54 protein-coding genes and 13 pseudogenes are annotated in these 54724 nt (G+C 68.4%); 34 read left to right on the forward strand and 33 right to left on the reverse strand.

Annotation, left to right across the window (positions count from 1 at the left end; all coding sequences use genetic code 11):
• Window positions 1–99 precede the first annotated feature (99 nt).
• Window positions 100–726, reverse strand: a complete 627-nt coding sequence (locus tag AC07EJ_RS43620) for a TetR/AcrR family transcriptional regulator (protein ID WP_478886320.1) — start codon at window positions 724–726, stop codon at window positions 100–102.
• A 138-nt stretch (window positions 727–864) separates the two neighbouring features.
• Here AC07EJ_RS43620 and AC07EJ_RS43625 point away from each other — a divergent pair, with 138 nt between their 5' ends.
• The 4 genes and pseudogenes from AC07EJ_RS43625 (at window position 865) to AC07EJ_RS43640 (ending at window position 5525) form a co-directional block, all read left to right on the forward strand.
• Window positions 865–1911, forward strand: a complete 1047-nt coding sequence (locus AC07EJ_RS43625) for an aldo/keto reductase (RefSeq protein WP_478886321.1) — start codon at window positions 865–867, stop codon at window positions 1909–1911.
• 88 nt (window positions 1912–1999) lie between these two features.
• Window positions 2000–2832: pseudogene (locus AC07EJ_RS43630) on the forward strand (IS5 family transposase).
• A 371-nt stretch (window positions 2833–3203) separates the two neighbouring features.
• Window positions 3204–4262, forward strand: a complete 1059-nt coding sequence (locus AC07EJ_RS43635) for a YihY/virulence factor BrkB family protein (RefSeq protein WP_478886322.1) — start codon at window positions 3204–3206, stop codon at window positions 4260–4262.
• Between the two features lie 201 nt (window positions 4263–4463).
• Window positions 4464–5525: an IS630 family transposase gene (locus AC07EJ_RS43640; protein ID WP_478886342.1), complete on the forward strand. Its 1062-nt coding sequence runs from the start codon at window positions 4464–4466 to the stop codon at window positions 5523–5525.
• A gap of 58 nt (window positions 5526–5583) precedes the next feature.
• On the opposite strand, the gene AC07EJ_RS43645 is transcribed toward AC07EJ_RS43640, so the two are convergent.
• The 3 genes from AC07EJ_RS43645 to AC07EJ_RS43655 all read right to left on the reverse strand — a co-directional run bounded on the left by AC07EJ_RS43645 (window position 5584) and on the right by AC07EJ_RS43655 (window position 7019).
• Complete coding sequence (locus AC07EJ_RS43645) at window positions 5584–5961, reverse strand: nuclear transport factor 2 family protein (protein ID WP_389489304.1); 378 nt, start codon at window positions 5959–5961, stop codon at window positions 5584–5586.
• A 402-nt stretch (window positions 5962–6363) separates the two neighbouring features.
• Entirely contained in the window at window positions 6364–6750 is a 387-nt protein-coding gene (locus AC07EJ_RS43650) for a PIN domain-containing protein (RefSeq protein WP_478886323.1), read from the reverse strand.
• Window positions 6747–7019, reverse strand: coding sequence for a hypothetical protein (locus AC07EJ_RS43655; RefSeq protein ID WP_389489306.1), 273 nt, complete (start codon window positions 7017–7019; stop codon window positions 6747–6749). The genes AC07EJ_RS43650 and AC07EJ_RS43655 overlap by 4 nt, the downstream gene beginning before the upstream one ends.
• 235 nt (window positions 7020–7254) lie before the next feature.
• Between AC07EJ_RS43655 and AC07EJ_RS43660 the strand changes: the two genes are divergently transcribed.
• Window positions 7255–7605, forward strand: a complete 351-nt coding sequence (locus AC07EJ_RS43660; protein WP_389489308.1) for a zinc ribbon domain-containing protein — start codon at window positions 7255–7257, stop codon at window positions 7603–7605.
• 68 nt (window positions 7606–7673) lie between these two features.
• On the opposite strand, the gene AC07EJ_RS43665 is transcribed toward AC07EJ_RS43660, so the two are convergent.
• A complete protein-coding gene (locus AC07EJ_RS43665; protein ID WP_478886324.1) occupies window positions 7674–8468 on the reverse strand; it encodes a hypothetical protein in 795 nt (264 codons plus the stop codon).
• A gap of 164 nt (window positions 8469–8632) precedes the next feature.
• A pseudogene (locus AC07EJ_RS43670) lies at window positions 8633–8985 on the reverse strand (DUF2637 domain-containing protein); the annotation flags it as partial.
• A gap of 1055 nt (window positions 8986–10040) precedes the next feature.
• On the opposite strand from AC07EJ_RS43670, the pseudogene AC07EJ_RS43675 reads away from it, so the two are divergent.
• A pseudogene (locus AC07EJ_RS43675) lies at window positions 10041–10733 on the forward strand (restriction endonuclease).
• A gap of 79 nt (window positions 10734–10812) precedes the next feature.
• Here AC07EJ_RS43675 and AC07EJ_RS43680 read toward each other — a convergent pair.
• Complete coding sequence (locus AC07EJ_RS43680; RefSeq protein WP_389489315.1) at window positions 10813–11157, reverse strand: hypothetical protein; 345 nt, start codon at window positions 11155–11157, stop codon at window positions 10813–10815.
• A gap of 134 nt (window positions 11158–11291) precedes the next feature.
• On the opposite strand from AC07EJ_RS43680, the gene AC07EJ_RS43685 reads away from it, so the two are divergent.
• A complete protein-coding gene (locus AC07EJ_RS43685) occupies window positions 11292–11744 on the forward strand; it encodes a hypothetical protein (RefSeq protein WP_389489317.1) in 453 nt (150 codons plus the stop codon).
• On the opposite strand, the gene AC07EJ_RS43690 is transcribed toward AC07EJ_RS43685, so the two are convergent.
• Window positions 11691–12125, reverse strand: coding sequence for a hypothetical protein (locus tag AC07EJ_RS43690; RefSeq protein WP_389489319.1), 435 nt, complete (start codon window positions 12123–12125; stop codon window positions 11691–11693). The two genes, AC07EJ_RS43685 and AC07EJ_RS43690, sit on opposite strands and share 54 nt — an antisense overlap.
• Window positions 12122–12833 (reverse strand): annotated as a pseudogene (locus tag AC07EJ_RS43695) (transposase). Before AC07EJ_RS43695 ends, AC07EJ_RS43690 begins: the two are co-directional and overlap by 4 nt.
• Window positions 12834–12979: 146 nt before the next feature.
• On the opposite strand from AC07EJ_RS43695, the gene AC07EJ_RS43700 reads away from it, so the two are divergent.
• Window positions 12980–13495, forward strand: a complete 516-nt coding sequence (locus tag AC07EJ_RS43700; RefSeq protein WP_478886325.1) for an RICIN domain-containing protein — start codon at window positions 12980–12982, stop codon at window positions 13493–13495.
• On the opposite strand, the gene AC07EJ_RS43705 is transcribed toward AC07EJ_RS43700, so the two are convergent.
• Entirely contained in the window at window positions 13440–13634 is a 195-nt protein-coding gene (locus AC07EJ_RS43705) for a hypothetical protein (protein ID WP_389489410.1), read from the reverse strand. The genes AC07EJ_RS43700 and AC07EJ_RS43705 overlap by 56 nt on opposite strands.
• A 111-nt stretch (window positions 13635–13745) precedes the next feature.
• On the opposite strand from AC07EJ_RS43705, the gene AC07EJ_RS43710 reads away from it, so the two are divergent.
• A complete protein-coding gene (locus AC07EJ_RS43710; protein ID WP_478886326.1) occupies window positions 13746–14015 on the forward strand; it encodes a hypothetical protein in 270 nt (89 codons plus the stop codon).
• A gap of 76 nt (window positions 14016–14091) precedes the next feature.
• Window positions 14092–14923 (forward strand): annotated as a pseudogene (locus AC07EJ_RS43715) (transposase); the annotation flags it as partial.
• 398 nt (window positions 14924–15321) lie between these two features.
• Here the strand turns inward: AC07EJ_RS43715 and AC07EJ_RS43720 are convergent.
• Window positions 15322–15507 (reverse strand): hypothetical protein, encoded by a 186-nt coding sequence (locus tag AC07EJ_RS43720; RefSeq protein ID WP_389489326.1) that lies wholly within the window; start codon window positions 15505–15507, stop codon window positions 15322–15324.
• Between the two features lie 591 nt (window positions 15508–16098).
• Window positions 16099–16509 (reverse strand): hypothetical protein, encoded by a 411-nt coding sequence (locus AC07EJ_RS43725; protein ID WP_478886327.1) that lies wholly within the window; start codon window positions 16507–16509, stop codon window positions 16099–16101.
• A 25-nt stretch (window positions 16510–16534) separates the two neighbouring features.
• Between AC07EJ_RS43725 and AC07EJ_RS43730 the strand changes: the two genes are divergently transcribed.
• Entirely contained in the window at window positions 16535–16732 is a 198-nt protein-coding gene (locus tag AC07EJ_RS43730; RefSeq protein ID WP_478886328.1) for a hypothetical protein, read from the forward strand.
• A gap of 93 nt (window positions 16733–16825) precedes the next feature.
• Here AC07EJ_RS43730 and AC07EJ_RS43735 read toward each other — a convergent pair whose 3' ends face one another.
• Window positions 16826–17056 carry a hypothetical protein gene (locus AC07EJ_RS43735; protein WP_389489331.1) on the reverse strand — a complete coding sequence of 77 codons (231 nt, stop codon included), beginning with the start codon at window positions 17054–17056 and terminating at the stop codon, window positions 16826–16828.
• A 404-nt stretch (window positions 17057–17460) separates the two neighbouring features.
• On the opposite strand from AC07EJ_RS43735, the pseudogene AC07EJ_RS43740 reads away from it, so the two are divergent.
• The 4 genes and pseudogenes from AC07EJ_RS43740 to AC07EJ_RS43755 form a co-directional block, all read left to right on the forward strand.
• Window positions 17461–18319: pseudogene (locus AC07EJ_RS43740) on the forward strand (alpha-amylase family glycosyl hydrolase); the annotation flags it as partial.
• A 2-nt stretch (window positions 18320–18321) separates the two neighbouring features.
• Window positions 18322–18601 (forward strand): annotated as a pseudogene (locus AC07EJ_RS43745) (MFS transporter); the annotation flags it as partial.
• Window positions 18602–18973: 372 nt separating this feature from the next.
• A complete protein-coding gene (locus AC07EJ_RS43750) occupies window positions 18974–19237 on the forward strand; it encodes a transposase (RefSeq protein ID WP_478886343.1) in 264 nt (87 codons plus the stop codon).
• Window positions 19177–19590, forward strand: a pseudogene (locus tag AC07EJ_RS43755) (transposase); the annotation flags it as partial. The gene AC07EJ_RS43750 and the pseudogene AC07EJ_RS43755, both read left to right, overlap by 61 nt.
• Before the next feature lie 7 nt (window positions 19591–19597).
• Here AC07EJ_RS43755 and AC07EJ_RS43760 read toward each other — a convergent pair.
• On the reverse strand, window positions 19598–20347 hold the full coding sequence (locus AC07EJ_RS43760; protein ID WP_478886329.1) for an SDR family NAD(P)-dependent oxidoreductase: 750 nt from the start codon (window positions 20345–20347) through the stop codon (window positions 19598–19600).
• A 445-nt stretch (window positions 20348–20792) separates the two neighbouring features.
• On the opposite strand from AC07EJ_RS43760, the gene AC07EJ_RS43765 reads away from it, so the two are divergent.
• Window positions 20793–21191, forward strand: a complete 399-nt coding sequence (locus AC07EJ_RS43765; RefSeq protein WP_389489397.1) for a DUF6228 family protein — start codon at window positions 20793–20795, stop codon at window positions 21189–21191.
• 175 nt (window positions 21192–21366) lie between these two features.
• Here the strand turns inward: AC07EJ_RS43765 and AC07EJ_RS43770 are convergent, their stop codons facing one another.
• The 3 genes from AC07EJ_RS43770 to AC07EJ_RS43780 all read right to left on the reverse strand — a co-directional run bounded on the left by AC07EJ_RS43770 (window position 21367) and on the right by AC07EJ_RS43780 (window position 22994).
• The gene (locus tag AC07EJ_RS43770) at window positions 21367–22173 is read right to left on the reverse strand and encodes a hypothetical protein (RefSeq protein WP_389489336.1); all 807 of its coding nucleotides are present in this window, start codon (window positions 22171–22173) and stop codon (window positions 21367–21369) included.
• The gene (locus tag AC07EJ_RS43775; RefSeq protein ID WP_478886330.1) at window positions 22170–22541 is read right to left on the reverse strand and encodes a hypothetical protein; all 372 of its coding nucleotides are present in this window, start codon (window positions 22539–22541) and stop codon (window positions 22170–22172) included. Before AC07EJ_RS43775 ends, AC07EJ_RS43770 begins: the two co-directional genes overlap by 4 nt.
• Window positions 22542–22610: 69 nt before the next feature.
• Window positions 22611–22994, reverse strand: coding sequence for a transposase domain-containing protein (locus tag AC07EJ_RS43780; protein WP_478886331.1), 384 nt, complete (start codon window positions 22992–22994; stop codon window positions 22611–22613).
• A 91-nt stretch (window positions 22995–23085) separates the two neighbouring features.
• On the opposite strand from AC07EJ_RS43780, the gene AC07EJ_RS43785 reads away from it, so the two are divergent.
• The 4 genes and pseudogenes from AC07EJ_RS43785 to AC07EJ_RS43800 all read left to right on the forward strand — a co-directional run.
• Window positions 23086–23256: a hypothetical protein gene (locus AC07EJ_RS43785; RefSeq protein WP_389489340.1), complete on the forward strand. Its 171-nt coding sequence runs from the start codon at window positions 23086–23088 to the stop codon at window positions 23254–23256.
• Window positions 23257–23728: 472 nt separating this feature from the next.
• Window positions 23729–25412: pseudogene (locus AC07EJ_RS43790) on the forward strand (ribonuclease J).
• 595 nt (window positions 25413–26007) lie between these two features.
• Window positions 26008–26858, forward strand: a pseudogene (locus AC07EJ_RS43795) (PP2C family protein-serine/threonine phosphatase); the annotation flags it as partial.
• A 119-nt stretch (window positions 26859–26977) separates the two neighbouring features.
• Window positions 26978–27646: pseudogene (locus AC07EJ_RS43800) on the forward strand (RNA-guided endonuclease InsQ/TnpB family protein); the annotation flags it as partial.
• Between the two features lie 199 nt (window positions 27647–27845).
• On the opposite strand, the pseudogene AC07EJ_RS43805 reads toward AC07EJ_RS43800, so the two are convergent.
• Window positions 27846–28747 (reverse strand): annotated as a pseudogene (locus tag AC07EJ_RS43805) (nuclease/transposase family protein); the annotation flags it as partial.
• Between the two features lie 26 nt (window positions 28748–28773).
• Here AC07EJ_RS43805 and tnpA point away from each other — a divergent pair.
• Window positions 28774–29205: an IS200/IS605 family transposase gene (tnpA, locus tag AC07EJ_RS43810; protein ID WP_478886332.1), complete on the forward strand. Its 432-nt coding sequence runs from the start codon at window positions 28774–28776 to the stop codon at window positions 29203–29205.
• Window positions 29206–29831: 626 nt separating this feature from the next.
• Here tnpA and trhA read toward each other — a convergent pair.
• Window positions 29832–30488, reverse strand: a complete 657-nt coding sequence (trhA, locus tag AC07EJ_RS43815; RefSeq protein ID WP_478886344.1) for a PAQR family membrane homeostasis protein TrhA — start codon at window positions 30486–30488, stop codon at window positions 29832–29834.
• A gap of 395 nt (window positions 30489–30883) precedes the next feature.
• Between trhA and AC07EJ_RS43820 the strand changes: the two genes are divergently transcribed.
• Window positions 30884–31444: a hypothetical protein gene (locus tag AC07EJ_RS43820; protein ID WP_389489345.1), complete on the forward strand. Its 561-nt coding sequence runs from the start codon at window positions 30884–30886 to the stop codon at window positions 31442–31444.
• A gap of 273 nt (window positions 31445–31717) precedes the next feature.
• On the opposite strand, the gene AC07EJ_RS43825 is transcribed toward AC07EJ_RS43820, so the two are convergent.
• Both AC07EJ_RS43825 and AC07EJ_RS43830 read right to left on the reverse strand, forming a co-directional pair.
• Window positions 31718–31921 carry a cold-shock protein gene (locus AC07EJ_RS43825; RefSeq protein WP_389489347.1) on the reverse strand — a complete coding sequence of 68 codons (204 nt, stop codon included), beginning with the start codon at window positions 31919–31921 and terminating at the stop codon, window positions 31718–31720.
• Between the two features lie 244 nt (window positions 31922–32165).
• Window positions 32166–32504: a MerR family transcriptional regulator gene (locus tag AC07EJ_RS43830; protein ID WP_478886333.1), complete on the reverse strand. Its 339-nt coding sequence runs from the start codon at window positions 32502–32504 to the stop codon at window positions 32166–32168.
• 899 nt (window positions 32505–33403) lie between these two features.
• Between AC07EJ_RS43830 and AC07EJ_RS43835 the strand changes: the two genes are divergently transcribed.
• From AC07EJ_RS43835 to AC07EJ_RS43845, 3 genes and pseudogenes are all read left to right on the forward strand, one after another.
• A complete protein-coding gene (locus tag AC07EJ_RS43835; protein ID WP_389489399.1) occupies window positions 33404–33691 on the forward strand; it encodes an ATP-binding protein in 288 nt (95 codons plus the stop codon).
• A gap of 149 nt (window positions 33692–33840) precedes the next feature.
• A complete protein-coding gene (locus AC07EJ_RS43840) occupies window positions 33841–34416 on the forward strand; it encodes a hypothetical protein (RefSeq protein WP_389489351.1) in 576 nt (191 codons plus the stop codon).
• A gap of 104 nt (window positions 34417–34520) precedes the next feature.
• Window positions 34521–34652, forward strand: a pseudogene (locus AC07EJ_RS43845) (Tn3 family transposase); the annotation flags it as partial.
• Between the two features lie 45 nt (window positions 34653–34697).
• Here the strand turns inward: AC07EJ_RS43845 and AC07EJ_RS43850 are convergent.
• Both AC07EJ_RS43850 and AC07EJ_RS43855 read right to left on the reverse strand, forming a co-directional pair.
• Window positions 34698–35609, reverse strand: coding sequence for a carbohydrate kinase family protein (locus AC07EJ_RS43850; protein WP_389489353.1), 912 nt, complete (start codon window positions 35607–35609; stop codon window positions 34698–34700).
• Entirely contained in the window at window positions 35606–36970 is a 1365-nt protein-coding gene (locus AC07EJ_RS43855; RefSeq protein ID WP_389489356.1) for an oligosaccharide MFS transporter, read from the reverse strand. The genes AC07EJ_RS43850 and AC07EJ_RS43855 overlap by 4 nt, the downstream gene beginning before the upstream one ends.
• Before the next feature lie 322 nt (window positions 36971–37292).
• Between AC07EJ_RS43855 and AC07EJ_RS43860 the strand changes: the two genes are divergently transcribed.
• Entirely contained in the window at window positions 37293–38678 is a 1386-nt protein-coding gene (locus AC07EJ_RS43860; RefSeq protein ID WP_478886334.1) for a glycoside hydrolase family 32 protein, read from the forward strand.
• A gap of 232 nt (window positions 38679–38910) precedes the next feature.
• On the opposite strand, the gene AC07EJ_RS43865 is transcribed toward AC07EJ_RS43860, so the two are convergent.
• Window positions 38911–39945 carry a LacI family DNA-binding transcriptional regulator gene (locus AC07EJ_RS43865; protein WP_389489362.1) on the reverse strand — a complete coding sequence of 345 codons (1035 nt, stop codon included), beginning with the start codon at window positions 39943–39945 and terminating at the stop codon, window positions 38911–38913.
• Between the two features lie 112 nt (window positions 39946–40057).
• Between AC07EJ_RS43865 and AC07EJ_RS43870 the strand changes: the two genes are divergently transcribed.
• Together AC07EJ_RS43870 and AC07EJ_RS43875 are read left to right on the forward strand one after the other, a co-directional pair.
• Complete coding sequence (locus AC07EJ_RS43870; protein WP_478886335.1) at window positions 40058–41221, forward strand: LacI family DNA-binding transcriptional regulator; 1164 nt, start codon at window positions 40058–40060, stop codon at window positions 41219–41221.
• A gap of 157 nt (window positions 41222–41378) precedes the next feature.
• Window positions 41379–42974: a glycoside hydrolase family 32 protein gene (locus tag AC07EJ_RS43875; protein WP_478886336.1), complete on the forward strand. Its 1596-nt coding sequence runs from the start codon at window positions 41379–41381 to the stop codon at window positions 42972–42974.
• Window positions 42975–43101: 127 nt separating this feature from the next.
• Here the strand turns inward: AC07EJ_RS43875 and AC07EJ_RS43880 are convergent, their stop codons facing one another.
• From AC07EJ_RS43880 to AC07EJ_RS43895, 4 genes are all read right to left on the reverse strand, one after another.
• Complete coding sequence (locus tag AC07EJ_RS43880; RefSeq protein WP_389489369.1) at window positions 43102–43353, reverse strand: hypothetical protein; 252 nt, start codon at window positions 43351–43353, stop codon at window positions 43102–43104.
• Window positions 43354–43360: 7 nt separating this feature from the next.
• Complete coding sequence (locus AC07EJ_RS43885) at window positions 43361–43561, reverse strand: hypothetical protein (RefSeq protein WP_389489371.1); 201 nt, start codon at window positions 43559–43561, stop codon at window positions 43361–43363.
• An 83-nt stretch (window positions 43562–43644) separates the two neighbouring features.
• A complete protein-coding gene (locus tag AC07EJ_RS43890) occupies window positions 43645–43971 on the reverse strand; it encodes a hypothetical protein (protein ID WP_389489373.1) in 327 nt (108 codons plus the stop codon).
• Between the two features lie 190 nt (window positions 43972–44161).
• A complete protein-coding gene (locus tag AC07EJ_RS43895) occupies window positions 44162–44575 on the reverse strand; it encodes a hypothetical protein (protein ID WP_389489375.1) in 414 nt (137 codons plus the stop codon).
• Between the two features lie 330 nt (window positions 44576–44905).
• On the opposite strand from AC07EJ_RS43895, the gene AC07EJ_RS43900 reads away from it, so the two are divergent.
• The 6 genes from AC07EJ_RS43900 to AC07EJ_RS43925 all read left to right on the forward strand — a co-directional run bounded on the left by AC07EJ_RS43900 (window position 44906) and on the right by AC07EJ_RS43925 (window position 50971).
• Window positions 44906–45583 carry a FadR/GntR family transcriptional regulator gene (locus tag AC07EJ_RS43900; RefSeq protein WP_389489401.1) on the forward strand — a complete coding sequence of 226 codons (678 nt, stop codon included), beginning with the start codon at window positions 44906–44908 and terminating at the stop codon, window positions 45581–45583.
• Window positions 45580–47031, forward strand: a complete 1452-nt coding sequence (locus tag AC07EJ_RS43905; protein ID WP_389489377.1) for an amino acid permease — start codon at window positions 45580–45582, stop codon at window positions 47029–47031. Before AC07EJ_RS43900 ends, AC07EJ_RS43905 begins: the two co-directional genes overlap by 4 nt.
• A gap of 11 nt (window positions 47032–47042) precedes the next feature.
• Window positions 47043–48059: an asparaginase gene (locus tag AC07EJ_RS43910; RefSeq protein WP_478886345.1), complete on the forward strand. Its 1017-nt coding sequence runs from the start codon at window positions 47043–47045 to the stop codon at window positions 48057–48059.
• Window positions 48060–48091: 32 nt separating this feature from the next.
• A complete protein-coding gene (gene aspA / locus AC07EJ_RS43915; protein ID WP_389489379.1) occupies window positions 48092–49504 on the forward strand; it encodes an aspartate ammonia-lyase in 1413 nt (470 codons plus the stop codon).
• Window positions 49505–49540: 36 nt separating this feature from the next.
• On the forward strand, window positions 49541–50473 hold the full coding sequence (locus tag AC07EJ_RS43920) for a glutaminase (RefSeq protein ID WP_389489406.1): 933 nt from the start codon (window positions 49541–49543) through the stop codon (window positions 50471–50473).
• A 207-nt stretch (window positions 50474–50680) separates the two neighbouring features.
• On the forward strand, window positions 50681–50971 hold the full coding sequence (locus AC07EJ_RS43925) for a S41 family peptidase (RefSeq protein ID WP_478886337.1): 291 nt from the start codon (window positions 50681–50683) through the stop codon (window positions 50969–50971).
• A 113-nt stretch (window positions 50972–51084) separates the two neighbouring features.
• On the opposite strand, the gene AC07EJ_RS43930 is transcribed toward AC07EJ_RS43925, so the two are convergent.
• From AC07EJ_RS43930 to AC07EJ_RS43950, 5 genes are all read right to left on the reverse strand, one after another.
• Window positions 51085–51564, reverse strand: coding sequence for a hypothetical protein (locus tag AC07EJ_RS43930; protein WP_389489384.1), 480 nt, complete (start codon window positions 51562–51564; stop codon window positions 51085–51087).
• A 262-nt stretch (window positions 51565–51826) separates the two neighbouring features.
• Complete coding sequence (locus tag AC07EJ_RS43935) at window positions 51827–52189, reverse strand: hypothetical protein (RefSeq protein ID WP_478886338.1); 363 nt, start codon at window positions 52187–52189, stop codon at window positions 51827–51829.
• Window positions 52190–52554: 365 nt separating this feature from the next.
• Window positions 52555–53109 (reverse strand): SMI1/KNR4 family protein, encoded by a 555-nt coding sequence (locus AC07EJ_RS43940; RefSeq protein WP_478886339.1) that lies wholly within the window; start codon window positions 53107–53109, stop codon window positions 52555–52557.
• A gap of 479 nt (window positions 53110–53588) precedes the next feature.
• A complete protein-coding gene (locus AC07EJ_RS43945; RefSeq protein ID WP_478886340.1) occupies window positions 53589–54071 on the reverse strand; it encodes a hypothetical protein in 483 nt (160 codons plus the stop codon).
• Window positions 54072–54081: 10 nt separating this feature from the next.
• Window positions 54082–54724: PP2C family protein-serine/threonine phosphatase (locus AC07EJ_RS43950; protein WP_478886341.1), on the reverse strand; the 643-nt coding region annotated here is incomplete at its 5' end.

A 54724-nucleotide genomic window follows, 5' to 3' on the forward strand; every position in this document is an offset into this window, starting at 1 on the left:
GTGAAGATTCGACACCTCCACCACACACGGAGGCCTTCGCCCTCTTCAAGGCCCGCGCGTGTCAACAACGCTCATGCTCAATACACCTAGGGCCTGTCTTCAAATTCCCGTCTGCCCCGCGAGTCCGGCCGGAGCCCCGGCGCCCCGCAGCAGGGTGTCCACGACGCGGGTGGCGAGCGCGTCCGTGTCGCTGTCTCCCGCTCCCTCCTTGGCGGCCTCGTGGATGAGGGCGTAGTAGACGCGCCGGGTCCAGTCGAGGTCGATGTCGGGGCGGAGCACGCCCGCCTCCTGGGCGCGGCGGAAGAGCCGGACGCAGGTGGCCCGGACCTCGGCGTGGATGCGGGCCGCCTCGGGGTGGGCGTCCTCGGCCGCGCGGTTCATGGCGAACGACCAGTCGGTCTTCACGCGGAGGACGTTGGCAGTGACCTGGTAGAGGGCGACGAGCGGCGGGGCAGCGTCGGGGCGGGCGGTGTCGACGGCGGCCGCGAACTGGCGGGCGGCCCAACCGGTGAGCTCGTCCAGGAGCGCCTCACGGGTGGCGAACCGGCGGTGGACCGTGGTCCGGGCGACGCCGGCGGCCCGGGCGAGCTGCTCCATGGTCGCCGCCTGGTTGGTGGCCAGGACGCGTTCGGCCGCTTCCAGGATCGTCTGCACGGTCCGTTCGGTGTCGGCCCGGAGGGGCCGTTTCGCCTGCGGTTCCGTCTGCTGCTGCTTCTGCACCGTCACGCCAACATGCTACATCCGCACTCCCTCAAAGGATTTACTTGCAACATTGTTGTTGCATGTCATAGGTTCATCGCGTCGGAGAGGTAGCAACTCTGCACCCCGTCCGCGGGGAGAGGCGACATCAAGGAGCAGTGAGTGATGCAGCACAGGAAGCTGGGCCGCACCGGCATATCGGTCAGCAAGTTCGCGCTGGGCACCCTGCGCCTGGGCGCGTGGGGGAACACGGATCACGACGATGCGGCCCGGCTGATCCACACGGCCCTGGACGCCGGGATCAACCTCATCGACACCGCCGACCAGTACTCGGGCGGCGAGGCCGAGGAGATCGTGGGCAAGGCAATCCGAGACCGCCGCGACGAGGTCGTGCTTGCGACGAAGGGGCACTTCCCAGTCCGCTTCAAGGACGAGGACCCCAACCGGCAGGGAAACTCCCGCCGTTGGCTCACCAAGGCCGTCGACGACAGCCTGCGCCGCCTGGGAACCGACCGCATCGACCTCTACCAGGTGCACCGCCCGGACCCGAGCACGGACATCGACGAGACGCTCTCGGTCCTTTCCGACCTGGTACGCGCGGGCAAGATCATGGCCATCGGGACCTCAGACTTCCCCGCCGAACAGCTCGTCGAGGCACAGTGGACCGCCGACCGCCGGAGCCACATCCCCTTCCGCACCGAGCAGCCCCCGTACTCCGTCTTCGTGCGCGGGATCGAGGCGGACGTGCTGCCCACCGCGCAGAAGTACGGACTCGGCGTGCTGACCTGGAGTCCACTCAACAGCGGCTGGCTGACCGGGCGATTCCGCCGCGGCGAGCCGATCGAGATGAACGGGTTCCGACAGGCGGTCGCCCACAAGTTCAACCTCGACCTGCCGGGCAACCAGCGCAAACTCGACGCCGTCGAGCGCCTGTCGGCCTTGGCGGACGAGGCGGGAATCTCCCTGACGCACCTGGCGCTCGCCTTCGCGTCGACCCACCCGGGCGTCACCTCGGTGATCCTCGGCGCCCGCACGGCCGAGCAACTCACCGACCAGCTCGCCGCCGCCGAGGTCCGGCTCGACGACGAGATCCTCGACCGCATCGACGAGATCGTCGCCCCCGGCGTCACGCTCAACCCCGCGGACATCGACTACAGGCGGCCGGCTCTGACCGACTCCGAGCAGCGCCGCAGGCCCGCCCACCACCGCTGACGGCGGTCCGCCTGCGACGAGTTCCTGCGGCACACACCGGAGCAGGCTACGACCCTTCAAATGATCTTGAGTGTTGGATCATGGCCGGGTGAAACGTCGCCATGAACTGTCTGATGAGGAGTGGGAGTTCGTCCGTCCGTTGCTGCCTGAGTCCTTGCGGGGGCGGAAGCGGTTGGACGACCGAACCGTGCTCAACGGGATCGTGTGGAAGTTCCGGACGGGCACGGCCTGGCGGGATGTGCCCGAGCGGTATGGCCCGTGGGCCACGCTGCATACGCGGTTTCGCCGGTGGGCTCTGGACGGCACCTTCGAGCGGATGCTCGAGGCCGCCCAGGCCCGGGCGGATGCGGTTGGGGAGATCGACTGGCTGGTGTCGGTCGACTCCACCGTCGTGCGGGCCCACCAGCATGCCGCCGGAGCCCGAAAAGGGGGGTCCGCAGCCCCGGCCTCGGACGTTCCCGGGGCGGTCTGACCAGCAAAATCCACCTGGCCTGCGATGCCTTCGGTCGCCCGCTCGCCTTCGTGGTCACGGGCGGGAACACCAACGACTGCACGCAGTTCACCACGGTGATGGACGCGATCCGGGTGCCTCGCCTCGGCCCGGGCCGGCCCCGGGTTCGGCCCGCCCACGTGCTGGGCGACAAGGGCTACAGCTCCCGGGCGATACGGACCTGGCTGCGGCAGCGGGGCATCAGCTACACCATCCCTGAGCGAGCCGACCAGGTCCGCAACCGGCTCCGGCGCGGCAGCCGTGGCGGGCGCCCACCGGCCTTCGACAAGCAGCTCTACAAGCGGCGCAACGTCGTGGAACGGTGCTTCAACTGTCTCAAGCAGTGGCGTGGCATCGCGACCCGCTACGACAAGACCGCCGAGTCCTACCAGGCAGCCGTCACCCTCGCTTCGCTCCTGATGTGGGCGTGACATTTGAAGACAACTCCTAGAGGCCTCCCCCGGCCAGCAAGTCCGTGGCCCCGGACGTTGCCGCCGCCGCGACGGCCTGCGAGACCCTGCACCTCGAACACTGGGTCCGCGCCACCCCGGCCGACACCAGGCACCCTTCCCGCGGTCGTCAAAGGGGGTGGGGCTGCCGGACCGGGAGGGGCACAACCTGATGGGCGCCATCCAGTGGCCAGCACCTAACTCAGCGGGTGTGATGGGGATGCGGCCTCTCGGCCGCGTCAGCAGGCCGCATTCTGAGAATCTGATGGAGGCAGCGGGGTTGCGCATGCGAAGCAGCATGCATCTGAGCACGCCGACCGCCGCGAGCGCCGACGCTCGACGAAGGAGTCCCTGTGGCAACGCCACCCTCTGATAAGCCGGACCGCGAACACAATGACGACCACGATGGTGGCGGTCCCAGACACCTGAATGGCAACAGAGGCGGCGGCGATCATCCGCCCCACGAAGACGAGGGGAGCGAAGGCGGCGATGCTGGCCGTCCATCTCGGAAGGACGCCGCGAAAGGCGGTTCGTCCAAAGGCGCCGTGAAGCGCACACTGCGGGAGTTCAAGGAGGACAACCTCACGGACTGGGCAGCCGCCCTGACCTACTACGGTGTCCTGGCGATCTTCCCGGCCATGCTGGCTCTGGTGTCCGTTCTGGGACTGCTGAGCCCTTCCACCATCGACTCACTGATCAAGAATCTCTCCAGCATCGCACCCGGGTCCGTGCGCGACATCCTTACCACCATGCTGGAGCAACTGAAGGGCGGCCAGGGCAAAGCCCTGCTCGCGTTGATCATCGGTGTCGTCTTGGCGCTGTGGTCGGCCTCCGGCTACGTTGCCGCCTTCATGCGTGCGTCCAACATCGTCTATGACATCGGCGAGGGCCGACCAGTATGGAAGACGCTGCCGGTCCGCGTCGGCATCACCGCGGCCGTGGTGATCCTCTTGGCCCTGACCGCGATCGGCATCGTCTTCACCGGCACCCTGGCCAAAAAAATGGGATCGATCCTGGGGCTGGGCGACACGGCAGTGACCGTGTGGAACATCGCCAAATGGCCGGTCATGCTCCTCCTGGTCATTCTGATCGTCACGCTGCTCTACTGGGCCGCTCCCAACGTCAAACGGCCAATCCGGCGAGTGATGCCCGGGGCTGCCGTGGCCGTAGTCATCTGGCTCATCGTCTCCGCGCTGTTCGCGCTCTACGTCGCCAATTTCAGCAGCTACAACAAGACCTACGGCGCCTTCGCTACCCCGATCGTCGCGCTGATCTGGCTGTGGCTCACCAACATCGCGATCCTCCTCGGACTGGAGTTCAACGCTGAACTGGAACGCGGACGTGCAATTGAAGGCGGGCACCCCCCGGGCGACGAGCCCTACGCCGAGCCCCGCGACACCAGCAAGCTCTGATGACGGCCGACACCTCTACGCCCTCCTCTCCTGGCGGCGACTTCGCCCGGCTGTCACGCAGAGTGGCTGAAGCCGGCCAGCCTGATGCGCCGCTGCCACGGCTACTGCGCCATCCGGATCACCGCGGTGATCGCCCTATACAAGCCTGCCGGGAGCCGCTCCGCAGACCTGCGCTGATCAGGAAGGCAGCGGTTACAGCAGATCGTGCGCCGGGGCAGCACCAACTCGGTGCGCTACCGGCGCGCGATGATGCTGCTCGCCTCGGCCGGCGGGAACCGCGTCCCGGTGATCGCCCAGCTGGTCCAAGCCGACGAGGACACCGTCCGCGACGTGATTCATCGGTTCAACGAGATCGGCCTGGCCTGCCTGGACCCTCACTGGGCGGGAGGCCGTCCCCGCCTGCTCAGCTCTGACGATGAGGACTTCGTCATCCAGACGGCCACCACCCGCCCCGCCAAGCTCGGCCAGCCCTTCACCCGCTGGTCCCTGCGCAAGCTCGTCGCCTACCTGTGGAAAGTCCACGGTCGGGTCATCCGCATCGGCCGCGAGGCGTTACGCTGCCTGCTCGCCCGGCGCGGCGTCACCTTCCAGCGCACCAAGACGTGGAAGGAGTCCCCGGACCCCGAGCGCGAGGCGAAGCTGGACCGGATCGAGGAAGTGGTGGACCGGTTCCCGGACCGGGCCTTTGCGTTCGACGAGTTCGGCCCGCTCGGGATTCGGCCCACGGCGGGCTCCGGCTGGGCCAGGAAGAAGCGCCCCGGCCGGCTGCCGGCCACCTACCACCGCACCCACGGGGTGCGCTATTTCCACGGCTGCTACTCGGTCGGCGACGATCGCTTGTGGGGCGTCAACCGCCGCAAGAAGGGCGCCGGGAACACGCTGGCCGCGCTGAAGTCGATCCGCGCCGCCCGGCCCGACGGTGCACCCATCTACGTGGTCATGGACAACCTGTCCGCCCACAAGGGCACCGACATCCGCCGCTGGGCGAAGAAGAACAAGGTCGAACTGTGCTTCACCCCGACCTACGCCTCCTGGGCCAACCCGATCGAGGCGCACTTCGGACCGCTGCGGCAGTTCACCATCGCCAACTCCCACCATCCCAACCACACCGTGCAGACCCGGGCCCTGCACGCCTACCTGCGCTGGCGCAACGCCAACGCCCGCCACCGCGACGTCCTGGCCGCCGAACGCAAGGAACGTGCCCGCATCCGTAGCGAGAAAGGCATCCGCTGGGGCGGACGTCCCCTCAACACCGCAGCCTGACCAACCGCGAGCCGCAGCCCCGGAGGGCCGAACGGAGCCGGTTCAGGAGAAGGATGACTCAGGAGGCGGACGGGTCGATCTCCCCCGCGAAGACGATGACCTGGTCGATGAGGCTCCGCCGCAGATGGACGACGTCCGTTCCCGCCAGACGGGGGCCTCCATCCGGCGTGGTGAAGACCCACTGGTACCGGGCCCACTCGTCAGGCATGTCCACCGCCGAGCAGCGCACCATCGTGCCGGTCCCCGCCGGGTGGCGCCGGATGTCCAGCACGAACCGCTCGACCGCCTCGACCCCTTCGCTGCGGCCCAACGGCCCCCAGAAGACCACGTCCGAGGTCAGGGCCTGGGAGAGGAGCGCAGTCACATAGCTGTCGTCCGAGGCGTTGAACGCGGAGATGAACGTGTCGATCGCGGACCGCGCGGTTTCTTCCTGCATGCACCAGTAATACCAGTCGTTTCGCGGAACGCGCTCGTCCCGTAAGCCGTCTTCCGATCACGGTGAACCATCCCGGTCACAGCACAAGCGGGGCAGCACCCTGTGCCTGGTAACGGCTGAGGGGGGAGTCGTGCGCGCGGTCGTCCAGGAAGCCCAGTGGACGCGCCTGGGCGAGCCCTCCGTGGAATGGGCCGTCGACTACACGTTCAAGACGACCCTCTGGGAGCAGTAGCTGCCGCCCCGGTCAGTCCGCCTCCGCACACCAGACATGCTCCAGAACCTGCACGTATAGCCGCAGCCATGGTTGGCCACCGGCGGGCACTTCGACCACGTCCGCGTCACCTACAAGGACTGAGCGTCGCGTAGTGCGCTCGCCGCGGCACCCCCACATCCCTGTCGGGCCTACGAGTTGAGGTCCATCACTGGCGCACCGAGGCCCTCGTAGTCCGAGGGGGCGATGGTGGCGACAAGCGCACCGTCGGGACGGTCCAGGGTAGGACGTGCGGCGTGCACTGCGGCCGCCACGCCGAACGGGACGTTCCGGCGGTGCAGGTCGGCGATGGCGTGGGCGGCCTCGTAGTCGGTGCCCAAGGTGTGCAGCACGTCGAGGATGCCGAGGTAGTCGACGATCCCGGTCCGTTCCCGCTCTGCTTCCAGCGCGGACACGATCGGCACCCACAGCCGCACGGTGGGATCACCGGCTGCGACATGAACGAGCCCGGAGACCTGCTTGTGTCCGCCCAGGGCGAGGAGGGTGGCACTGTCCAGGATGTAGTGCTCGACGATCACGCTGCCGTGCCCCGCACCCGCGCCTGGTGGGCGGCCTGCGCCTGACGCATTCGCTCACGCAGCGCACCGGCATCATCCTCGCTGACCCGATGGCCGAACTCCGAGACCAGGAATGCGTCCGTGCGCTCCGCCCGTTCCTGCAGCTGCGCGGGCGTGAGCGCAGTCGCGGCGAACTCCTCAATCAACGCCCGCATCGACATGTTGCGGGCCTCGGCCAAGGCCGCAAGCTTGTCCCGAGTCTCGGCACCGATCTTGATCGTCGTATCCATACCGCGAGTATACCGGAATGAATACCTCGGGGCTGGCGCGCTTCGACTCTCGGCGCGCGACGGGGCCAAGCCACGATCCGCAGGAGAGGAATGAGTTCGGCAGGCGACGGTGCGCGGCCTCGAGCATGTCCACGCGAAGCACCGTGGCCACCTGCGCAATGACGAACGGCATGACGCTTGGGGCGCTCGTCCCGCCAGGCACCCAGCCGAGCGACCTTGCGCCCGGCAGCGTCACGTGCCCCCGTCCTCGAAAACCTGCTCGTCGTGCAAGGCAGTGAAAGCCAAACTGCCCCTGCACGTCCGTGTGTTCTCCTGCGAAGCGTGCGGCCTGGTCATCGACCGGGACGAGAACGCCGCCCGCAACCTCGTCGACCTCGCATCGGCCGGCACAACCGGTACCGGAGTGGCCGGAGACCGGGGCACGCCCAGCGTGCCGAAACCGCGTGGAGCCGTCCAGAAGACCCGCGTCAGCCGGGCCAGCCGCAAAGCTGACCCGGTGCGGGCAGGTGGCGCAAAACCGCCCCACAGGCGGAAGGAACCGCGAGACCTTCAACAGGACACCACCGCCCAGCTCGGGCTGTGGTGACACCGTTAAGGACCATCTGTGCGTAAACGCACGGATTGCTGAGATCTGACTATGACCTCAGCAACGGGTTACCGACTCCTGCCCTCCTCCTCCCACTGCGGCGGCCAGCCGCTGTAGGGCGCCTGCTGCCCGTACTGCGGGGGCTGCTGCTGCCCGTACTGCGGGGGCTGCTGCTGTCCGTACTGTGGAGGTTGCTGCTGTCCGTACTGCTGGTGCTGCGGTGCGCCGTGCGGGGGCTGGGCCTGGCCGCCGTACCCGGGGGCCTGCTGTGCGTACTGCTGCAGTGACTGGCCGTGCTGCGGCTGGGAGCCCGGCGGCAGGTGGAAGACCTGGCCGGGGGCGGGCTCGTGGCGTACGAAGCCCGCCGCCTGGAGGTACGCGCCGGCCTTCTTGTGGCGCAGGAAGTTGATCCATATGCCGACGCCGGCCAGGACGGCCATGCCGCACCCATAGCCGAGGGCGAGGCCTGGAGAGCTGCCCAGGAAGGTGAGCGAGCGCAGGAACGCCAGGAGAACGATCACCCCGACGACCGGCAGCCGCTTCAGCAGCGCAGCCTTGCTGCTCAGGTCGAACAGCACGCGCTTCTTGTTGAGTTCCAACGTCTGCGGCGGGATCCCGGGCATCTGCGGCGCGTACGGCCAGCACTGCGCGGCGCGTGCCTGCGCCTGCGGGCTCGGGTCGGGGGTGAAGAGCAGTTTGATGGAGAAGATCTCCTGCCGGGCTCCGGCGTACTGATAGCCGAAGAGCTCGGCGGTGGACACCAGCGTCGCGAGCCGCTTCATCATCGACATCTTGGTCGTGAACTCGAACGGCATGCCCCTGCGCATGTGGTCGAACAACTGGACCGTCTGGCGATCTGCCATGCGTCTTCCGTCCCCCGTCTTGGCGCGCCCGGCACTGCCGCACGCCGCCGCTGTGGCAAACATTCAGGAGGGGCAGCCTAGCCAGCCATGCTGTCCAGGCCACCCCCTCCCCTTCTGGAAGGCTGAACTGCTACGCGCAGAGGAACACCGGGTTCGTGAACGCCGACGAACAGGATCGGGATGACGGCGTGCATGCCGACGCCGAGCGGGTCCGGCCACGCGGCCGCGCCGTTGAACGCGATCGTCGCGGCGGTCAGCAGCCACGCCGTGTCTGGCGCAGCAGCGGGAACGGTATCCGGATCCAAGTCAGCAGCAGGTCCAGGGCGAGCAGTACGCAGATACCCGCGTCGATGCCGATCGGGAGCGCGTAGCTGAACGTCCCGAACCCCTTCTGGAAGGCGAGCTCGCGCACAGCTACGTATGAGCCTGCAAAGCCGATGCCGGCGATGGCCACCGCTCCGGCGACGACCACGCCGATGAGTATGCGGTGCGTTCGTGTCAGCTGTGGCGCGGCCACCCCACCTTCCCGCCCTACCGCACCCTCTCCCCGCCCCCGCACGCCCCCGCCATCACCTGGTCAACTCGCCCATCACACTTCACTTTTGCACACCCGGTCAGGTCACGACACACGGAATCAACAACTGCCCAACTGCACACCGGTTGATCCAGACGACAATGGCCGCGGAATTGCACCAGACGGGGCCTTCTACGGGCATGGCGAGAGTCCCCAGACCAGGACTGTGCCCTCCATCGGGAGCCCTGCAACGTCGAGGCCCACGTGTTCACGGCGGTATGCCACCCAACGGGGAAAGGCGCTCTCGGCCGCTGCAGCGGCCCTGAACTACTCCCTTCTGCACTGAAATTCGTGATGCCGGTCCGTCAGGGACAGCGTCCCGTCGTCCGCGTACACCGCGGCCTCCCGCCAGCGCTCGAACACGTACGGCGTCCCATCCTCCCGGACCACCACACGCAGCGGGAACCCGGCGATCACTTCTCCCTCACCGTGGCGGTCGGCCTGGCACGCCTGCGTGATGGCACGGTGCGAGTCGCTCTCGACGGCCGGTGCAGGCTCGAGAATCGCGGCCGCCGTCTGCTGCTGGCGCGAACCTGATCGGCGCGTACGTGCAGGGTGGCTGGGGTCTGGGGCGGAGCCCTGCGTGTACTGACCTGGCCTGATCTCCACTTACGCGATCACCGTGGGTGCAGGTTTGCTGACTCAATGTCAGTGGTGGTTGTCAGTATCGGCAGTTCGGCGGGGACCCGCGGTGGAGGGGGAGGCTGCATGCCTTGGGTGAGGCCGTACGTACGGAAGGACGGGACGGCGGTTCGCGGATACTCGCGGTGGGCGTCCGGCGCTCGACGTGAGATGGCGATACTCGCGACCGTGGCCGTGGTGGTCGTTGGTGGGGGCAACGCCATGGACGGCTCGGGAAAGGCCTCGGGGTCGGAGCAACGGCCGCGCCCTAACTCCACGGCGGTGTACCCGGTGCGATTCCCGGGCTGGCATCAGAAGCCATTGCCGAAGCCGACGGTGACGTACCCGATCCGCTTCTCACCCCGGGATGGTCAGCGATGACGCGGCGACCGCCAGCGCGAAGGCGTAGGCGAAGCAAGCGCCGCCAGCGCAAGCAGGACCAGCTCGTGGCTCTCCTCGTGGGCGCGCTCGTCGGGCTGGCGCTCGTCATCGCGGTGGTCAACTGGTTGTTGGCGCACTGGTGGGTCTTCGTCCTGCTCGCCGTGGTAGCCGTACTGGCGAGCGTGGGTGCGCTGTACCAGCGGCAGCAGCGCGCCCTGTGGGCGCGCGCCCAGTGGCAGGGGCTGCGCTACGGGCTGCCTCAGCTCGACGGGCTGCACCACCGCGACTTCGAGTACGCAGTGCGCAACTTGATGCGGAGGGACGGCTGCACGGACGCGAAGCAGATCGGCGGCGCGGGCGACAACGGGGCAGACGTGCTCGCCACCGACCCGCTGGGCCGCAAGTGGGTTATCCAGTGCAAGCACCGCAAGAACGGGGCCAAGGGCTCGGCGGTGGGCACACCCGACCTTCAGCGGGTCAACGGGACGGCCCGCCAGCTGTAGGGCGCGGACGTGGTGTTGGTCGTCACGAACGGGCGCTTCTCGACGAAGTGCCCTCAGCTGGCCCGGCAACTGCGCATGCACCTAGCCGACCGCGCGCTGCTGGCCTCCTGGGCGGCCGGCTCACGGCCGCTGTGGGAGCTGCTGCCGAAAGTGCCTCCCCCACGTCGTTCGACGCCTTTGAGCTGAGAGAAACCGCAGGTCAGCGCAGGGGAAAGATTTCTGAGGCCTGTGGTTGAGCGGAAGGCGGCAATTTTGCCGGATACCCTCAACCACGGACTTCGTAGTCCTCCAGGACCTCCTCGTCGATGACGTCGTCGGCCGGAACGGTGACCTTTGACAGGATCCTGTCGACCTCCCAGAGGCGCTTCTGCAGGTACTCGGCTGCGCGGCGGAGCGTCGCTCCCTCACCAACAATGCGTTGTCCAGTCGCTCCAGTGCTGCGCCGGCCGCCCTCCGCGCGACGCCGCGCGTTCTCAGGGCCGACGGGGCAGTTGACTGCTAGTCTCCGGGCCGCACAGATCTCAGAGGGCGGTATGTGAGTGAATAGATAGTTTGTCGTCGCCTGAATGTGTAGCAGAGTGGCGTTCCGGCGGGTGGGGGGCGTGGGCATCGTTCAGAAAGCAGCACTGGCGACCAAAGCCTCTGCCGAGGGTTTCGGACTAGACAGCTGCACACACGTCAAGCAATGGGAGAAACTGGGAAACTAGCGAGACTCGACGGACGAGCCTGCGAAGGAGCCGCGCGGTGGGCGACGAGTCGCTGTTCTATCGGCCGGGAAGCACGCTGCTGACCACGATCCGCGCGTATACGGGCGGGCCCGCGCCGAGTCGCCCTGACGACCCGGCCGTCCGTTTCCATCCCGGCGGAGTCGCGTACCACCAGGCGTACGGATACGTTCCCGTGATCAAACTGGGCTGGCCGGCGGTCCGCGCGGTCGCCGTCCTCCCCGGACCGGTCCCGGACCGTCAGGCTCTGTGCGTGTACCGGCTCAACGAACCACCGGAGCCCGACGTCCCGGCCAACGAACTATTCACCGGCACCGGGCGGGGCCTCGGAGTCCACTTCCAGGCGCTGTTCGGCACGAAACTCGTGGTGCACCTGCACCACGTACGAGGCCCGTCCCTAAGGAAACTCGCCCAGCGCCTACCAGCCTGGACAGACGGCCGCATCACCCTCACCACCGAACGCCCAGCCTGAGAGGGCGGTGCGTTCGACCAGCCGCTTGAGCTTCAGCCGGACGTTGTTGACGTTGCTGGGTGCGATCTCCAGGTCCATCGCCTCGCAGACCGCCCGTGCCCGCAGCGGGGAGTCGGCCGCGGCGAACACTGTCATGATCTGCTGGTAGGCCGGATGGTCCGGCAGCTTCGCGGCCGGCGGCGTCGGCGGGGACGGATCAGGCAGCGCCAGCAGGGTCTTGCGGGTGATGCGGACCTCCTCGGCGACCCGGTCGAACTCCTCCAATTGTGCGGTGAGTTCCGCGATGCTTCCCCGCGTGGCCTCGGCCTGCACGGCGATCTCGCGCTCTTGCTCCTCCAGGTGCGCCAGCACCGCTCCCAAGGTCAGCTCGCTGCCGCTCATGCGTCGCGCCAGGTGGGGGTGGAGGTCACGGTGAGCATCCGGGCCATCCGGTCGCTTATGGCCCAGTACACCCTCGACTCGGCGGAGTCGGGCCGGTGCTCGTAGTCCCGTACCAGCCTGCGGTGCAACATCATGATCCCGTTCACCTGCTCCACCACCCACCTCTTGGGCTGTGTCGGTGTCGGCGGCGACCTTGTCCAGCAGGGCGATGCCGGCGGCGTTGTCGTGCGCGGACGCGGCCAGCACCACCACCGCGATCACCAGACCGAGAACATCAACTGCCAGGCCGCGCTTGCGGCCTGGGACTTTTTTTGCCGCGTCCCTTCCGGTGGTGTCGGCGGGCACCCCGACGGCCGCGTGCAGGCTCTGGGTGTCGAGCACCACCAGGCTCGGGTCGGCCTTGCGCCCACGGCTCTCGCGGACCTGCCAGCGCAGCAGGTCGTGGATCGTCTGGTCGGTGCCGTCATCGCGCCACTTGTAGAAGTAGTACTTCACCGCACCGACCGGGGGCAGGTCATGGGGGAGGTAGTCCCACTGGCAGCCGGTACGGGACTGGTAGAGCAGGGCATTGACGATCTCCCGCATCTCGTAGGCGCCCTGGTGGCCACTGACAGAGGGATGCTGAGCCTTCCAGGAGGCGATGACGGGTTCGATCAGAGCCCACCGCTCGTCGGACAAGTCGCTCTTGTAGGGCTGGCGGTCGCTCACGAAGAACACTCCAGCACGACAGGACTCCCCGATCAGCCCCGATGCGCCTGCGCCACACGTTCCAGCGACAACAAACGTGGCATCACGTCACATACCGCCCTCTCACATTCAATTCCCGGCCTGACCCGCCGGGCTGAGGGGGATTCATGATTCTGAGAAGGCTGGCCACCATCGGGGCGGTCATCGGACTCGCAGTAGGTCTGAGCAGCACGTCAGCCAGCGCCACGCCGAGGAACTCCTCGTTCCAGAACAGGGCCGAACCCAGTTGGCGGTGCCTGGACTTCCGCGCCGACTACGGCCCGTACGTCTTCGGCTGCAACCACACGACCTATCAGCAGTGGTACTGGAACGACGAACTCGAGTACAAGGCGCTCCGGCAGAAGGCGACCGGGTTGTGCCTCGTGTTGCGCAACGGTCAAGCGACCATGAAGCCCTGTAACGCCGCGGACGACGCAGCACTGTGGCTCTTCGACGACGAGGGCAGTACCGCTGTGATGATCAGGAACGCCGTTAGCAACCTGTGCCTGGCCCGGATGGCGAACGACCGCGTCAACACGACCAAGTGCACGGGGGCCCGTCCCAGCGCTGGACCGTCTGGGACAATGTCTAGCGGGTCGTCCACAGGATGTGCCAGGACGACGCAGCCGTGCCGCTCACCGTGAGCAGAGCGGTGAGCTCGCTGTCGTCCTGGTCATCGACGCCCCATGTGCTCGTGGCGCCCGCAGGGACTGTGAGCGCGCCTTCGCCGGTCGTCGCGGCGGCCGGGCTGTCGGCGCCTGCGCCCGATGCGAGCGCTGACATCGGCGCGGCCGTCAACATCAAACACCGCCTCCTCGCTGCCCAGGAAGAAGCTGCTTGACGGGAGCCGGACGGCGGACATCGCCCAGGGGCGGACGGGAAGTGAGTTGAAGGATGGGTGACGGCACTGCCAATGGCCCTGACCTGCCCGATCCCGGCGAGCCGATGACCGTCGAGGCGGTCCTGACACGATGGCCCACCGGCGCGTGGAAACGCGAGCTCATCGACGGAGTCATGTACTTCTATGGCGAGTTCGACCAGCGGGACGTCGAGATCGCCGAGCGGACCTACCCAGGACGCCGTGTGCTGGTCAACCGCGCCGGAGACCTGGAAGTTCATCCCGGCGGCGCGGACCCGGCACGGTCCCTGCTGGACAGCTCGTGAACGCCCGACGGACCCCCGATCGTAGGAAGGTCACACCGTCTTCGAGACGGCTGCCGACGGCCCGCACTGCCTCAGGCCGCACACCCTGCGCAAGCTGGAACTGACCGACGAGATCACCGCCGAACTGACCGTGCTGGTCGGCTTCGACCAGGACCTCGCGGCCGAGGCCACCCGCACCTCCCCTGCTCACCCAGTTCCACCCCAGCCTGGAGCGTGTCCTTGGCCCGCGCCTGGACCACAGTGCCGTGACCTGGCTGCTGGAACGCTACGGATCCCCGGCCAGCTTGCGAAAGGCCGGTCGCCGCAGGCTCGTTCAGGTGATCCGACCCAAGGCTCCGCGCATGGCTGCCCGGCTGATCGACGAGGTCTTCGACGCTCTCGACGAGCAGACCGTCGTGGTCCCGGGCACCAACACCCTCGACGTCGTGATCCCGTCCCTGGCCCGTTCGCTCGCCGCCGTCCACGAACAGCGACGAGCCCTCGAAACGCAGATCGGACAGCTGCTGGAGGCTCACCCTCTTTCCGCAGTCCTGACCTCGATTCCGGGGGTCGCGGTCAGGACCGCCGCCACCTTGCTGGTCACCGTCGGCGACGCAACCAGCTTCCCCACCGCCGCCCACCTGGCCTCCTACGCCGGCCTTGCCCCGACGACCAAGTCGTCCGGGACCTCGATCCACGGCGAACACGCGCCCAGAGGCGGCAACCGGCAGCTCAAACGCGCGATGTTCCTGTCCGCGTTCGCCGCCCTGCACGACCCCGCCTCCCGCACCTACTACGACAAATGCCGGGCCCGTGGGAAGACCCACACCCAGGCCCTCCTCCGCCTCGCCCGCCAGCGGATCAACGTGCTGTTCGCGATGCTCCGCGACGGCACCTTCTACGAACCAAGAACCCCACGCCTCGCTTGACGAAAGACATAGAGGCACCCCCCGTGTCAGCGGTGCGCATCTGCCGGTCGAACGACACGTGGGAGTGGTGGCTGAGGCAGTTAACTGCCCTGCTACAAAGAGGTCGTAGGAGTGGAGCGCTCGTCCGCATTGGGAAGATATGTGGCGAGGTTTCGAGCTCATCGCAAGGGCAGTGACTTGGGCTGAACGCGAATGCCCGAGGCCTGCGGGCCAGTCACACGCCCGCAAACCGGTAGCGGACGGTCACCTTGGGCGGCGAGTCCGGGCGGGCCAGTACCCGGTACGGGTGCGTAGGTGTTGCTACGGCTGACCAGGGCCCGGGGGTGCCCCAGCTGCCTGCTCATTCGCCCGCCGACCCTGTGACGACAAGTGACGGCCCTGGCTGCCCTCCTGCAGCGTCAGGCCTCCCGCAGGATCCGCAGGGCCGCGATGATCTGCTCAACGGGCTCGTCATTGCGCAGCCGGCGTCGTGCTGAGATGCCGTCGATCCGTACCTCCAAGTCGCTCAGCATCAGCCCTTCCTCACTGAGCCGGGCCGCGGCAGGAGCCGAGCGCGGTCCGATCGCTTCGGCCCACTCACGCATCCGTGCGAAGGTCCCACAGACTGAGAGCCACCGGTCTGTCAGCGGCCGGCTTCGCTGCGGTGACAGTGGCGGCGCAGTAGATAGGCGACCGTGCGGTCTCGCTCTGCCACCGGCGGTGCCGGCCTCCTCTGGCCTGCACCGGGGCGAACAGCCCTACGAGCCCTGCGACTTCGGCGATCTGCCGGGGCGTTCGCGGGCGTGCCGGCCGATGTCGTGGCATGCACGCATGTGATGGCTTGTTGCCAGCGGTCGGCTGGGGTGACGTCCCGGTCAGCGGAGCCGGGCAGCACTTCGGTCACAGTGGGGTCCCCCCAGATGGTTCAGAGACCTGCAAGGTTGCCAGGTACGGGCTCACCGCGCTGCGTGCCCGCCGCATCGTCGAACCGGAACCTGACAACGCCCCGCCGTCCGCTCCGACTTCGACCCCGACACCCTGAACCTCGCCCTGCGCACCGACACCCGCAACGCCCTCGCCCACTACTTGCGCGCCCTGCGCCCGGACCTGCTCACCAACGACGTCGGAGCCAGCCGGACCCGCGCCGCCGGTGCATCGACCTGCTGCGCGAAGCACTCGGTCTGCCCGGGGTGGGTCTAGGTGGCGGGGAGGTTGGGCTGCAGCCCGCTCCGGAGGCGGCCACCCTCGCCGCGCTGCACCGCCAGCTCGACGGGTACCTGGGCGGGGCGATGTCCCCGGCGCAGACCCGGCTGACGGCCGTGCTCGCGCTGGAGCTGGACACCGCGGCACGAAGTGGGGAGCTGGCCGCGCTGCGCACCACGGACCTGGCCGATGGCCATGCGTCGGTGTTCGTCGAGCGGCACCCCCAGGGCGGCGGCACCGTCGAGGGGGAGTGGGTCGAGACCTCGGCGCTGACCCGGGCCGCGCTGGAGCGCTGGCTGTCGGTGCGCGAGGACGGAGTGGGTCGAGACCTCGGCGCTGACCCGGGCCGCGCTGGAGCGCTGGCTGTCGGTGCGCGAGGACCTGGTGCAGCGGGCCCACGGCACCTCTCGGCTGTGGGTGTCGCTCTGGATGAGCCACGACGGCGTCCTCGACGACGAAGGGCGCACGGTGATCCGTCCTCCCGGGATGCCGCTGGAGGAGAACGGGCTCGTAAGCTCGTTCCGGATCGGCAGGCTGCGCTACGACGGTCTGCGCCAGCTGCTGCCCCTCAAGTTGGAGCAGCTGCGGCGTGCGATTGACGCCGAACGCCGGCGCACCGCCGCATAGCCGGTCTCTCCTTGTTGCTGCTTGGCCTGGTCTTTCGCGGTACGGCCGCACCTGCGCCCCGAAGGGCTTGTTATCCCCTCGCTGCAACGGTGGCTACGGCGGCGGTGCACTCCCGAAATCCGGCGACAGCACCAATCCGGCCGGAGGATCTTCGAAGGAGTCTTCCAGCACCGTCGCATCGCTGATGTGCTCCTCGGAGATGTCGACGGTGCCGCCGGAGAACTCCGCGTTGCGGAAGTCGACTGTGCCGCCGAGGAACTCCGCGCCGTCGAGGTCGACCGTGCCACTGGAGAACACCGCGTCGCGGCTAGTCATCTTGGGCACGGGAGCTTCCTCTCACCCATACCGGCGGTGCGTTGCCCGCGTACTGCTCCCGGTCCCGAGGCACCAGCGGGGTACTTCGGGGAGGGATGCTGCACCACTCAACTCTGAAGACCCCCGCTACTGTTCCACAGAGCTTGCTGGGCTGGTCCGGCGAGGCGCAACCCAATCAAATTCGCAGGTAACGTGCCAGCAGCCGTTGGGCCATCTCGTGGTCATAGAAGGTGGCCATGCGGCCCCGCTGTCGCACGCGAGAGGGCAGAGTGATGCCCCGATCCCCTTGCCGCCGCCCGCGGCTCCCGCCCCACCCCCTTCGGTCGTACAGCGCGCGGCCGCCTGTCCACCGCCCGATCTCGGTGGAACAGGGCCACCCCACCGTCGATCTCCTCCGGCCGCCTATCGGTGACGCGCTCGCCGAGGCATGGACGCCCACGGTGGAGCGCACCGCCCTGTACGTCCGCCCGAACGAACTCCACCAGGCATGCAACTTCCACTACCTGAAGGCCTACTGGGACGCACAGGAGCTGCGCGGCGTCATCGACAACACGCTCGCCGAAATGCGCCCGGTCGGCGCCCCTACGACCTGGGTACTCTCCAACCACGACGTCACCCGGCACACGACCCGCTTCGCGAACCCGTCCGGCCTCGGCACTCAGATCGGCACCGCAGGCGATATCGAACTCGGTCTGCGCCGCGCCCGGGCTGCGATCCTGCTGATGCTGGCGCTGCCTGGCTCCGCGTACCTCTTCCAAGGCGAGGAACTGGGTTTGCCGGACGTCGTCTCTATCCCGGACGACGCCCGCCAGGACCCGTCATTCCACCGTGCGGACGGCCAAGACGGACTCCGCGACGGCTGCCGGGTGCCCATCCCGTGGTCCCGCGACGGATCGTCGTACGGCTTTGGCGAGGCGGGCTCGTGGCTGCCCCAACTCGCTGACTGGGGCGCCCATAGTGTCGAGTCCCAACAGGGCGACCCGCACTCCTCGTTGGAGCTGTACCGCATGGCCCTGGCCGTGCGGCGACAGCACCCGGCGCTGGGAGCTGGAGAGTCCGTCGAGTGGCTTGACGCCCCCGCGGGTGTACTGATCTTCCGACGGACGGCACACGATGGACAAAGGTTCGTTTGCACTGCCAATGTGACGGGCGCTCCGGTCCGCATTCCGCCTCTCGGCCGGGATGGTGCTGGCGAGCACCGTCGATGGCGTCCGCATCACTGAAGACGAGGCGCTCCTCCCGGGCGACAGCTCCGTGTGGTGGAGCGACTGACCATGACCCCTGACCTCGCTGTGCGCCGACGACGGCGGGAGCTGTTCCTGTTCTTCTCCCTCCCCGGCATAGCCCTGTCCTCCTGGGCGACGTGCACGCCGGGATGTCCGGGACCAACTCAGGCTATCGACACGACAGATGGGGATCATCCTGTTTTGTCTCTCCATCGGTTCGATGGTGGGCATCCTGTGCTCGGGTCACCTGGTGGACAGGTTCGGAACGCAGCCTGTCATTGCACTGGGAACTGCCCTCATCCTCGTGAGCATGGCGGTCATCGCCGCATACCCCTGGTCGGCCTCGTCCGCACCTTGAGGCACAGGCATGTCCAGGTCCTTCATGCACACGGTGTCGTCGCGCGCGAACAGATACTGACCGCCCATCAAGATCACAAACCATGCTCATCGCGGGTGTCACGAAACGGACGCTTCATCAACATGCAGAGCGTCATCCAACAGTTGTTGCGCGACGTTGAAGATGTGCAGGAAGACGACGTGGTCACTGTCGATAGAGCAGCGTAAAACAACCCCAGCGGCTACGGGAGTCTCCAATAGACGGCGGATCCGATGATCAAGGAGACGCCTGATGCGCGAGGCCGTAGAGGAGTTGGTCGTCGAGTCGGCCGCGGAAGCGGTGTCGGACGAGCAGTTGGTCGCGATGCTGGTCGACCGTGCCCACTCCGAAGGACTGCAGCTGACCGGCAAGGGCGGGCTGCTGCAGCAGCTGACCAAGAGGGTCCTGGAGTTCGCGCTGGAGGGCGAGATCACCGATCACGTCGGCTATGACAAGCACGACGCGACGGGCAGGAACAGCGACAACAGCCGCAACGGCACCCGGTCGAGGACCGTGCTCACCGATGTCGGTCCGGTCGAGGTGAAAGATTCCCGCGCACGGCCGGCACGTTCGAGCCGCAGATCGTGAAGACGCGACAGCGGCGTCTGACCGGCGTAGACGAGATGGTGCTCTCGCTGTCCGCGAAGGGCCTCACGCACGGGGAGATATCGGCTCAGCTGGCGAATCCTCACCAAGCTCCGCCTCGACACCCGCCACGCTGCTGCGGGCGCTGCTCGTACTCACGGACCACGAAGTCGCCCGCTGACAGACGATCCACCATCGACACCCGCCCACGACCAGCGCGAGTACCCAATCACCCTCATTCCAGCCCCCTGACCAGCAACTTCAAGATTAACGATCTTCAATGGCGAGATCCCCATGCCGGTGCAACGAGCGTGGAGTCGGGTTGGTCGCGCGCCGGGCGGGCTGCGAACCGGTAACGGACCGTCAACGCCCCAGCGCTGCTCCCCCGTTCACATGCACGATCTGCGCCGTCATGTACGCCGCTTCAGGTGACGCCACATAGTGCACCGCGGCGGCGATGTCCGAGGGCCGGCCCGCCTGGCCGGTCAGCGACTGCTTGGTCCGGGCGGCGACGAACTCGGGCGTGGCCCGGTCGCCGAAGAACTCGGTGTCGGCGACGAAGCCTGGAGCGACCGCGTTCACGGTGATGCCCTGCGGGCCGAGCTTCTGCGCCAGGTCGACGGTGTAGGTGTTGACGGTGGCCTTGGAGCCGCCGTACGAACCGGGGCCGCGCAGCGCGGCGATGGACGACATTTGGATGATCCGGCCGCCGGGCCGGGTGAGGTGCGGCAGCAGCCCTTCGGTGAGCAGCACGGCGGTGAGCACGTTGGCCTCGAAGTTGCGGCGGAAGCTGTCCGCGATGCCTTCGAGGGTGCCGTCGTGGGCCGGTGCGACGTTGCCGCCGGCGTTGGCGACGACCACGTCGACCTGTGCGCCGCCCGCGGTGCAGAATTCGACGGCTCTGCGGGCCTGGCCGGGATCGCTCAGATCGGCGGCGACCCAGGAGGCCGTTCCCGCACCGTGCGCGGCGTCGAGCTCTCCGGCGGCCTTCTCCAGGGGCCCCTCGCGCCGCCCGATGAGGACGACGTGGTCGCCGTCCGCCGCAAAGACCTCGGCCACCGCCCGCCCGATCCCCGTACTGCCACCTGACACCACGACCCTGCGCTGCCCCACGACCCCACCCCATGTTCTCGTTTATGAACGACGGTCACGTCTCTGCCCGCCGCACGGTACGGCCGCGGGTCGTCGGCGTCAACGGGCAGGTGCCGCGGGCTCCTCACCCGGATGACGGAGCCGCGATCCGCTCCAACATGCCCAACATCCGCCCCTTCGCCCCAGGTCACCGATCCGGGACGGATCGTAAGAAGCGCCGCATGGCGCGCACAGCAAAACCCGCAAAACCGCCCGGCCCGAAGCGTCAGACGATCTACAGCACAGACACCCGCCCGCGATCAGCGCGAGTACCCAGCAGAACTGTCACACCAGCCCCGTGACCAGCAACTTCAAGATGAACGATCTTCAATGCTGCTCCGTCCGAGAGTGGTGGCTGCCCGCCGGCCCCGTCTTCTAATCTATTCGCGTGATCGACTACGACGATTCCGGACGCCCAGCCGTCCAGGTGGGAGACCCCGGTCCAGTCCGCCTACTACTGTCGGAGCCGACACGCCCGTTCGAGGATGAACCAAGGCTCGACTTCCTCATCAGGGCCTGCGGGCCCTGGGGAAGTGTTGAGACCTCGGTGGAGACTTGGGCCAGCGACGGCCTCGACACCTTCCTCGCCTCGCTTGCCGAAGACTTCCGGGGCTGGGAAGGCGCACGTGCCTGGCACTCCCTCTGCTACGACCTGACCCTCTCAGCGGAGCACCGTGGTAGCCACGTCCAACTGACCTGGGGCATCCACGATCGAGCGCCCTCCGAGGAATGGCACTTCGAGACCACCACGGCGCACGCGGCAGGCGAGGACATGCGCAACCTCGCCGCCGACATCCACACGTTCATTGCGAGCATCGCCAAGTAGCCGAAAGAGTCCCAAGTCGGTTCGCACCGGCCTTGAAGTGCGGCCAGCACCCGCAATGGCTACGGACTTGAAGCTGTGTCCTCATCCCTATCAAGTCGATCAGGGCGGCTCATTGGCTGCGGTGATGCAGCTCCGGGGCCTTGACCCAAGGCCGGGTAGTTAGCGAACTTGCAGGTCATGCAAGGGATCCGTCACTGTGTGATGCCGAGTAGCGGCCGGTGCGGACCCTCTTGATCATTCCTCTCTCGGTCCAGCGGGCGAGTTGTCGATAGGTGGCGACGAGGGTGACGTCGCCGAGGAGCTCGGCGATCTCCCTTGAACGCCACTGCCGTTCGGGTTCTGCCTGCAGGATGGCCAGGACGCGTGCCATACGGCTGCCGGCTTTGCCGTTTCCGGCCTTCTCCCGGACGGTCGTAGCAGGCAGTGCGGGCTCCGGTGACGGGGGCGACAGGAGAGTGATCATCATCGATGTCACGATCTTGCTGCGGTCAGGACGGCCGTCCAACTTCCTTTCCGCGTAACGCGAGATGGGAGACTTCACCTTGCGGGTGCTGACACGGGATCGCCGCGCGGGCAACAGGGCTGACAGGACCCGGCGACCCATCTCCCCGATACCCTGCTCGAGGACTCCTTCCGCGCATACCAGCAGGTCTCGGGCGGTTTGGAAGGCGACGGTGAAGCCGCAGCGGTCTGGATCGGTGCCCGGCCTGGATTCCGCCGCCTCGACCATCGCCCGGCGCAGGAGCTGGTAGAGGGTGAGCAGGGACCACATCTCCTGCTCGACACCGACCGGGTCGCATGAACGCAGCACACGTCCGTGCAGGATGGTGTGACGCAAGGCGTAGTAGGCACTCTCGTGCTCCCAACGTTCGTGGTAGAGGCGCACGAGACGGTCGGCCGGGTAACGGCGCGCGTCCAGGAGTGTGGTGGCCAGGCGGTAGGAGTCCTCGAAGGTGCTCCCGTCGGCGCAGGTGATGCTCACACTCGGGCTTCGATGATGCGGACCGGGACGCCGCCGATGGCCGAGAGGTAGGAGGAGTCCTCGAGCCGCTGGACGACCGGTGGGCGGCGGCGATGGCGAATACGGCCCAGGACCCGTGCGCCGGTGGCGTGCACGGCGGTGAGGAAGTCGTTGCCGTCGAAGCCTCGGTCCCACAGCACCAGCATCTCGGGGCTCAACTGGTGCAACAGCCAGGTGGCGTACGAGGTCTCGCCTTCCCGGGTGGGGCCGAAGACCGCCCCAATCACGGCCCGGGTGCCGGTCTCGACCAGCGTCATCAGCTCGACCTGGGGATAGCCGCCGTGCGGGCACCGCCCCAGCCAGCCCCGGTTCCGCTCGCTGTCAGGCACCTTGATCGAGCTGCAGCCGTCGAACGACACCGTCCGATACGGGCCGAACCGCACCCCCGGCGTCGTCGGCTAGGCCAGCGGCCCGGCCAGCACCTCGAACAACGCCTGCACCGGCGCGCTGCCGAGTCTGCGGCGCAGATCACGCAACGCCTTCGTGCTCGGACGAACGATCGGGATCCCGGTAAGGCCGGCGGTCAGCTTGTCCCAGACCAGCCGGTAGCCGACCTCGGGGAACAGGCACATCGCGAGGAGAAAGTAGACCCCGCCCCGCGAAGGCAGATCACGCAGCCGCTGCTGCACGGTCCGCGTCTCCGACAAGGCCGCGTCGACGAGTTCGAACGGCACGATCGCCGTCAGCTCTCCCAAATGGCCGGGAGCGAACCGGCCCGTGGCCACCGTGACCGTTCGGGTGATGGCCGTCAGCGCAGGCGGCAGGACACAATGAGAAGGCAACGGAGCTCCTTGCGGGACAAGCTGTCTTGGACGACTGCCTGTACCAACGAGCTCCGTTGCTCCATATCGGAAACTCGTCAACACCCCTTGCATGACCCGCGAGTTCGCTAACTACCCGGCCTTGGGGGAACTTCACCTGAACCAACTCTGTCCATCACAGACTGAAGCCGGACCGCCGCACGCCATCGATCTCGCCGAGCATCGCGTCCACCGCATAGCCGTCCTCAACCGGCTCATCAACGAGTACCGGATCGCCAGTTGACACCACTACGAACCCGCAGATCAGCGGCCTGATCCTATATTTGAGCCCCACAGGGTCCCTGGGCGTACTCGACGAAGCCGGGCAACCCCTCGCCGTAGGGGCACAGACCCATCCCGAAGCCCCGCACTTGTACTTCGCCGGATACACCAATCCCCTCACTGGTGTCCTTCGCCAGGCGGGCATCGAGGCGCGCGCCATCACCCACGCACTTCGACGTGAGACGGCGCGGGCACCCGTTCTCACCGCCCAGGTCGGCGACCGCACAGCCGACACACCCCAACAAGGGCACGCTCCGAGCTGACGGAGCGCGTTCAACCTCGATGCTTCAGCGGCCGTGAGTGCACGCCCGGGCCGTCCGCCGGCGTGATCCGATCGTCCCGGGGCAACCACTGCGGACGCCTCGCTCCGTCGGGAAGAAGAGATCGCGCAGGCAATGGATCAACCCCTCCCGCTCTCCGGGTAACGTCAAGGTATGAGTCATCCACACCCTGAACTGAAAGCCGCCCCGCCCCTTCCCGAAGGAGGGCTGCGGGTCATCGCCCTGGGCGGCCTGGGTGAGATCGGCCGCAACATGACCGTCTTCGAGCACGCGGGCAAGCTGCTCATCGTCGACTGCGGCGTGCTGTTCCCCGAGGAGACCCAGCCCGGCGTGGACGTCATCCTCCCGGACTTCACCTCGATCCGGGACGGCTGGACGACATCGTGGCCGTCGTACTCACCCACGGCCACGAGGACCATATCGGCGGCGTGCCGTACCTGCTGCGCGAGCGGAGGGACATTCCCGTCGTCGGCTCCAAGCTGACGCTGGCGTTCCTGGAGGCCAAGCTCAAGGAACACGGCATCCGGCCGCGCACGGTGCGGGTGCAGGAGGGCGACCGGCGCGGCTTCGGGCCCTTCGACTGCGAGTTCGTGGCGGTCAACCACTCCATCCCGGACAGCCTCGCGGTCGCGATCCGCACCCGCGCCGGAATGGTGCTGCACACCGGTGACTTCAAGATGGACCAGTTCCCTCTCGACGACCGCATCACCGACCTGCACGCCTTCGCCCGGCTCGGCGAGGAGGGCGTCGACCTGTTCCTCACCGACTCCACCAACGCCGAAGTGCCCGGCTTCACCACCTCCGAGCGTGAGCTGAACCCGGCGATCGAGCAGGTGATGCGCACCGCGCCGCGCCGGGTCATCGTCTCCAGCTTCGCCAGCCATGTGCACCGCATCCAGCAGGTCCTGGACGCCGCCCACCAGCACGGCCGCAAGGTCGCCTTCGTCGGCCGGTCGATGGTCCGCAACATGGGCTCGCCCGAGACCTGGGCTATCTGAAGGTCCCCTCCGGTCTGGTCGTGAGCACGAAGGAGCTGGAGAAGCTCCCGGACCACAAGATCACTCTGGTCTGCACCGGCTCCCAGGGCGAACCGATGGCCGCGCTGTCACGGATGGCCACCCGCGACCACCAGATCCGCATCGGCAAGGGCGACACCGTCCTGCTCGCCAGCTCCCTCATCCCCGGCAACGAGAGCGCCATCTACCGCGTCATCAACGGACTTACCCGGTGGGGCGCCCACGTGGTCCACAAGGGCAACGCCAAGGTGCACGTCTCCGGCCACGCCAGCGCCGGCGAACTCGTCTACTGCTACAACATCGTCAAACCCCGCAACGTCATGCCCGTCCACGGCGAATGGCGCCACCTGCGGGCCAATGGCGACCTCGCCATCCGTACCGGCGTCGACCCCGAGCGGGTCGTCATCGCCGAGGACGGTGTCGTCATCGACCTCGTCGACGGGCGCGCCTCCATCACCGGCAAGGTCCCCGCCGGCAACGTCTACGTGGACGGCATGGAAGTCGGCGGCGCCACCGAAGCCTCCCTCAAGGACCGCCTCACCCTCGCGGAGGAAGGCGTGGTCACGGTGGTGGCGATCGTCCACGCGGACACCGGCGCCCTCGCCGAGGCCCCCGACTTCCTGGCCCGCGGCTTCGTCCACGACGACACCACCTTCGAGCCGGTCATCCCCGTCATCGAGAAGACGCTGGCCAGCGCTGCCGAGGAAGGCGTCGGGGACGCCCGTCAACTCGAACAGCTCGTTGCCCGCGCCGTGGCAAACTGGGCGTTCCGCACCCACCGCCGCAAGCCCCTCATCATCCCCGTCATCATCGACGCCTGAGCCACGGCCCGGCACGGTCCCCGGTTCCGGTCGCGGTCTCGCCGGGCATCGCGGCCGGGCACGGGAGTCAGCAGCCACCCTAGGATGCCGAGGCGGCAACGCAGTCCACATGCTGAGTCATCCGAAATACGTCCCAAGGACTGGAGGCGCGAACGCCCGCAGTTCAGCGGGGGTTGCCCCACCTTGGGGACGATCTCTGAAGCGTCCGGGGCGTCAAACGAGCGTCACAGTCACGCCATGCGAGGGCGTGCAGGGTCTCGCCGACCGGTACGCCGACACCCGCGACAAAACCACCGGGAACGACCGAGGCGACCACGTTCGCCGACGCCGTAAAGCACCACCTCATCGACCAGAACCAGCAAGCAGCCAGCGAGAAGGAACCGGCGCTTGGCCGAGTGGAACACCGTTCAAGGGCACGGTGGTGCCATAGCATCTGCCCGGCACCGAGCTTTTGGCGCGGGCCCCTCGCGCCGCCGGGACCGAAACCCTGAGCACCAGCGAGCGGCAAGGAGTCACGGTGACCGTATGCGAGCCTGACAGAGACGGTGGGCCGACCAGTCGTACCCCGGAGAACGGGCATGGCCGGGGCAGGGCGATGACCTTGGCGGGGACACTGGCGGCGGCGGAGGCCGCAGCGCCCGTGGAGTCGCTCGACGTGGTCGCGCGCATGCTCAAGGACCACCTCGGGCCGCGGCGGTGTCGTTCCTGATCACCGACTTCACCGGTGGTTCGGTCGTACGGCTGGGGGCGGCGGGCAGCGTCGACACCGATGAACCCGCCCGGCGCATCCCGCTGCGGGGCACGCTGTACGACGATGTGATCCGCACCCAGCAGCCGAGCGTGGAGGACAAGGGTGAGGGCGCGCTGGTGCGGGTCGTCGCCCCGGTGACCAACTGCGGGGACGCCATCGGGCTCCTCGAACTGTTCCTGCCCGCGGCGCCGGACGCGGAGGTGATGCGGGAGATCGGCGAGACCGCGCACGCCGTAGTGTGCATCGTCGTCGCGAACCGGTCCTACACCGACGTGTACCAGTGGGGCCGCCGTACCGTCCCGCTGAGCCTGGCCGCGGAGATCCAGCACCGGTTGCTCCCGGCCTCGCTGGCGCGCGAGGCGGCGCAGTTCGCGGTGGCAGGGGCGCTGGAGCCGGCCGACCACGTCGGGGGCGACACCCTCGACTACGTGATCGACCGGGACACCGTCCAGCTCTCCGTCACCGACGCCATGGGTCACGATGTCGACGCCGCGCTGCTGGCCACCCTCCTGGTGGGCGCCCTGCGCCGCGCCCGGCGGGCCGGTGGCGACCTCGCCGAACAGGCCCGCCAGGCAGACCAGGCCATGCGCGAGCACGGCCGCCAGGGCTACGTCACCGGCCAGCTCCTGCGCATCAGCCTGATCGACGGCACGACCGAGTTCATCAACGCTGGACACCCCTGGCCACTGCGCATCACCAGCCAGTCGCCCGGCCGCAGGTCCAGCGACTGGACCCGGTAGCTGTGAAGGGCAGGGAAGCCGAACGGCATATCGATCTTCGGAGTGATCTCCCGCACCTGTCCGTTCCGCATCTGGTCGAAGCACTCACCATCACGAACATGGTCAAGTCCGCTCGGGGCACCATCGCCGAGCCGGGGACAGGCGTCGCCCAGAAGGCCGGACTCAACCGCTCCATCAGCCAAGAGGCATGGGGCAGGACGGTCACGATGCTGACGTACAAGGCCGGCCGGTACGGCGGCACCCTGCAGAAGGTGCCCGCCCCGAACACCTCCCGACGCTGTTCCGCCTGCGGCTTCATCACGCCCGGCAGCCGGGAGGACCAGGCCACGTTCGTATGCAAGAACCCGGACTGCGGATGGTCGGGCAACGCCGACCACAACGCGGCCCGGAATATCTTGCACCTGTACCGGATGGGCCACGCGCTCATCCCGGCTGCCGGGAGGGCAGTCGTTAGGCGTGAGAAGCGCGTCAACCTGACCGACGGCATGCTGGAGCGCAACGCCAACCGCCTCGATCTGTCCGACCTGATCGTGCGCACCCGCGATCTGCATCCGCGCGAGGCCGCCCGCACCCTCATCGCGGCGATCGTCGACGCCAATCACGGTCACCTGCAGGATGACGCGACGGTCATGTGCCTGGACTGGCAGGGCGTCGGCCACTCCCGGCGTGACGCCGACACCGGTGCCGACCTCACCGACGCCTCCGCCCCGTCGCGGACGAGGCAGACCACTGCCGGACCATGACTCGGGCCATCTTCCGGTCCCCCGCTTCTGCGAGCCCTTGGGCGGACGAGCCAGGTGTGCTTGCCCCGGATGGCGGCGTCACCGGGGCAGGCGCCTCCGGAGGCGGCCCAGGCGCAGGCTGAGGAGGACGAAGACAGCGGTCAGGACCACCACACCGGTGACGAGCAGTTGAAGTGCCCGTCTACCTTGCGGTGGCGGGGACCATGACGCCGTACTTCCGGGCGAGGGTGGTGGTCATCTTGTACTGCCAGTCCTGGTGTCGTCGCGTGGCTTTGGCGCGCAACCCTCGGATCTGGTCATAGGTGTGGTGCAGGCGGCGGCTGGTGCGCTCGCCAGACTTCGGTGTGTCTTGCGCTGGGCGGCCCGGCGCTCAAGGCGCAGGAGCTTGCCCTTTTCCTCGGTGTTCAGCCACTTGTCACGGTCGGCGCTGCCATCGGGGAGGCGAGGCGCACGCCCGTGGTCCTGGTGGTTGCCGTCCGAGAGGGCAAGGGGCAGGTTCACCCCGGCATCGATTCCGACCTCCGCCCCCTGGTGGGATGCGGGTTTGGATTCGAAGCTCTGCACGCGGAAGGCGACGTGCCATCCCAGGTGGTCCTTGACCAGCCGTGCCCCGGTGATCCGGTTGTCGGCGTTCGCCTTCTTGCCCACGGGGAGGTCTTTGGTCCAGCGGAAGCGGACCCGGCCGACCTTGGGAATGTTGGCCATGCCCCAGCGGCGGTGCACCCGCTTGATCTGGAGGTCACGGCCCTGCGGGATGTCCACGCTCATCGCGGACCGGAACCGGCCCTTGAAGTTCGAAGCGTCAACGCGGCCGTCCCAGCAGTTCTTCCAGGCTTGGAAGTACGTCTTGAGGACCGCTTGCGCGGCCTGCGCAGGAAGGACGGCGAGGAAATCGATCTCTTTGCGGGCCTGGCGTATCGCTGCGTCCGCGTTCGCCAGAGTCCGCCTGTCCTTCGGCATCATCTGCCACCACGCGTGCAGGCAGTTCCACATCGTGCGGGCGGCGTGCGCCTGCTCGTCGGTGAGGAGACTCTCGGCAGCAGACAGTGCCAGTCGGGCGCGGTGCCCGAACTGCCGCTTCTCCCAACCGAGTTCACCCACGGTGATCACCCTACTACAGTTGGTCTATGTCACCGCGATGGAACCCGAACCCCGATGTTAGAACCGGCCGGCACGTCGTCTATAACCTGCACGTCCACTTGGTGTTCGTCACCAAATACCGACGCAAGGCGCTCACGGACAAGATACTAAAGCGCTGCGAAGAGATCATGCGGGAGGTGTGCACGGATTTCGAGGCCGAGCTGAAGCAGTTCAACGGCGAGGAGGACCACGTGCACCTGCTCGTGCACTACCCGCCCAAAGTCCAGCTCTCCAAGCTGGTCAACTCCCTCAAAGGCGTCTCCTCCCGGCGTCTGCGCCAGGAGTACGACGCGCACATCCGCCGCCACCTGTGGGGCGGCCACTTCTGGTCCGGCTCCTACTTCGCCGGAAGCTGCGGCGGTGCGCCCCTGACCGTCGTACGCCAGTACATCGAGAACCAGAAACGCCCCGTAGGCTGAGGTGAACAGTGCCGACCCGCGCTCACCCGCGGGTCAGAGCAGTCCTGAGATGGCCTTCACCCCCGGCGTAAACGCCGGAGCACTGGCCAAGATCAAAAGGTAGAACAGGCCCTTCGCCACCAATCCTCGGAGTGGGGGAAGTTGGAGGAAGCATCAACGGCGAGCGAGGCAATACTCGTCGCCGCGCCCGTTCGATAGGCCGGCTCGTAGTGCGCGAAGACCCCCCTCTTGTCCTTTGCGAGCAGTTCGCTGTCCGTGTCGATCGAGGGCGCCATTTTGACCTGCTTCTTGTCGTAGCGACCTTCAGATGCCCCGGATCGACCGTCGCCTCGCCCAGAGGGACGAACACCAGCCGGTGCCGGGTCGGCAGCAGGCCGACCGCGACCGTCGCGAAGCCAGGCTGGTCCGTGGTCGTGTCGACGTAACCCGCTTCCAGGACACCGACCGTGTGCCGCGCAAAGTCGGTGTCCTGCCCTCGCCGTTCCCTGACGCCTTCCGCCTCGAACTCGAGGCTCCTCCGTCGCGGGTCAGCTACGGACCGATGCCTCGGCCACCGCCCGGCCCGTTCGCGGTGCAGCACGCGGCAACGCGTGTGACCAGCGGCGCAAGCCCGGACGGTGTCGCGGTCAGTAGGTGGCCAGGGAGATGGCGATGTAGTGCGCGGTGAAGGCTGCCACGGTCAGGGCGTGGAAGACCTCGTGGTAGCCGAACCAGCGGGGTGAGGGGTCGGGCCGCTGTAGGGCGTAGACGACCGCGCCCGCGCTGTAGAGGAGACCGCCGACAACAATCAGGACGACTACGGCTGCTCCGCCGGTGTGCAGGAAGTCGGGCAGGTAGCGCACCGGCGCCCACCCCAGGGCCAGATAACACGGGGTGTACAGCCAGCGCGGAGCTCCGACCCACAGGACCCGGAACACGATGCCGGCCAATGCTCCAGTCCATACGATCCACAGCAGCATGGACCGCTGGTCCGGCGGGAGGAGGAGCACGGCCAGGGGGGTGCAGGTGCCGGCGATGATCAGGAAGATGTTGGCGTGGTCGAGTCGTCGTAGAAGAGTCTCGCCCAGTGGTCCCCAGGTGCCGCGGTGGTAGATGGCGCTCGTTGCGAACAGCAGCCAGGCGGTGACCGAGTACACGACGCAGGCCAGGACTGCTTGCGGAGTACTGGCCAGGCAGATGAGTACGGCGCCAGCGATCAGTGCGGCGGGGACCATTCCGACATGGAGCCAGCCACGCAATTTCGGCTTGATCGGTTCGGCCAGGTCGGCCGCCCGCTCCACCAGGGCGGAACCAGAGTGAGTCTTCTCCCCTGCATGTCCGCCTTGCGATCCATCGGGTAGCCCGTCTTCACGGCGCTCTCCACGCGCTGAGGCGGCGTGACCGTATTGGACTTCAGCGGCATCACGGGACACAGCTTCTCGTTCTCCCTCGGGCGACTGGGCGTCACTGGCAGCAATGCGGTAATGCTAAAAGACCTCACTCCGGCAGCATTCATGGGAGGTCGGTCCAGGACCCCAGGGCCATCGCCGGGCCCAGGCCGACTCGCCACCGTGTGAACTACAGCCCCGTTGCCCCTGCCGCCGATTGGGCCTGCCCAAGCCGAGTAGATCGGCCGGCCATGGGAAAGATCAGGGCTTACGAACGGGCATCTCCGCTCGCCTACGCGCAAGGATCGCCGATGCTTCCTCAGGTACGCCCCCACGTATCCACCGCCCTGGCACACCAGTTGGAACATCAATTGGGTCTGGCTTCGCGTCTCGAAGCCGACCAACTCGATGTGGAGCGCGTAGCAGGCATCGCAGTCGTCGCAGCCGCCCACTCGGATGGCTATGCGGCCACCGGCCATCTCCTCGGGCTGCTGGCCGCGCTGCCTGCCCCCACCAAGGCAGGAGAACGCTTCTGGTCGGACCTGTGGAGGTCCTCGGGCACCGCGTACCTGCTACCCGTCAACATGAAGGCTCAGGTGCTGCGTTCTCTTGAAGGAGAGGGAACCGCCCTGGCCAGGCAGATCCTCTCGGCCGTCGATGAGATGACCCCGCCCCAGCGCGTAGCGGCCGGGGAGGTGATCGGTCAAGCCCTCGCCGAGTCCGACCATTTGCCTGACCTCAAGACACAGGTCATCGGCGAGTTGTGGCTCCGAGATCTCGAGCTCACCGCCTGGCGCGTTCTGCATGCGGACCGCAGATGGGACGATCCGGTTGGACGGCAAGCCTTCCTCGCCGCCTGGACGGGCACATGACCGTCTAATACTCCAAACTGCGCGAACAGAGGCGCAGGGCATGCGGCACCCGAACCGGACAACGCTCGAAGCAACCGAGGTCAGGAAGTTCGGGCCGAGGTCGCACCCGCCTCCGCCTCCGCAGATCAGGGGCCGCGCAGCAATGGCTGCGCGGCCCCTGATCCTGTGCACGCCCGGCACGAGAGCAGGCGCTTCGCCCGGTGGGCGGTAAAGCCGGCACGGGCGGCGCTCACCGGACGCAGTGTGCGCGATCCCTGGGGCAGGTCTGCGAGGTCAGGCCAGGTTGATGTTCTCGGCCTGCGGACCCTTCTGGCCCTGGGTGACGTCGAACGTCACGGCCTGGCCCTCCTGGAGCTCACGAAAGCCGGTGGAGTTGATCGCGGAGTAGTGCGCGAAGACGTCCGCGCCGCCGCCGTCCTGGGCGATGAAGCCGAAGCCCTTTTCCGCGTTGAACCACTTCACAGTTCCCGTTGCCATGTCTGGTGCCTTCCAGTCGATGAACGCCTCCCACTCCATGTGGAAGGCAGAGGTGATCGCCCTGGTCCCTGCGGCACAGCACAGCAAAACGCCCACACCAGAGGCGTAGGCAAGAGGGAATTCCGAACCACGACAGCTGACGCAGAACGTTACACGCCCACACGCCGCGTCACCATAGGAAATGATCACACCGCACGGCAGACCGTGCGTGCGGTGCCCGCCGACACGGACGGGCACGCTCATCTCATGCTGCTGCGGTCGGTTTCGCTGATTCGGCGGCGCGGCGGTGTTCGGCGTTGATGCGCTGTGCTTCTTCGAGCTGGTCTTCGAGGATGATGATGCGGCAGGCGGCCTCGATGGGGGTGCCCTGGTCGACGAGTTCCCGGGCGCGGGCGGCGATGCGCAGCTGGTAGCGGGAGTAGCGGCGGTGGCCGCCCTCGGAGCGCAGTGGGGTGATGAGGCGGGCTTCGCCGATGGCGCGGAGGAAGCCCTGGGTGGTGCCGAGCATTTCGGCGGCCCGGCCCATGGTGTAGGCGGGGTAGTCGTCGTCCTCGAGACGGCCGTACGAGTCGTCTGCTGTCATTTCACCTCTCTGTGGAACATGCGGAGGGGCCCTGGTGCCTATGGCACCAGGGCCCCGAAGGAACTGCTACACCATCTGCCGGCCCTGGTACTGCGCCGGCCTTCTGTGTCCGCCGACCCGACCTGAGCTCTGTCGGGGATGCGGGGATCGCGGTTGCTTGACCGGAGACCACCTCACTATCGATGTCCTGCGGTACCCGGGCTCAACACTCCGCCCGGGCGATCCTGATGGCGCTCGTTCCTCCGTTCTTCCCTCTGGGATCAATCACTTACCTACCGCTGGTGATGCGAACTACTCGGTGACCTGAGTAAGCGTCACTCTTCGGCAGCCAGCCCCGTCGCCCGTCCTGCATCTGCTCTGGCTTAGAACCCCACTGCCGAACTTCCCGGTGCGCGCGTCCGCAGCCGACGCCTTCACCGAGGTGCTGCTCACTTAACTTCACTGCTGGTACTGCGAACTGCACTTACGCGTACTGCGGTACTGCTCGCGGCGGCCCCTGATCACTGCGGGCCACCCGGTCCGGTCGTCAGTCCCGTCGCCGTCCTGCAACAACCCTGGCTTCGGAACTCCACCACCGCACCGTCCTACGCACTGCAACTACGGGTACTGCTGCCGGCAGTTCGTCTCTGCCAGGCCCTGCGGTCCCTCTGGGCTACGAGAGAAACCATAACCACACCACCGCTCAATGTCTACTCCGGCCGACATAGATTTCCGCGCGTTCGGTGATGAGGTAATCGACATCGAACGGCGGTGAAGGGCACGCGCAAGGCGGCCTGTCGCGCGGTTAACCGGCCACAGCCCGGGGCACAAGCACCGCACTGCCAGGACCGGGCACAGACGATGCAGAGACCAAGGTGACCTGGAGCACCCGGGACTTCCTCGACCGCCTCGGACACCCCATGGCGGCCGAGGCCGCCGACACCGTGGTCCTGGTCGTCTCGGAGCTCGTCACCAACGCCCTGCGCCACGGCGGCGGTACCTGCACCCTGGACCTGACCGCGCACCCGGACAGCATCGAGGTAGCCGTCCACGACCCCAGCCCACAGGCCCCACGCATGCGCACCCCCGACCTGAACGACGGCACCGGAGGCTTCGGCTGGCCCATGGTCAACCGCCTCGCCCGCGCTACCGCCGTCACCCCCCGCACGCCCGGCGGCAAGACCGTCAGCGCCCTCCTCGCCCGGTAGCGCCAAGGCGCCGCCGGCGCCGACCGGGGCGAATCCGATGTTCCTCAACCCCCAATCCACGCCAGCCCATGAATCCCGAATAACGCTCACATATGCGGGACACAGATGCGACAAACAGCGCTACGAACAAAGGGGCGTGACGGGACGTCATGGAACACACCAAGACGAGTGCGGACGCATCGCACGTCGTCACCCCCTCCCTGGTGCTGCCGGCGTCGGCCGGTCCGGCGGGCACCACCGAGGTGACGACCGCCGCGGCGTTCAGCCCCGACGTGCTCGCCAAGCTCGCCGAGCTGGAGAAGCACAGCGCGCAGCACGAGAAGGACCTCCAGCCGCGGAACACCTCCGACTCCTACGCCGCCGACTGGAAGCAGTGGGAAGAGTTCTGTGCGCTGCTCGAACTGCCCGTCACCGCCATCACCCCCGGCAGCCTGACCGCGTTCGTCGAGTGGCTGTGGTTCCAGCCCGGGTGGAAGAAGGGCACCTGCACCGTGCCCTCGACCATCGACCGCCGCCTGTCCGGCGTGGTCGTCACCGGCCGCACCGACCACCACCTGGTCCTCGACAAGACCGTGGCCGCCCGCGCCCGCCGGGTGCTCAAGGCCAAGGTGGGGAGAGGCGCGGCCGGGGACCGGCGCCCGCGCTGCTCGCCGAGCACCTGGGCGCCACCGTGGTCGCCGCGCCCGAGAGCCGGCTCGGCATCCGCGACCGCTCCATCGGGCTGACCGCGTTTGCCATCGCCGGGCGCGAGCACGAGGTGGCCTTTCTGCGCGTGCGCGACTTCACCGAGACCGAGCACGGCATGGAGGTCCACGTCCGGGTCTCGAAGATCAAGCCCGCGCCGTCGCCGAAGTACTTCGCGTTCAAGCGGGGCATCACCTGGCTCAACGCCGTCAACGACCAGGTGGCGGGCATCGGGCAGATGGTCGTCCCCGGCACCCCGCGCGACTCGACGCCGATCTGCGGCGGGGTCAGCGATGCCAGGTAGGCGATGTCCACCAACTCGTTACAGTTCCACGCCGTACGGCGGTTCCGCCCCGGCCCGCGAGCAGGTGACGGCCGCCGCTCGCGCCGCGAACCGCAGGACATCGCTCCAGTCGGCGGGCCCGAGCCCTGCGAGCCCGTCACGGGACAGACGGTCGCGGGAGTCCAGGGCGTGCAGCAGCGCCGCGTTCACTGTGTCGCCGGCCCCGATCGTGTCGACGACCTCGACGTCCACGCCGGGCACCGCGTGCGGGCCGTCGCCCATGGCGGTGAAAGCCGTCAGACCCGCACCGCCACGGGTCACGACGACGGCCGACGGCCCGGCTGCGAGCCAGCCCTCGATGCCGCCGCCGAGCCACTCCGCATCCTCCTCACTGAGCTTGAGCAGGGAGACGTACGGCAGCCAGCTCTCGAAGCGTGCCCGGTAGGCGTCCGCGTCCGGGATCAGGCCGGCGCGGATGTTCGGGTCGAGGGCGACGAAGACGCCCCGCGCGGACTCGCGCCGCATCAGGTGCTCATACGCGCTCGCACCCGGTTCGAGGACGAGCGAGCACGTACCGACGGACAACGCCCTTACTCCCGACGGGAATTGAACAGGGGCCGTGAACAGGCGGTCCGCGCTGCCCTCCGTATAGAAGGTGTACGTCGCCGAGCCGCCCTCGGCGACGGACGCGACCGCGAGGGTGGTGGGTTCGGCGCCGCGCTGGACGAGGTCGACCGCCACTCCTTCCTTCTCCAGGTGCGAGACGAGTGCCGTACCGAACGCGTCGGTCGAGACGCGGGAGCAGAACGCGACGTCCGCGCCGAGCCGCCCGAGCGCGACGGCCGTGTTGTACGGTCCGCCGCCGCGCGTGGGCAGCAAGGGGGCGAGCGGGTCGCCGGTGCCGCTCTGCGGCACCAGGTCGATCAGGGCTTCACCGGCGACGACGATCACGCCAGGGCTTCCTTTCCGGTCAGGGTGATCCCCTTGGAGTCGGGGCGCAGGGTGAGTACGGAGACGGCGGTGACAGCGGCGACGCAACAGCCCATGACGGCATACGTGCCGCGGTAGCCGATGCTGTCGTAGCCGAGGCCAGCGAGCGGGGAGATGACGGCGGCGCCGAGCTGGGTGGCCAGCTGGAAGCCGACCAGATAGATCGTGGACGACAGCCGGGGCTCGAAGTGGCGGTTGATGTACTTGAAGATCGCGATCAGCATGATCGGCAGCTCGACGGAGTGCAGCAGTTTCACCGCGGAGATCGCGAGGGCGCCGGTGACCAGGCCGGACAGCAGGATCCGGGCCGCCATGACGCAGCCGGAGATGAGCAGCGACTTCTTCGGCCCGATGCGGTTGACCAGGAACGGCGCGAGCGCCATGCCGCCCGCTTCGAGGAAGACCTGCACGGAGTTCAGGTCGGAGAACATCCGGTTGCCCTCGGCCTCGGTGGAGAAGAGCGAGGTGAAGTAGGAGGGGAACATCGCGTCGTACGTGTTGTACGTAGCTGTCACCGCGACCACGAAGAGCAGCAGGCCCCAGAAGGCGGGGTAGGCGAAGAGGGACTTCACGTCCGAGAGCGAGACCGAGGAGGCCGCTTCGTCGACAGCCTCGGCGCGGCGGCCGTCCGCGACCCGGATCGCGACGATCAGGCCGACGAAGACGGCGGCGGCGACGGACGCGGCCCAGAAGTTCAGATTCGGGTTGATGTTGAACAGGCGGCCGGCGAAGAAGGTGGCGGCGGCCCAGCCGAGCGAGCCGAACATCCGAGCCCGCCCGAACTCGAAGCCGTGGAAGCGGCCGAGGCGCTCGGTGTAGCTCTCCAAGGTCGCGACGGCGACGGCGAAGGCCATGGCCAGGTAGGCAGAGCCGACGACCAGGCCGAGGGCGAAGTGGTGCTTGAGCAGCGGCCCGTACACGTAGATGTACATCGGGCCGACCAGCAGCATCAGGCCGCCGATCCAGTACAGGAGGTTCTTGCGCAGGCCGAGGCGGTCCTGGAGGTAGCCGTAGACCGGCATCGTGATCAGACAGCCGATGGCGTTGGCGCTGATCACGAGCGAGCTGCGGCCGGCGCTCAGACCGATGTCCTGGGTCAGCCAGATCGAGAACAGCGACCAGGACAGCGACCACGTCACGAAGAACATGAAGAGCGCGGCGCTGGCCAGGGTGAAGTTCACCTTGCGCCGACTGTGCCCGGGAGCAGGCGCGGCCCCGGACGCACCGGTGGGCCGATCTCCGCCGGGGTCCGCGCCTGTCTCCTGCCGGCCGGGGCCGCCCGCGGGGGACGTGGCCGTCACCGCTTCCTTCTGCATGGTCATGTGTGCGCTCCCTCGCGCCAGGCACCGCGTCGTACGCGCGGAGCCGCCTCATCATGCCGGAATGATTCATTCCGAATCTAGTCCCTAACACGTGCTAGGGCGGGATTACTATCACGTGTTAGGTTCCGTTTGGCAAGAGGCAGGACACGCACCGGCAACACGCCCGACACCGTGTGCCGGGCAGAACCACACACCGACGGCGGCGCGCCCCCGCCTCGACGCACCGCCGACACGGCGCACCCGAAACGGCGCGCCCGCGACGGCCCGACCTCCGGGCCCTACGGCAGTACCCGTGGGCCCTACGACAGAAAGTGACGCCGCCATGGCCGACCGGAACACACCCCGCCTCCACGTACGGCCCGCCGCCGGTCAGTGGTGCAACGACCCCAACGGCCCGCTCTTCCACGACGGCCGCTACCACCTCTTCTTCCAGCACAACCCGGGCGCGCCCGTCTGGGGCGACATTCACTGGGGCCACGCCTCCAGCCCCGACCTCGTGACCTGGACCGACCAGGGCATCGCGCTCACCCCGACCCCCGGAACCCGCGACGAGCTGGGCGCCTGGTCCGGCTGCGCGGTCGTCGACGACGGTGTGCCCACCGCCGTCTACACCGCAATGGACCGCACCGACGGCATCGGCTCGGTCATGCTCGCGCGCGCCGCCGACGAGGCGATATCGACGCTGAAGGCCGAGCCGGAAGCCGTCGTCCCCGGCCCGCCGACGGGCCTCGACCTGCTCGCCTTCCGCGACCCGTTCCTCTTCTCGTACGAGGGCCGGCGCTGGGCCCTGATCGGCGCCGGGCACCGACGCGCGCCGGAGGCGGGCGGCCGCCCCGACGTGCTGCTCTACCGCGTCGACTCGCTCAACGAGTGGACCTACGCCGGCTCGCTCCTGGACGCGGCCCACCCGCTCGCGGCCCGCCACGCCGCGCCCGCCGACGCCTGGGAGTGCCCCGCGCTGCTGCCCACCGGTGACGGCCGCTGGATCCTGCTCCTGTCGCTGTGGGCCGCCGACATCACGTACTCGACCACGTATCTGATCGGTGATCTCGCGCCGTCCGGCACCGGGTTGGCCTTCGTGCCGTCCTCGGGCGGCATGCTCGATCACGGCCGCGACTTCTACGCTCCCACCGCCCTTGTCGAGGACGGCCGAACCCTGCTGTGGGGCTGGAGCTGGGAGTCGCGTACCGAGGAGGAGTCCGTGACCGTCGGCTGGGCGGGCTGTCTGACGCACCCGCGCGAGATCGACGTGCACGAGGACGGCACGTTGCGGCTCGCGCCCGCGCGGGAGTTGACGGGGCTGCGGGGCGCCGAACTGGCCGTGGGAGACGTGCTTCCCGCCGCGTACGAGATCGAACTGGACGTGGCCGTCGGCCACCCCGACTCCGAGGTCGAACTGCACCTCGGGGACACCATCGCGCTGCGTCTGAACCCGACGCGCGGACTCGCCACCCTCGACCGGACAGGCGCGCCAGCCAGCTCGCACCATCCGCTGCCCAGGACCGCGCAGGTCACCGCCGTCGTGCCGGGCGGGTCCCGGGCACGGCTGCGGGCTCTGGTCGACGGGCCGCTGGTCGAGGTGTTCGTCGACGAGCGGGCCATGCTGACGGAGAAGGTCTACCCCGCGCCCGAGGGCACGCTCGGCGTCGCGGTCGTGCGCGGTGCGGCCGAGGTCCGGGTGACGGCCTGGGAGCTGACCGGTCGCTGAGCCCGCGGGCGGGCGGCCGAGAGCGCTACGGGGCGACGGCCCGGTCGCCCTTCCGACACCTGGGCGAGGCCCTTCCCACCCTCGGGCTCGTCGCCCCACCCCGTCGTGGTCGCCGCGCATCCCGCCATGGCGCTCGGCACGTGCATCAGCGGCCTGCTCACCAGGTCGACGGGTCACGGCATCACGGAGCTGTCCGGCGCCCTGGGCGCTTGCGCCGCCGCCGGTTCGCGGTTCAGCTCGGGCTGCCCACCGACTCCCGTTCCACCACCGGGCAGTCGAGCAGCAGGCCCGCCGACCGGTCGACGTCGTGCCCCGCGTCCGCCGCGTCGAGCAGCGCACGGACCGCCTGCGCGCCCATCTCGTAGTGCGGCAGCGCGACCGTGGTGAGTGCCGGGACCAGATGGGCCGCCATCTGGTCCTGGTCGTCGTAGCCGACGAGGGACAGCTTGCCGGGGACGTCGATCCCGAGCCGGGCTGCCGCCAGCATCGCGCCCGCCGCGACGCGGTCGTTGGCGCAGACGATGCCCGTCGGGCGGGTCTCACCGGGCCGGTCGAGGATCCGCAGGGCCGCCGCGTAGCCCTCGTCGATCTGCCAGCCCGCGCGCACCGTCCATCCCTCGCGCGCCGTGAGTCCGGCGGCGCGCAGGCCGTCGGTGAATCCGCGGGCGCGGTCGGACGCCGCGATGTTGCCGGTCTCGCCCGCGAGCAGCGCAATGTCGCGGTGGCCCGCCGCGATGAGCACGTCCACGGCCGAACGGCCGCCGCCCCGCTCGTCCGCCACCACGTACGCGTATGAATTCGGCTGCTGCGGGAGGCAGTTGGCGAGCACCGTGCGGGCCGGGTCCAGGCTGTCCGGGACCTGGGTACGGCGCATCGACATCGCCGCGTAGACGACGCCGTCGACCCGGCGGGCCTGCAGTTCGGCGATGGCCTCCGTTTCGGCGGCCGGATCGTTGCGTGACTCCAGAAGCAGGACCTGGTGCCCGCGTTCGCGGGCCGCGTCCATCGCGCCGAGCACCATCCGCCCGGCGAACGGGCTCGTCGCGATCTCGTCGCTGAGCAACCCGATGACCGCGCTCCGCTTGCGCCGAAGGGAACGGGCCACCTCGTCGGGCCGGTAGCCGAGTTCGTCGGCCGCCTTCTTGATCCGTTCCTGCGTCGCGGCGGAGAGGTTGCCCGCCGCGCGGCCGCTGAAGACGAAGGAGACGGCGGCCCGTGACACCCCGGCGAGTTCGGCTACGTCGCGGGCGGTGGGGCGGCGGTTCACGGTGTCGTCCTCGATTCATGGGGCCCTGGGTCGCGCCCGTTCCTGTACGCGGCCCGTGCATACGTCCAGTATCTCCGTACGAGGTCACGAGTGCCGTCGGTAGGGTGCTCTCATGGTGGGCAGAGGCGGTTCGGGCGGCAAAGCGGTCGGTGCGCGGGGGCAGGACGCCGCCGGTGCCGGTGGCACTTCGGGCGCCGGCGCCCGGGGTGGTGCGGGGGCAGCCGAGCCGGGTGCCGTCGCGCGGCCCACCTCCCGTGACGTGGCACGGCTCGCGGGCGTCTCGCACACCGCCGTGTCGTTCGTGTTCAACGGCCGCGCCGACGGCAATCTCTCCGCCGAGACCCAGCGCCGGATCCGCGAGGCCGCGACGGAGCTCGACTACCGGCCGAACGCCGTGGCACGCGGTCTGCGCAGTCGGCGTACCGCCGTGATCGGCCTGGTCACCGACCACATCGCGTCGTCGCCGTTCGCGGGCGCGCTGCTGCGCGGCGCGATGGAGACGGCCTGGGAGCACGAGCATCTGCTGTTGACCGTCGACTCCTCGGGCGACGCGGCGAAGGAGGACGCCGCCGTCGCCGAGCTGCTCGACCGGCGGGTCGACGGCATCGTGTACGCGGCGATGTCGCTGCGCCGCGCGGACCGGCTGCCGAAGGGGCTCGACCGCACGCCGTTCGTGCTGGCCAACTGCCTTCCCCCGGAGGGGAGTCCGCACGCCGCCGTGGTGCCCGCCGAGCGGGCCGGCGGGCGGGCCGCGGCACGGCTGCTGCTCGACGCGGGGCACCGGCGGCTCGCTCTCGTCGGCGGGCTCGACGACATCGCGACCGCCGAGCGGCTGCGCGGCTTCCGTGACGCGCTGCGCGGGGCGGGGCTGCGCGCGGCGGCCGAGGACGTGGTGCGCACGGGCGGCGAGATCTCCGCGGGGTACGAGGGGGGCCTGGGCGTCCTCGACCGGCCGCGCCCGGACCGTCCGACGGGCATCGTCTGCTACAACGACCGCGTCGCGGCGGGGGTGCTGCATGCCGCCACCCGGCTCGGGATCGACGTACCGGGCGAGGTGTCGCTGGTGGGGTACGACGACCAGGAGCACATGGCGGCGTTCCTGAACCCGCCGTTGACCAGCATCGCGCTCCCGCATCGCGCGATGGGCGAGGAGGCGGTGCGACTGCTGCTCGACGCCATCGGCGCGCGGCGCGCGCCCGAGGCGCGGGTGCGGAAGCTGGAGTGCCCGGTGGTCGTGCGGGAGTCGGTAGGAAACGGGCCGGGCGCGCGACGGTAACCGGGCGCCCAGAGAGCCGGTTGCCGGGAACGGTTCGTTTCGGGCAGTGACCTAAATCGTGTCAGGAAAGTGAACCTGGCCCCTTTCCACCTTTAACGAGTTAGGTCTACAGTCCTGGTCGCCCCCTCGTCAGTGAAGCTGGGAGAACCGAGGACCGATGACGCCCCCTGAGCCGCGCCTGAACCGCAGGACCCTTTTCCGTACGGCCACCGCCCTCGGCGCCGCCGCGGCGCTGCTGCCCGTCGCCGCGCCCGCGCAGGCCGCCGCCCCAGCGGCGCACAGGGTGAAGGCGAAGTCCACGTCGACGGCCACCGGCTACCGCGACACGTACCACTTCACGGTCCCCGACCAGTGGAAGAACGACCCGCAGCGGCCGATCTGGATCGAGGGCGAGTACCACTACTACTACCTCTACAACCCGGACTACCTCACGGGCGGGACGGAGGCCGGTACCACCTGGCGCCTGGCCACCAGCACCGATCTGGTGTCCTACCGCGACCGGGGTGTCGCCGTGCCCAAGGACACGACTGCGAACGGGGACGTGTGGTCGGGGTGCGCGGTGGTCGATGCCAGCAACACGGCCGGGTTCGGCGCGGGCGCCGTCATCGTCGTCGTCACGATGGAGCCTGACAGCACCGCCAACTCCCAGGCGCAGTACCTGTACTACTCCACAGACGGCGGCCACACCTTCGCCAACCACGGCACCGACCCGGTCCTGGCCAACCCGGGCGTCAAGGACTTCCGCGACCCGAAGGTGATCCGCGACGAGGAGCGGGGCCGCTGGGTGATGGCCCTCGCCGAGAAGACCAAGGTCGGCATCTACCACTCCGACGACCTCAAGTCCTGGACATACGCGAGCGGCTTCACCCACGAGGGCCTCGGCACGCTGGAGTGCCCGGACCTGTTCCACATCACCGGCACCGGCGGCACGGCCACCTGGGTGCTCGGTGTGAGCGCCAACGGCAAGGCGTCCGGCCTGCCCAACACATACGCGTACTGGACCGGTTCCTTCGACGGCACCACCTTCACTCCGGACGCCGCCGCCCCCCAGTGGCTCGACCACGGCTTCGACTTCTACGGCGCCGTCACCTTCGACAAGCACCGCGCCGACGGCTCCGTCGACCCGGCCATGCGGTACGCGATCGGCTGGATGAACAACTGGGACTACCCCAACACCACGCCCACCATCGACTCCGACGGCTTCAACGGCACCGACTCGATCGTCCGCGAGGTGACCCTGCGCAAGGACCCCTCCGGCACGCTGTATCTCGCCACCAGCCCGGTCACCGCGCTCGACGACCACGTCTCGAAGACCGTGGACCTCGGCGATCTCACGGTCGACGGGGAGCTCGCGCTGTCGTACACCGGCATCTCGTACGAGCTGACCTGCGAGATCACCTGGGACGGCGCGCTCACCGGAGCGGGCGTCCAGCTGCGCAAGTCGGTCGACGGAGGGCGGCACATCGACGCGGGCGTCTATGACGACTTCGCCTTCGTCAACCGTCGTGGCGTGCCGAATCCGGACTCCTCCGGGAACTACCAGGAGAGCCATACGCCCTTCGACGCGGCCACGCGGTCGGTGCGGCTGCGCGCGCTCGTGGACCGGACGACCGTCGAAGTGTTCTTCGACGACGGGCGGTACGTGCACTCGATGGAGGCGTTCCCCTACCTGGTCGACGTCGGGGTCTCGCTGTTCACCACCGGGGGTGCGGCGGTGTTCCGCGACACCGTGATCCGGGAGTTCACCGTCTGAGGCACGTCACACAGGGTTGAACCACTTTCCGCTGCCCGTCACTCGGACACCGAGTGACGGGCAGCGGGAGAGCCGCGGAACGCGAGCGCCGCGCGAACTGGCCATCGCTCCCCCGACCGCGCGCCGGCTACAGCGTGGGTCTGATGGTGCAGTTCTGCGTATCGGCCTTGATCTCTCCGGCCGAACCTCTGTCCAGCACCTTCGTTCCGGTAGTCGTCGAGTCGAGCACCACATGGTTGCTTGCGACGTTGCTGACCATGTGGTTGTTGGAGACGAAGTTCCCGTCCCCTGCCGCGACACGGACCAGGGCGAGCGTGGCCACGGCGGGCCGGATCGAGGCGGCGGGCACGTCGTAGGTGACGAGGTTGGTGGAGACCATGTTGTTGTCACCGCGGAGGTGGATGACGCCGTAGAGGTCGTCCTGGCCGTTCGACGGGGGGGTTGCCGCCGGGGGACAATTCGCGCCGGAAGTGGTTGTTGCTGATGAGGTTCTCCTTGTTGGGGCCTTCCGTGTCGATCATGCCGGGGAAGTAGTTCTTGAACTTGTTGGACACGATCGCCGAGCGGTTCGTGTCCTTGAGGCGCACGATGCTCCGGCCCGGGAAGATGTTGTTGCCGCAGATGAGCAGCCCCTCGGCGTAGATCGAGTAGCCGATCTGACCGGCGCCGATCAGGTTGTCGGTGATCTTCGAAGCCTGTGACGCCCCAGTGAGCTCGATGCAACTGCCGCACCGATGAAGTTCCCAGTGACATCGAAGGCGTCGGCCCCGTTGTTGACGAGGACGCGTTCCAGGAACACGAACCCCATGCCGACGACCTTGAACGAGTTGTTGTCCGAGGCGCAGCGGATGCCCGTCTTGCCGTTGGTGAACGACTCTGGGCCCAGCGTGAAGGCGACTGCGTCGATGCAGAAGTCGCGGAACTCCACGGAGCTCAGGCGGGGGCTGCCCGAGCGCTGTACGAGGAACGCCTCGGTGTTGCCGTCGGCGTTCTCCACTTTGACGTGGCTGGCGCCGGGCAGATCTCGTGCCGACCGGAGGTGTCCGCGCTGCCGTAGCGGATTCCAGGGAGGTGAATCCGTGTCCGGAGCCCTTGATCTGGAGGTAGCTGATGTCGACGGTCAGCCGGGTCTTGAGCGAGCAGTCGCCAGGCGGGATGTAGATGGACCTTGACCCATGGCCGGGTAGTTAACGTCCGGTGGGATGGGCAGTCCCTCGCGCGATGAGCAGCCGGCGTGTGCCGTGCTCGAAGAACACGAGCGCGTACACCCGGCGCAGATCGACCAGGTCGATATGGACGAAGTCGCAGGCAATGATGCCCTCAGCCTTCGCGGTCAGGAACTCGCGCCACGTCGGACCGCTGCGGCGTGGGGCCGGATCAAATCCCGCTGCACTCTCCCTCGTCGTCGAGCCGACCGGATGCCCGAGCCGGACGAGTTCCCCTGGATCCGTCGGCAGCCCCAGCGCGGATTCTCCTAGGCCCACCCCCGGGCAATCAGTCTGCGGTGCCACGCCCGCATCGACGCGGGCGCCACCGGGAACACCTGCGCCCAGCGAGGCCAGCCCTGCGAACCACAGCCGATCCGCCGGCTCGTAGCGCACCGGCTTCGTGAGCTACCTGCGCAGCACCGCGTTCTCGTGCCGCAGCACAGCAATTCCGCGTCCTTGGCCACGTCCCTGCATAGCAGCACCGCCGGAACCGCGAGCAGCTTCCGGGCACCCGGTACACCAGTGAAACGATCAACGGACAGGGTTCCAGCAGACAGTGATGCCGCGCCGGACCACCCCCGAGCAGTAGCGATAAGTTTCCGAACGGCACAGGATGGGGGCCTCGGTGCCCCTTGACAGCCCCGTCCCGTTCCGCGCAGGATCACTCACGTGAACCTGTCAGACAGCCAGACAGGTGGGTCGGTGCCGCGGCGCGTCAGCGCGATGGAAGCGGTGCTCACCCACCTCCGCGGCGCCATCGAGCGCGGCGAGTACGCCATCGGCGACAAGCTCCCCTCCGAGGCGGAGCTCTGCCGCCGCCTCGAAGTCAGCCGACCGGTACTCCGCGAGGCACTGCGGGCCCTGCAGGTGATGGGGCTGACCGTGTCCCGCACCGGCAAGGGCACCTTCGTGGTCGCCAACACGGTCGAGGACCCCACCTTCGGGGACTACGCGGCCAGCGACCTCCTCGAAGTGCGCCGCCACGTCGAGATCCCGGTCGCCGGGTACGCGGCGGCGCGGCGCACCCCGGAGAACCTCGACCACCTCACCCACCTCCTGGAGCGGATGGAGCGGGAGACCGATACCACCGCCTGGGTCGCCATGGACACTTTGTTCCACATCGTTGTCGCCGAGGCCTCGCAGAACCCGGTGTTCCGCCGGGTCATCGAGGAGATCCGCGATGCGCTGGGCCGCCAGTCCGCCTTCCTCAACGAACTCGGCGGCCGCCGTGAGCAGTCCAACCGCGAGCACCGGGCGATCGTCGAGGCCCTCATGGACGGCAGCGAACACGACGCGGTGGAGGCCATGACCCACCATCTCGACCGCGTCCAGACCACCCTCACCTCCATCGTGCGCCCCGAGCGCGCGGCCCCACCCGCGGAAGGCGGACCCCAGGCGTGAGCGAGCGATCCCTTCAGCAAGACGCCCTGCGTAGCGAGAAGCCGGCCTCCGGACACGTCGACGCCGGAGACGCGGGCTACAGCAAGTCCCTGAAGTCCCGGCACGTCAACATGATCGCCATCGGCGGTGCCATCGGCACCGGCCTCTTCCTCGGCGCCGGCGGCCGCCTCGCCGACGCCGGACCCTCCCTCTTCGTCGCCTACGCGGTCTGCGGCCTCTTCGCCTTCCTCGTCGTCCGCGCGCTCGGCGAACTCGTCCTGTACCGCCCCTCGTCGGGCGCCTTCGTCTCGTACGCCCGTGAGTTCCTCGGCGAGAAGGGCGCGTACATCGCGGGCTGGATGTACTTCCTGAACTGGGCCACCACCGGCATCGCCGACATCACCGCCGTGGCCGTCTACACCCACTACTGGGGCATGTTCTCCGACATCCCGCAGTGGGTGATCGCGCTCATCGCGCTCGCCGTCGTCCTCACCGTGAACCTCATATCCGTGAAGATGTTCGGCGAACTGGAGTTCTGGTTCGCGATTATCAAGGTGAGCGCGCTCGTCGTCTTCATGCTCATCGGCATCTTCCTGCTGGTCACCCAGCACCCCGTTGACGGCCACAACCCCGGCCCGTCCCTGATCACCGACAGCGGCGGCATCTTCCCCAACGGCCTGCTGCCGATGCTGCTGATCGTCCAGGGCGTCGTCTTCGCCTACGCCTCCGTCGAGCTGGTGGGCGTCGCGGCGGGCGAGACCGAGAACCCCGAGAAGATCATGCCCAAGGCGATCAACTCGATCATGTGGCGCGTCGGCCTCTTCTACGTCGGTTCCGTGGTCCTCCTGTCGATGCTGCTGCCCTGGAGCTCGTACAGCGCCGCCCAGAGCCCCTTCGTCACCGTGCTGTCGAACATTGGCATCCCCGCCGCGGGCGGCGTCATGAACCTCGTCGTCCTCACCGCGGCCATGTCGTCCCTCAATTCCGGCCTGTACTCCACCGGCCGCATCCTGCGCTCCATGGCGATGTCCGGCTCGGCACCCAGGTTCACCGGCGTGATGAGCCGCAGTCAGGTCCCCTACGGCGGCATCCTGCTCACCAGCGGCATCTGCGTCATCGGCGTCGCCCTCAACTTCGTCGTCCCCGCCGACGCCTTCGAGATCGTGCTGAACTTCGCGGCGATCGGCATCCTCTCCACCTGGGGCATGATCATGCTCTGTCACGTGATGTTCTGGCAGAAGACCCAGAACGGCGAGCTGACCAGGCCCAGTTATCGCCTGCCCGGCTCGCCGTGGACCGAGATCGTGACGATCGTCTTCCTGGTCTCCGTGCTGGTGCTGATGTACGCCGACGGCGGCGCGGGACGTGCGACCGTGCTGTGTCTGCCGCTGATCGCGGCGGCGCTCGTCGCGGGTTGGTACGGGGTGCGCCGCCGGGTGGCAGGGATGCGCGACGGAGCGGACGCGTGAACCAGGCAGTGATGTACGGAAGTTCGGTGGCCGAGGCCCCGGTGATCCGGGAACCGCTCCACGCGCCGGTCGCCCACCTCGTCCGCGGCGGTGTCATCGAGGGCATCCACTACGGCTCGGTGGTCGTGCTGGGCGCCGACGGCAGCGTGGACCTTCAGATCGGCGACATCGAGGCCGCCTTCTACCCGCGCTCGGCCCTCAAGCCCGTCCAGGCCGTGGCGATGCTACGGACCGGGCTGCCGCTGGACGGCGAACTGCTCGCGCTGACCGCCGCCAGCCACTCCGGCGAGGAGCGGCACCTGGCCGGGACCCGCCGGATCCTGGAGCTGGCCGGTCTATCGGAGGACCAGCTGCGCAATGTCACGGACCTGCCCTTCGACCCGGTCGTCCGGGAGGACTGGGTGCGCGGGGGGCGGCTGCCCTCCCGCCTCGCACAGAACTGCTCGGGCAAGCACGCGGCCATGCTCTACACGGCGCGGCTCAACGGCTGGTCCCTCGACGACTACCTCGACCCGGCCCACTCCCTCCAGCAGGCCATCGCGGAGATCGTCGAGGGCCTCACCGGACAGCGGATCGCCCAGGTGACCGTCGACGGCTGCGGCGCGCCCCTGTTCTCAGTCTCGCTGCACGGCCTCGCCCGCGCCGCCGCCCGCATCGTCACCGCCGCGCCCGGCACCCCCGAGGCCATGGTGGCCGACGCGATGCGCGAGCACCCCGAGATGGCCTCCGGATCGGGGCGGGACGTCTCCGCGCTGATGCGGGCCGTGCCGGGGCTGCTCACCAAGGACGGCTTCGAAGGCGTGCAGGTCGCCGCGCTCCCGGACGGCCGGGCCGTCGCCGTGAAGATCGCCGACGGCGCGGACCGGGCACGCGTCCCGGTGGCCGCGGCCGCCCTCGCGCGCTGCGGAGTCGACCCTGCCGCGCTCGCCGAGTTCGCGACCGCCCCGCTCCTCGGCGGCGGCGAGGTGGTCGGCAGCATCCGGCCCGCCCGTGCGCTCGCCCCGCTCACCCACCCCACGTACACCTGATCCACCCACCTCCGAAAGAGGCCCGCACAGCCATGACCGCCGCATCCCACCGCAGCGAGCACGACCTGCTCGGCGACCGCGACGTCCCCGCCGAGGCGTACTGGGGCATTCACTCCCTGCGCGCCAAGGAGAACTTCCCCATCACGGGAACGCCGATCTCCGCCTACCCGCACCTGATCGACGCCCTCGCCGCCGTCAAGGAGGCCGCCGCCCGCGCCAACGAGGAACTCGGCCTGCTCGCCCCGGACAAGGCGGCCGCCATCGTCGAGGCCTGCCGCGAGATCCGCGAGGGCAAGCTGCACGACCAGTTCGTCGTCGATGTCATCCAGGGCGGCGCCGGCACCTCGACGAACATGAACGCCAACGAGGTCGTCGCCAACCGGGCGCTGGAGCTGCTGGGCCACGAGAAGGGCCAGTACGAGTTCCTGCACCCCAATGAAGACGTCAACCTGAGCCAGTCGACCAACGACGTTTACCCGACCGCAGTCAAGATAGCGACCGTCTTCGCGGTGCGCGGGTTGCTCAAGGCGATGGCTGTACTGCAGGACGCCTTCGCCGGCAAGGCCGTCACGTTCCGCCATGTGCTCAAGATGGGCCGTACACAGTTGCAGGACGCGGTACCCATGACGCTCGGTCAAGAGTTCTCTGCGTTTGCCGTCATGATTGACGAGGATCGCAGCCGTCTTGACGAGGCAGTCGAGTTGATCCATGAAATCAACCTGGGCGCCACTGCCATCGGCACCGGCCTCAACGCCCCCGCCGGATACGCCGAGGCGGCGCGCCGCCACCTCGCCGACATCACCGGGCTGCCCTTGGTGACCGCCGTGAACCTCGTCGAGGCGACCCAGGACTGCGGCGCCTTCGTCCAGATGTCGGGTGTGCTCAAGCGGATCGCCGTCAAGCTCTCCAAGAGCTGCAACGACCTGCGCCTGCTCTCCTCCGGACCGCGCGCGGGCCTCAACGAGATCAACCTGCCGCCGGTGCAGGCCGGTTCGAGCATCATGCCCGGTAAGGTCAACCCGGTGATCCCCGAGGTCGTCAACCAGGTCGCCTTCGAGGTGATCGGCAACGACGTCACCATCACCATGGCGGCCGAGGCGGGACAGCTCCAGCTCAACGCCTTCGAGCCGATCATCCTGCACTCCCTGTCCGAGAGCATCACGCATCTGCGCACCGCCTGCCTGACCCTGGCCGAGCGCTGCGTCGTAGGGATCACCGCCAACACCGAGGGGCTGCGCGCGGCCGTCGAGAACTCCATCGGCCTGGTGACCGCCCTCAATCCGCACATCGGGTACACGGCTGCCACCGACATCGCCAAGGAGGCCCTCGCCACCGGACGCGGCGTCGCCGAACTCGTGCTGGAGAAGGGGCTGTTGCCGGCCGAGCGGCTCACCGAGCTGCTGCGTCCGGAAGTCCTCGCGGGTAGCGGCTCCGCGCATGCCTGAACCACGAACGCGCACCAGGACCGGCCGGGAGGCAAAATAGTGATCACGACGTCGCCGCTGGCCTTCCAGCCGGTCCTCGAACGCATCGCCACCGAGATCGAGCAGACGCCGGGCCGCGGGCGGCCTGCCGACTACATCCCGGCGCTCGCCGCCTGCGACCCGCGCCGCTTCGGCATGGCGGTCGCGGAACTCGACGGCACGGTGTACGGCGTTGGGGACTGGCAGCAGCCGTTCTCCACGCAGTCGCTTACCAAGGTCTTCACGCTCGCCCTCGTCCTGGCCCGCGAGGGCGACGAGCTGTGGGAGCACGTGGGCCGCGAACCCTCCGGTAACCCGTTCAACTCCCTGGTGCAGCTGGAGTACGAGAACGGCATCCCCCGCAACCCCTTCATCAACGCGGGCGCCCTCGTCGTCACCGACCGCCTGCAGACCCAGACCGGTGACGCGGCCGGCATCCTGCTGGAGTTCCTGCGCACAGAGAGCGGCAACCCGCAGCTCGCCTTCGACAGGGACGTCGCCTCCTCAGAGGCCGCGCACGGCGACCGAAATGCGGCACTGGGCCACTTCATGGCGTCGTACGGCAACATCGACAACCCGGTGCCCGCGCTGCTGGAGCAGTATTTCCGCCAGTGCTCCATCGAGGCGTCCTGCGCCGATCTCGCGCTCGCCGCCGGGTTCCTTGCCCGGCACGGCATCCGCGCCGACGGCTCCCGGCTGCTCACCCGCAGCCAGGCCAAGCAGGTCAACGCGGTCATGCTCACCTGCGGCACCTACGACGCGGCCGGCGAGTTCGCGTACCGCGTGGGACTGCCCGGCAAGAGCGGCGTCGGCGGTGGCATTGTGGCGGTCGTGCCCGGCCGCTGCACGCTGGCCGTGTGGGGCCCGGGACTCGACAAGCGAGGCAACTCAGTGGCGGGCGTCGCGGCCCTGGACCGCTTCACGACACTGACGGGGCTGTCGGTGTTCTGAGCCCGATCTCTTTGCGGGCCTGGCGTATCGCGGCGTCCGCGTTCGCCAGAGTCCGCTTGTCCTTCGGCATTATCTGCCACCACGCGTACAGGCAGTTCCATATCGCGCGGGCGGCGTGCGCCTGCTCGTCGGTGAGGAGATTCTCGGCAGGGGACAGTCCCGGTCGGGCACGGTGGCCGAACTGCCGCTTCTCCCCTCGAGCGCCCGGTGTACGTACTCACCAGTGCCATCACCTTCTCGGGCGGGGAGGACGTGGCGTACACCCTGCAGGCGCACGGGCGAGCTGTTCTCGTCGGCGAAACGACCCACGGTGGTGCTCACCCGACCGCCCGGCACACGGTGACGGAACACATCACCGTCACCGTGCCGACCGCCCGGACGATCAGCACCGTCACCGGGACCAACTGGGAGGGCGTGGGCGTTGTGCCCGACCTAGCCGCCACCTCAGAGCAGGCGCTCGCGACGGCACACAAAGACGCACTGCGACGCGCAGCGTAGCCGACCGGAGGATGCGGCCACCGCAGCGGCCCTGCGACCCGATCAACCCGAGGGCAAGAACCGGGCTGGTCGGGCGTCGGCGTACTTGCCGATGCCGCCGACGTCGGCTCTCCTCACGGCCGCGAGCTCTCCGTGACCGTGAGTAGGACGCTCGTCGTGGGTCGGATGCTGCCCGCCATATCGGCGGGGTTCAGCTGGAGAGCGATGTCGACGACCTCTTCCTGCCCGTCCAGCGCCTCGCGCTGCTTGTCGATGAGGACGGCGGGCGCCTGGATTTGAGCAACATTCCCACACAGCCCGAGACTCGACGGGGCGGCACCGACGTCACCAAGCTCGAACCGTCCGTCGTCGAGGTTGTGCTGCCCCTCCGTCACGATCTTGTTCTCCCGCAGATACGCCTGCATCGCCTGCGAGGTGCTGCGGAACGCCACAGCCAGCCGGACACCTCCGGCCGCCGCCGCAGAGTGCGTGACGTAGTGGATATTTTCGGCACCAGCGGGCAGAGCAAGGCGTATGACATCGAGCTCCTGCTGCAACGGAACATCGCTCCCTTCGCAGGCCCGCGCGTCACCGAACGGATGCCCCTCGTCCATGAATCCCAGCCAAAGGCCCACGCCCAACGCCGCCAGGACGCACCCGCCCCCGGCCACCCACCACAGCCCACGCATAGGCTCCCCCTCCTATATTCCGGACCGTTCACCGCACCGAAGCGGTTCGCCCACCAGCCCATGGAAGATCGCGCATGCCGATCTCAGCTGACGTTCACCCAACCGTGGCCGCTTACTCAAACCGATGCTCAACACGATCTATAGGGCAACGCGTTCAGAGACCACACCAGAGATCTGACTCAGGTCACTAGCGGGTCAGCATCTCGAAGCCGACATCGCCGCAGTACTGCACGACGCGCCCCTCCGCCTCGGAGTCACGGTTGTTCATCGCTGCCACCGTCGCCTCCGCCAAGGTGCGGCCTCCGCCAACGGGCTCATCCCGGAGCGGTCGCATCGCGAGGAAGGCGTCCTGAGCGACCGCCCCGACATCGTCGTACCCTGACTTCGGAGTGTCCGTGTCCGCCGCGTTCCGCGCCTCCTGCCACGCCCCCAGCTGCGTGCAGTAGTTCTCCCGCTGCGCGGTCAGCCGCTCCGCGTCCCTGCCCTCGGACGAGGAACACCCCGCCGCCACCGCCATCAGGGCGAGGACCGGGACTACCGCCTTAAGCACCCGCACCACGTTGCCCCCCGGCTGAAACTGCGTCCACTCGACCCTGCCACCTGCAACCCCCGCAGCAGAATACCCGCGCCGGATACCCTGCCCCCGCTCGCTCCCCAATGAGCCGACCCGAGGCCACCGAGAACACATCAAACCCGGGCGTAGCCACCACCCGAAGAGACCTATCAGCACCTGGCTGAGGCGCCCACACATCCGCGGCCAAAATCAAGCAAAATTGCGATCAGCGCTGCCGGTTACCGGGACACGCCCCTAGGCCGTGTGTCGGAAGTGGATCTCGAACGGTGCGGCGAAGGTTCAAATAGCAGTGGGCCCGTGGTGTCGGTCGGCACCGTTGGCCTGGGTGCGTACGCCGATCATCAGTCCCAGATCAGCCTGCCGCCCTGAACACGTCCAGTTGCGCCCTGCGCCCCTGCAGAAATCTGCTCCATGAGGACGACCGTCTCGCTGAACAGAGCGTTCAGTGACTCGTGAACTCCGAAGGATGGCTCATCCCCGTCGCCGAATGAACCGATCTGACCGCTACGCGCATCCAGGAACTTGCCGTAACAAGTATCGTCGTCCGAGATGATCGGAATCCACTGCTCATGCCAGAAGGGAAACTCCGTATCGGGGGACGGGTCGTCGCGCTCGATCTCCATCTTGAAGTGGTACGTCCGCTCCATGGCCGCGAGTCCCAGCAAATCGCGGTTGCTGCCGGGCACGACCCCCTCCGTGACACCCTCAGGGCCGTTGTCGGCCCCGGATGCCTGGAGCCACGTCCGAAGGTCGACCGGGAAAACGACGCCCATGCGCTTCTCTGCCGCAGTGATCGCTGCCGGCGGAGCGGGAGCAAGGATCGACGACGCAGTCGTCGGTGCATGCGTCTCCAGCCAGTCCACCAATCGCTGCCACGCCAACTGCACGTCCCCCATGGTCATTCCTTTCTGAACGTCTACCTCAGGGCCTGACGGCGCACTCTACGGCCCGGCAGCGAAGCGCCCCAGAAGCGAGTGCCCGGTCGCACATGGTGGGACGCCAGCATGGTCGCGGCTCGGGGCAAACGCCTCTGCAGGGGAGGCGCCCGCGGCCCTCAGACACCACCCCACCATCGTCCCTGCCATCAGCACCACCAGGACGTACACGTTCACCAGCCGCATCCCTTCACTGGGTGGGAGCGGGCCTGTTGCCCCTCCCTCATCCTTCCGGGACGTCCAGCAGCAGGACCGGCAGAGAACTTTTTCGCAGCCTCGACGTGTGGTCCGCCAAGGGCAGGACGTCGGCTGTTCATGCGGCGTCCAGGCCCTGATGGTCGCCGGCCGCCCGCGCGCCCACGGTGCTGTCCCAGCGGCGCACGTTCATAGTCCGGTGTGCGCGGTCCACAGCTCCGTGGGCCCGTACGGGCGGCAGGTTCTTATGGCTGTTGCTGTGCGCGGTACGCGATCTGACGGCCGATGTGCGTCCAGGCCGGCTCGCCAGCTTCTTGGTCCGGGGCTGGTCCGAGCAGACCGGCTAGGTGGTCGAGAGCGTCCTGCGTGACGAATCGATCGGGCTGGATGCCCTGTGTATGGCGGAGTAGCTGGTCTTCGTCGATGCCATGCCGCTGTAGGCAGGCGGCGATGGTTCCGACGGCCAGGTAGTTGTAAACCAGCGCGTCGGTCAGCGCGTACAAGACCAGGCGCTGCCACTCCTTGTGCCACTCGCCGTACTGGTTGCCGACCTGCAAGGCGCGGGTCCAGTGCGTGTGTGCGTGGCGGGACAGCTCCTGGACCATGGCCAGGAGCTGGGGCGGGACCGTCTCGGGCAGCTTGGCGTCGCGCGATGGGCGTTGATGGCGGGCGGGAGTGCATCGGGGCCTGCGCAGCTTGCTCCGGGACCGGAACACGGGGTTGGGCACGGGGAAGTGCTTATCGGCCGGCTCCGGCGTGGGCGTGGCGGCCGTCGTGGTGGGGGCCGTGCCAGTCGAGGCACAGCACCGTGGCGTCGTCGGGCAGGTGGCCGCCGCAGGCGTCGGCAACCGCTGTTGTCAGGACGCGCACGACCTCGCGGGGATGTTCGAAGGCGGTCTCACGCATGAGGCCGGGCAGGTCGACGGACTCGGCTTGTCGTTCCTGCATGCCGTCGCTGTGGAGCAGGAGCCGGTCGCCGGGGCGCAGGTCGAGGAACTGTACGTGGCACGGGGTGGGTCCGGGGGCGCCGAAGAGCAGGTCGACGTCCAGGCGCACCTCGTTCACCGTGCCGTCGCGCAGGAGCAGCGGCCAGGGGTGTCCGGCGTTGACGACCTGTGCGCCGGTCCCGTCCAGGGCGATGCGCAGGAGCTGGCCGGTGGCCATGGTGTGGTGGCCGTGGTCGAGGAGAGCCTGGTGGATCCGGCGGGCCTGCTCGGTCAGGCTGGCGCCGTCGCGACGAGCGCCACGCGAGGCATTGACCAGGAGGGTGGCCATGAGTGCGGCGCCGACGTCGTGGCCCATGGCATCGGTGACGGAAAGATGCAGGGTGTCGTGGTCGAGGGCGTAGTCGTAGGTGTCCCCGGCGGCGTCGTCGGCCGGG

The organism is Streptomyces sp. NPDC045026 (assembly GCF_056432625.1).

Coding starts and splice junctions, on each gene's coding strand:
- AC07EJ_RS43625 (WP_478886321.1), top strand. CDS start 865: ATGCAGCACAGGAAGCTGGGCCGCACCGGCATATCGGTCAGCAAGTTC.
- AC07EJ_RS43645 (WP_389489304.1), bottom strand. CDS start 5,961: ATGCAGGAAGAAACCGCGCGGTCCGCGATCGACACGTTCATCTCCGCG.
- AC07EJ_RS43655 (WP_389489306.1), bottom strand. CDS start 7,019: ATGGATACGACGATCAAGATCGGTGCCGAGACTCGGGACAAGCTTGCG.
- AC07EJ_RS43665 (WP_478886324.1), bottom strand. CDS start 8,468: ATGGCAGATCGCCAGACGGTCCAGTTGTTCGACCACATGCGCAGGGGC.
- AC07EJ_RS43680 (WP_389489315.1), bottom strand. CDS start 11,157: ATGCCCACGCCCCCCACCCGCCGGAACGCCACTCTGCTACACATTCAG.
- AC07EJ_RS43690 (WP_389489319.1), bottom strand. CDS start 12,125: ATGAGCGGCAGCGAGCTGACCTTGGGAGCGGTGCTGGCGCACCTGGAG.
- AC07EJ_RS43700 (WP_478886325.1), top strand. CDS start 12,980: ATGATTCTGAGAAGGCTGGCCACCATCGGGGCGGTCATCGGACTCGCA.
- AC07EJ_RS43705 (WP_389489410.1), bottom strand. CDS start 13,634: ATGTCAGCGCTCGCATCGGGCGCAGGCGCCGACAGCCCGGCCGCCGCG.
- AC07EJ_RS43710 (WP_478886326.1), top strand. CDS start 13,746: ATGGGTGACGGCACTGCCAATGGCCCTGACCTGCCCGATCCCGGCGAG.
- AC07EJ_RS43720 (WP_389489326.1), bottom strand. CDS start 15,507: ATGCGTGAGTGGGCCGAAGCGATCGGACCGCGCTCGGCTCCTGCCGCG.
- AC07EJ_RS43730 (WP_478886328.1), top strand. CDS start 16,535: ATGAGCCACGACGGCGTCCTCGACGACGAAGGGCGCACGGTGATCCGT.
- AC07EJ_RS43750 (WP_478886343.1), top strand. CDS start 18,974: ATGCTGGTCGACCGTGCCCACTCCGAAGGACTGCAGCTGACCGGCAAG.
- AC07EJ_RS43785 (WP_389489340.1), top strand. CDS start 23,086: ATGACCCGCGAGTTCGCTAACTACCCGGCCTTGGGGGAACTTCACCTG.
- tnpA (WP_478886332.1), top strand. CDS start 28,774: ATGTCACCGCGATGGAACCCGAACCCCGATGTTAGAACCGGCCGGCAC.
- AC07EJ_RS43820 (WP_389489345.1), top strand. CDS start 30,884: ATGCTTCCTCAGGTACGCCCCCACGTATCCACCGCCCTGGCACACCAG.
- AC07EJ_RS43825 (WP_389489347.1), bottom strand. CDS start 31,921: ATGGCAACGGGAACTGTGAAGTGGTTCAACGCGGAAAAGGGCTTCGGC.
- AC07EJ_RS43830 (WP_478886333.1), bottom strand. CDS start 32,504: ATGACAGCAGACGACTCGTACGGCCGTCTCGAGGACGACGACTACCCC.
- AC07EJ_RS43835 (WP_389489399.1), top strand. CDS start 33,404: ATGGCGGCCGAGGCCGCCGACACCGTGGTCCTGGTCGTCTCGGAGCTC.
- AC07EJ_RS43840 (WP_389489351.1), top strand. CDS start 33,841: ATGGAACACACCAAGACGAGTGCGGACGCATCGCACGTCGTCACCCCC.
- AC07EJ_RS43855 (WP_389489356.1), bottom strand. CDS start 36,970: ATGACCATGCAGAAGGAAGCGGTGACGGCCACGTCCCCCGCGGGCGGC.
- AC07EJ_RS43860 (WP_478886334.1), top strand. CDS start 37,293: ATGGCCGACCGGAACACACCCCGCCTCCACGTACGGCCCGCCGCCGGT.
- AC07EJ_RS43870 (WP_478886335.1), top strand. CDS start 40,058: ATGGTGGGCAGAGGCGGTTCGGGCGGCAAAGCGGTCGGTGCGCGGGGG.
- AC07EJ_RS43875 (WP_478886336.1), top strand. CDS start 41,379: ATGACGCCCCCTGAGCCGCGCCTGAACCGCAGGACCCTTTTCCGTACG.
- AC07EJ_RS43880 (WP_389489369.1), bottom strand. CDS start 43,353: ATGGTCTCCACCAACCTCGTCACCTACGACGTGCCCGCCGCCTCGATC.
- AC07EJ_RS43900 (WP_389489401.1), top strand. CDS start 44,906: ATGGAAGCGGTGCTCACCCACCTCCGCGGCGCCATCGAGCGCGGCGAG.
- AC07EJ_RS43910 (WP_478886345.1), top strand. CDS start 47,043: ATGTACGGAAGTTCGGTGGCCGAGGCCCCGGTGATCCGGGAACCGCTC.
- aspA (WP_389489379.1), top strand. CDS start 48,092: ATGACCGCCGCATCCCACCGCAGCGAGCACGACCTGCTCGGCGACCGC.
- AC07EJ_RS43930 (WP_389489384.1), bottom strand. CDS start 51,564: ATGGACGAGGGGCATCCGTTCGGTGACGCGCGGGCCTGCGAAGGGAGC.
- AC07EJ_RS43940 (WP_478886339.1), bottom strand. CDS start 53,109: ATGGGGGACGTGCAGTTGGCGTGGCAGCGATTGGTGGACTGGCTGGAG.